Raw genomic sequence first — 57,671 nt, 5'->3', positions numbered from 1 at the left:
CGCTTTAATATTTCGTGGCTATTACGCACTTATAAAAAACCCTAGAATTAATTCCAAAGGAATGGATACTTCAGCCATATTAGGCTTTACTAATTCTTTACTAGATGTTATTAACAGAGAGAAGCCCGATCATTTAGCTGTAGCTTTTGATAAGGGAGGCTCACACAGTAGAAATGAAGCTTTCCCTGAATACAAGTCTAACCGACAAGAAACACCTGAAGCCATAAAAATTGCTGTTCCTTTTATACACAAAATACTAGAAGCAATGCACATTCCCATTATTGAAAAGGAAGGTTTTGAAGCCGATGATTTAATTGGGACACTCGCAAAACAGGCAGAAAAAGCAGGTTATCAAACTTTTATGGTTACTCCTGATAAGGATTTTGCGCAATTGGTTTCTGAAAATATTTTTATGTATAAACCATCTAGAATGGGAAATGGCATTGAAATATGGGGAATTCCAGAAGTTCAAAAAAAGTTTGAAGTAGAAAGGCCAGAGCAAGTTATTGACTTTTTAGGTATGATGGGCGATGCTGTAGATAATATTCCAGGATTTCCTGGGGTTGGGGAAAAAACAGCCAAAAAATTTATTAAAGAATATGGAAGTATTGAAAACCTTTTAGCAAATACCCACGAGCTAAAAGGAAAAATGAGAGAAAAAGTAGAAGAAAACAAAGAATTAGGCTTACTCTCTAAACAACTAGCAACCATTATGTTAGATTGCCCTGTAATATTTCACGAACAAGATTTTGAATTAAATCATCCCGATTTTGAAAAAGTTGGGGAAATTTTTAAAGAATTAGAATTTAGAAGGTTGGCTGAAAATTTTAACAAAATATTTAATAACGCAGCTCCCGAAATTGAAGCACCAAAAAAAGAAGAAGTTGCTACACAAGAAACAAAACCATCATCATCATCAACGCAACAATTTGATTTATTTTCATTACCTCCAGAACATTCTGTTGAAACATCATTAAACGCAAGTTATGATTCCAATGAAGATTACAATCACTTATATCAGTTTGTAAATTCTCCACTTTCAAGAAAATTACTAATTGCTAATTTATTAAAACAACCATCTGTTAGTTACCATCTTGAAACTACAGATGCCACTAATTCTTTTAAAGCAAATTTAATAGGAATTTCATTTAGTTATGAAAAAGCTAAAGGATACTACATTGCAGTAAACAATGAAAATTCTACAGAGATTCTTAATCAATTAAAACCTTTTTTTGAAAACGAATCTATAGAGAAAATTGGTCAGGATATAAAATACGACATCAAAATTTTAAGTAAATACAACATTCAAATAAAAGGAAAATTATTTGATGTTATGTTAGCGCATTATTTAATAAACCCAGATATGCGTCACGATATGAGCGTTTTAACCGAAACCTATTTAAATTACAAACCAAAAACCATAGCATCGGTTATTGGCAAAAAAGGAAAAGACCAATTAACTGTTCAACAAATTGATTTAGAAAAACAAACAGAATATATTACAGAATTTGCTGACTTTACTTTTCAATTAAAAGAAATTTTTGAGCAAGATTTAGAAAAATATCAATTGACCAAACTTTATAATGACATTGAAATTCCATTACTCAAAGTGTTGGCTCAAATGGAATTAGAGGGCATTAAGTTAGACGCATCATTTTTAAAATCGTTATCTGAAAATTTAAATAACGACATTATAAAACTTGAAAAAACTATTTATGCAGAAGCCAATATTGAATTTAATTTAGCTTCCCCAAAACAATTAGGCGACGTTTTATTTGATCATTTAAAACTTTTAGCAAAACCTAAAAAAACAAAAACAGGGCAATACGCAACAGGTGAAGAAATACTTTCTAAACTAGCGCCAAAACATAAAATTGTGGAAGAAATTTTAGAATGGAGAGGTTTGGTAAAATTAAAAAACACTTATGTTGATGCTTTACCCAATGAAATAAACGAACAAACCGGAAGAATTCACACCACTTATAGTCAAGCAGTTGCTGCAACTGGTAGATTAAGTTCTAACAATCCAAATCTTCAAAATATTCCAATTAGAACCGAGAGAGGTCGCCAAGTTAGAAAAGCATTTGTTGCAAAAAACAGTGATTTCACGTTAGTTGCTGCCGATTATTCTCAAATTGAATTGCGTATAATTGCCGCACTAAGTGGTGATGAAAGTATGATTGAATCTTTTAGAAATGGTGAAGATATTCATGCCGCAACGGCTGCAAAAGTATTTGGAATTCCTTTAAATGAAGTCACTCGAGCACAAAGATCCGATGCAAAAGCAGTAAATTTTGGAATAATTTATGGTCAAGGAGCTTTTACATTAGCGCAACAATTAAATAAATCAAGAGCTGAAGCCAAAGAATTAATCGACAATTATTACAAAACATTTCCAAAATTAAATCAATTTATTGCCCATCAAATAGAATTTGCAAGAGAAAATGGCTATGTTGAAACTATTTCAGGAAGAAGACGGTATTTAAAAAATATTAATTCACAAAATGCAATTGTACGTTCCGCTGATGAGCGAAATGCAGTAAATGCACCAATTCAAGGAAGTGCTGCCGATATTATTAAAATAGCAATGATTAATATTTATAAATTACTTAAGGAAGGAAATTATAAAACCAAAATGCTGTTGCAAGTACATGATGAATTGGTTTTTGATATGCATAAAACCGAATTAGAACTATTAAAACCCAAAATTATATTTGAAATGGAAAACGCCTTTAAATTGTCAGTTCCTTTAACTGTAGAAATAGGTGAAGGTACCGATTGGTTGCAGGCCCATTAAAATAAATTTTAAAATTATACTTTTATTAAAAACAACTAGTTCACATGATGTTTTGACTATTAATAATTTAGCCTTTTTATTAGTCAATTTAAAGTAACCAAAATTAACATTAAATTACTATTTGTTATCTAAATAATAGTTTGTACATTTGCACTCCCTTTTTAGGGAGAAAAATAAATGTTTAACTATAACAAAGAATTTAATTGTGAATACATTAAGTTACAAAACAGTGTCAGCTAACAAAGTTACCGCTACTAAAGAGTGGGTTCTAGTTGATGCAGACGGCCAAACGTTGGGTCGTCTAGCTTCTAAAATAGCAATGCTAATTAGAGGTAAATACAAAACTAACTACACTCCTCACGTAGACTGTGGAGACAATGTAGTAGTAATCAACGCGGACAAAATCAATTTAACTGGAAAAAAATGGAGTGACAAATCTTACATTCGTCACACAGGTTATCCAGGTGGTCAAAGATCATTAACAGCTACTGAATTATTTCAAAAAGACCCAACACGTCTTGTTGAAAAAGCAGTAAAAGGGATGTTACCAAAAAACAAATTAGGTAGCGCTTTGTACAGAAACTTATATGTTTATGCAGGAGCAGAACATAGCCAAGCAGCACAAACTCCTAAAGTTATTAACCTTAACGACCTTAAATAATGGATACAATACACAAAATTGGTAGAAGAAAAACGGCTGTTGCTCGTGTATATCTTTCAGACGGTACTGGAAACATTACTGTAAACAAAAAAGATTATAAAGACTACTTTACAACATCACACTTACAGTATAAAGTATTACAAGCATTAAACTTAACTGATAATGCAAGTAATTTTGATATTAAAGTAAATGTTTATGGAGGTGGAATTACAGGTCAAGCTGAAGCAATTCGTTTAGGAATATCTAGAGCGTTAGTTTTCTTAGATGCTGAAAACAGAACAATCTTGAAACCAGAAGGATTACTTACAAGAGACCCAAGAATGGTTGAACGTAAAAAATTCGGTCAAAAGAAAGCAAGAAAAAAATTCCAATTCTCGAAACGTTAATCGTTTTACTTATTGGTTTCACCAATTTATTTGGTGGTTCATTGAAATTAAAAACAAAAACAAAGTTGTCGTTGTTCAGTCAATGACTGATATAAAGTTTAGCATCCAAATAGGGAAGATCGATTATCGCTACTTCCCTATTGCTAACTCTCAACGGAACGTAAACTAAATACAAATGACAAACATAGAAGTTCAAGAATTATTAGACGCAGGTGTACACTTTGGTCACCTAACAAGAAAATGGGATCCAAACATGGCTCCTTATATATATGGAGAGCGTAACGGCGTTCATATTATAGATTTATACAAAACTGCAGCAAAAATTGATGAAGCCGCTGAAGCCTTAAAGAAAATTGCAGCATCTGGAAGAAAAATCCTTTTTGTAGCTACAAAAAAACAAGCAAAAGAAATTATTGCTGAAAAATCTGCAAGCGTAAACATGCCTTACATCACTGAAAGATGGCCAGGTGGTATGTTAACTAACTTTGTAACTATTAGAAAAGCTGTTAAAAAAATGTCATCTATTGACAGAATGAAATTAGATGGATCATTTGATGCACTTTCTAAAAGAGAAAAATTACAAATTAACCGTCAACGTGAAAAACTAGAAAAAAACTTAGGTTCAATTTCAGATATGACACGTTTACCTGGAGCAATTTTTATTGTTGATGTTAAAAAAGAACACATTGCGGTTGCTGAAGCTAAAAATTTAAGCATTCCAATTTTTGCAATGGTTGATACAAACTCTGACCCTAGAGGAATTGATTATGTAGTACCTGCAAATGATGATGCTTCAAAATCTATTACAAAAGTATTAGGTTATATTACAGATGCAATTGCTGAAGGTTTAGCTGATAGAAAAGTTAACAAAGACAGTAAAGAATCTGACGATAACGATAATTAATGTATAATAGTTGAATTTAAATTCAACAAAAAATATAAACAAAATGGCAAACATTACAGCCGCAGAAGTAAACAAATTAAGACAATCTACCGGAGCCGGTATGATGGACTGCAAAAATGCACTTGTTGAAGCTGAAGGAGATTTCGACAAAGCAATTGATATTTTACGTAAAAAAGGACAAAAAGTTGCTGCTAACAGAGCTGATAGAGATTCTTCAGAAGGAGCAGTAATTGCATATGTTAATGATGACAACACCAAAGGTGCTGTAATTTCATTAAACTGTGAAACTGATTTCGTTGCTAAAAATGATGCTTTCGTTGCTTTAGCAACTGAATTTGCTAAAATAGCCGTGAACTACACTTCAAAAGAAGATTTTTTAAATGCTCCTTTTGGTAACTTAACTGTTGCTGAAAAATTAATTGAGCAAACGGGTGTTATTGGTGAAAAATTAGAAATTGGTGCTTTTGAATGTGTATCTGGTGCTTTTGTTGGATCATATATACACGCTGGAAACAAAATTGCTTCAGTAACTGCTTTATCTGCAAACGTAAAAGGTGCTGATGTAGTTGCTAAAGACGTTTCTATGCAAGCTGCAGCTATGGGTGCTTCAATTTTATCTTATAAAGATTTTGACCCTGCTTTTGTTGCTTCTGAAACTGAAGCTAGAATTGCAGTAATTGAAAAAGAAAACGAAGAGTTTAAAAGATTAGGAAAAACACTTAAAAATATTCCTACTTTTATTTCAAGAGCTCAATTAACTCCTGAAATTATTGCTCATGCTGAAGAATTAGTAAAAGCAGAATTAAAAGCTGAAGGGAAACCAGAAGCTATCTGGGATAGAATTTTACCAGGTAAATTAGAACGTTTTATTTCTGATAATACTTCTTTAGATCAAGAACAATGTTTATTAGATCAAAACTTTATTAAAGACGAAAAAATTAATGTTGCTCAATACGTGAGCTCATTAGGTGACGTTACAGTAACAGACTTTAAAAGAGTTTCGTTAGCTTAATAAAAACCACTTTATATATAAAAACTCGCCAAATTGGCGAGTTTTTTGTTTTAAGAACTATTCAATTTTAAAAAAAACAAAAATCATTAAAAACTAACCTCTTTTACTTTTAAAGTATTTATTATATTTGCATAACTTATAAAATTATGGCATACAAAAGAATTCTTTTAAAATTAAGTGGTGAAGCACTTATGGGAGATCGTCAATATGGAATTGACCCCACTCGTTTAGCTGATTATGCTAAAGATATAAAAACAATTCTTGACAAAGGAATAGAAGTCGCTATTGTTATTGGCGGAGGAAACATTTTTAGAGGTGTTTCTGGTGCAAGTAACGGAATGGATCGTGTTCAGGGAGATTATATGGGAATGCTCGCTACCGTTATTAATGGTTTAGCTTTGCAAAGTGCCTTAGAGGATCAAGGTATTTTTACGAGACTGCTAACAGCTATTAAAATGGAACAAGTCGCAGAACCATTTATTAAAAGAAGAGCTGTTCGTCACTTAGAAAAAGGAAGAGTTGTAATATTTGGAGGTGGAACAGGAAATCCATATTTTACTACAGATACTGCAGCCGTATTAAGAGCCATTGAAATTGGCGCTGATGTAATTTTAAAAGGCACAAGAGTGGATGGTATTTACAATTCTGATCCTGAAAAAAACAGCGATGCCATTAAATTTGACTCAATTACATATAAAGAAGTAATGAATAAAGGATTGAAAGTTATGGATATGACAGCTTTTGCTTTAAGTCAGGAAAATAACTTACCTATTGTTGTTTTTGATATGAACAAAAAAGGAAACTTAGAAAAAGTAGTTTCTGGTGAAAATATTGGAACAATAGTTGATAAATAGTAGAATAATTAAAGTTTTTCAAATATGAATGAAGAATTAGCTTTTATAATAGATAGTGCGCGCGAGTTAATGCAGAATGCCATTACTCATTTAGAAAAAGAATTTAGAAACATTAGAGCTGGAAAAGCTAGTCCAGCTATGTTAGGTGGTGTAACCGTAGAATATTACGGATCTCAAACTCCATTATCTCAAGTTGCCAATGTGAATACAATGGATGCACATACAATTACAGTGCAACCTTGGGAAAAAAAGATGTTACATGAAATTGAAAAAGCAATTATGATTGCTAATTTAGGTTTCAACCCAATGAATAATGGAGAAGTAATTATAATTAATGTTCCTGTTTTAACAGAAGAAAGAAGAAGAGATTTATCTAAACAAGCTAAAATGGTAGCTGAAGATGCTAAAATTGGAATTAGAAATGACCGAAGAGAAGCTATGCAGGAAATTAAAAAAGCAGATGCTTCTGAAGACATGCAAGCAAATGCTGAAATAGATATTCAAAAATTAACTGATAAATTTATTTCAGAAGTTGATGAACTGTACAAAGTGAAAGATATTGAAATTATGAAGGTTTAACTTTTAAAAAGTTAAACTTATCCAAAAACTAAAAAGCACTCTCTTGAGTGCTTTTTTATTACCTTATATTTGTTATTAATTGTTGCAAACTAACCCATGAAAAAAAGTTTATTTTTAATTTTATTCTTTCCAATACTCGTTTTTTCACAAAATCAAATTCAAGGTTTAGTAACAGATAGTTCTACAAAAAAACCACTCCCTTTTGCTTCAATAATCACAAATTCAAACACTGGAACTTTAACAGATGTAGATGGTAAGTTTCAAATAAAAAGCAAAACAGCCTTCAATGAACTAAAAGTGTCATACGTTGGATACAAAACTATTATAATTCAGGTAAATAGTACCGATACATATATTAAAATTCAGCTTGAGCCTTCCACAGAAAGTTTAAACGAAATTTTAATTACTGCAACTGAAAATCCTGCTCTTGAAATTATTAGAAACACCATAAAAAATAAAGATAAAAACAATATTGAAGGCTCCTTAAATTCTTTTAAGTTTGATGCTTATACTAAACTTTTAGTAACTGCACATCCCGATTCTATAAACGGAAAAATTGATTCTGTGTATGTTTTAAAAAATGGCAATAAAAAATTTTTAAAAGTTGATTCTACTAATTATAAATTTAAAAAAGATATAGATAAACAGCATTTGTATATTTCTGAAAAAATTTCTCAATTTCAATTTCAAAAAGGAAAAAAAACAAAGGAAATTATAATGGCATCTAGAATGGCTGGATTACAACAACCAATTTATGAATTATTAGCTGTAACGTTTCAAGACTTTTCTTTTTACAATGAATTTTATACAATTGCCGGAACAAAATATATAAACCCTATAGCCAACAATGCATTAAAACATTACGATTATAAAATATTAGACACCATTAAAACAGCTTACAATCAATCAATTTTAATTTACTTTAAACCTAAAATTAAAAAAGATTTCACAGGAATTGAAGGTGTCTTATATATTGATTCTCAAAGTTTTGCCATTACAAAGGGAATGGCTGAATTAAAAGCAATTGTAAATGTAAAAGCTACTCAGAATTATACTTTTATAAAAGAATGTAATTGCTGGTTTCCGTCAGACATGAATATTATTATTAAAAAAGGTGATAATGATGAAAATGTGAATTTATTTGGGGGAATGGTGAAGGTTTCAAATTCCGTGGAAAATGATTCCATTATAAAAACAAACACAAACGGACCTTCAGATGTTTCCTATTTTATATCTAAAACTGAAAATAGTAATATTGAAATAAATCCACAATTAATTGTTAAAAACTCATCTTCTACCATAAAATTTAATGATGATGCAGGAAAAAAATCGGAAGAATTTTGGAGTTTGTACAGAACTGACTCATTATCTGACAGAGGAAAAGCAACATATCTGAATTTAGATAGCATTGCCAAAAGTGAAAATATAGAAGGTAAAATTGCTTTGGGCCGAAATCTATTAAAAGGATATTTCCATACTAAATACATTAATTTAAATCTTGGGAAAATTATAAATCTTAACAATTATGAAGGTTTAAGAGTAGGATTTGGTGGTGTTACAAATCAAAATTTTTCGAATACATTTAAGATAGAATCATACATAGCTTACGGAACAAAAGATAAGGACTATAAATATAGTATTGGTGCTGCAACAAGATTAAATAAAGAATCTAACACTTGGTTTGGCGCAAATTTTACAAACGACTTAAAAGAAGCTGCTGCTTTAGATTTTATTGCCGAAAACACGTCGTTTTCACCAATAAATCCAAGAAATTTAAATATTGATAAATTTTACAACTATAAAACTGTAAGTACATATTTTGAACATGATATTCAACCAAATTTAGAAGCTAAACTTCAAATTAGCTCAGGAGATTATGCGCCAGTTTTTAATTATCAGTTTTTAAATTCCTCTAAAGATATTTCTAGATACCGGTTAACAACTGCTTCATTTAACTTACAATACAGTCCTAAAAGTGAATTTATGAATTCACCAATTGGGAAATTAACCATAAAAAATGCATTTCCTCAATTAACACTTCAAGTTGCTAAAAGTATTGAAAATTTATTTAGAAGTGATTTTGATTTTACTCAAATTAATCTAAGAATTTTACATAGAATTAAACCACTTAGAAAAGGTGTCACAAATATTTTAGTTGAAGGAGGAATAGTTTTTGGAGACGCTCCTATTTCGCATTTATACAATGCAACGCCTAACTATACTTATAAAAGTCCGTGGTTTAAACGTATTACTTTTGCAGGAAAAAACAGCTTTGAAACCATGGGATATAATGAGTTTGTTTCTGATCGGTTTTTAGCAATTCATTTAAAACAAAGTTTTGAACCGCTAAAACTAAGCAAAAAATTTAAGCCTCAAATTAGTATTGCCACAAGAGCTGCAATGGGAGCTATTGAGCATCCAGAATACCATAACGGCTTAATTTTTAAAAGCATGAATAGAGGATATATTGAAAGCGGTATGGAAATTAATTCATTATTAAAAGGTTTTGGATTTAGCGCATTTTATAGATATGGTGCATATACAAACCCTATTTGGACAGATAATTTAGCTGTAAAATTAACTTATAAATTGAGGTTAGGATTTTAATACTTAACGTATTGAAACCTAAACTAATTTGTTACCTTTGCAGAAATTTTTTTAAATGGATTTTTGGACGCAGGTTTCTAGACTTATTTTAAAAAGCAGGTACATTATTTTAGTAATAATAGCTGCATTCACTTATTTTTTATCAACGCAAATGCAGTATATGAGGTTTTCATATACCGAAGCAAATCTATTGCCCGAAAACCATCAGGTAAATGTAGATTATAATAAGTTTTTAAAAATATTTGGTGAAGAAGGAAATATCATCATTTTGGCAGTGGAAGATTCCACAATTTTCACACCAACTAACTTTAATGCTTGGAATAAATTATCAAAAAACTTAGATAGTATAAAAGAAATTGACTTTACTGTTGCTGTTGGTGATATTAAAAAATTGGTGAAAAATACCGAAGAAGAAAAATTTGTGACAGTCCCTTTGTATGATAAAGCTCCTGAAACAGTTGAAGATGTTTTAAAAATAAAGCATGAACTTTTTGATAATCTCCCTTTTTTCGACAACTTTTTATACAATAAAAAAACAGGAACTATCCGTTCGGTTATATATTTAGATAAAGATATTGTAAACACGGCTGCAAGAAAAGATTTCATTTTTAATGTTTTAAATCCAGCAATTGAAAAATTTGAAAAAGACTATAATATAGACGTTCGCGTTTCTGGAATGCCCTATATAAGAACTATGAATGCCCAAAACATTATTGATGAAATTGGGATGTTTGTTGGTTTAGCATTAGGGGTTACTGCATTAATTTTCTTTTTCTTTTTCAGATCTTTTAGAGCAACTGCAATTACGCTTTTAGTTGTTAGTATTGGAGTTGTTTGGGCGTTTGGTTTTATTGGTTTATTTAGGTATGAAATTACTGTTTTAATGGCTTTAATTCCGCCATTAATTATTGTAATTGGTGTTCCAAATGCCATATTTTTAATAAATAAATACCAGCAAGAAGTAAAAAAACACGGTAATCAAGCAAAATCATTACAACGCGTAATTACAAAAATTGGAAACGCAACGTTAATGACAAACGTAACTACTGCTTCTGGTTTTGCAACTTTTATATTTACAAAAAGTCAACTTTTAAGAGAATTTGGTACCATAGCTTCCATAAATATTTTGGCAATTTTTGTATTGGCATTATTATTAATTCCAATTATTTATAGTTTTATGCCATTGCCTAAAGAAAAGCATCTAAAACATTTAGAGCGAAAATGGATAGATTCTATTGTAACCTGGATGGAATCCGTTGTTAGAAATAGCCGATTAGCCGTTTATTCAATTACACTAATATTAATAATTGTAAGTATAATAGGTATTTACAAAATTAAAGTATCTGGTAGTTTAATTGAAGATATGCCTAAAGGCAAAGAATTTTTTAAAGACATTGAGTTTTTTGAAGAAGAATTTGGCGGAATTATGCCTTTAGAAATTGTTATTGACACTAAAAAGGAAAATGGTGTTATGAGCTTATCTACGCTTAAACGTATGGAAAAGTTAGAGGAAACCATTGATGAAATTCCACAACTTTCAAAACCAATTTCTGTTTTAAATATTGTAAAATACTCTAAACAAGCATTTTATAATGGGCTGCCAAATTATTATGAATTACCAAATAGTCAGGAAAAAAACTGGATTTTAAAATATTCAAAAAATTCATCAACCAGTACACATTTACTTGATAATTTTGTTGATTCTACGGGAAGGTATGCTAGAATGACAACCTTTATGAAAGATATTGGTACAGATAAAATGACTGGTATTGAAGAACGTCTTCAGCAAAAAATAGAAAAAGAATTTCCAAAAGAAAAGTATGATGTTTTAATGACAGGCGGTGCTTTGGTGTTTTTAAAGGGAACTAATTATTTAATTAACAATCTTATAATTTCACTTTCATTAGCTATATTATTAATTGCTGCTTTTATGGCATTTATGTTTAGGTCTTTTAGAATGATTTTAATTTCATTAATACCAAATATATTTCCTTTATTAATTACTGCCGGGTTAATGGGATATTTAGGCATTCCAATTAAACCTTCAACAATTTTAGTATTCAGTATTGCATTTGGTATTTCTGTGGATGACACCATTCATTTTTTAGCAAAATACAGACAAGAATTAATTGCTAATAATTGGCGTATAAAACAATCTGTTTATGCAGCATTAAGAGAAACGGGCGTAAGTATGTTTTATACTTCAATTGTGCTATTCTTTGGGTTTTTAGTGTTTACAGCTTCAAGTTTTGGAGGAACAATTGCATTGGGTGGTTTAGTTTCAATCACATTATTATTTGCAATGGTATCTAACCTAATATTATTACCTTCTCTTTTACTTTCTTTAGAAAAGAAAATAGCCAATAAAGAGATTTTAAAAGAGCCTGTACTTGATATTTTAGATCCTGATAGTGAAGATGACCTTAAAAATTAATTAAATAGTTTGTATTTATAGCCTATTTTTAAACATTCAAATTTTACTTCTTTCATTAGTTCATGTATCTTTGTAATTCTAAATTTTAGAATATGAATAAAAGTACTGTTGCTGAACTTTTAAGTTCAAATAACTTTTTACAAGAAGTAACTATAAAAGGATGGGTTAGAACCTTTAGAGCAAATAGATTTATTGCTTTAAACGATGGGTCTACAATAAATAATATACAATGTGTTGTTGATTTTGAAAATACCAGTGAAGCTACGTTAAAGCGTATAACTACTGGAGCTGCAATTTCAATAAAAGGAACACTCATTGAAAGTCAAGGAAAAGGACAAAATGTTGAGATTCAAGTAAATGAAATTGAAATTCTGGGCGATTCTAACCCAGAAGAATACCCTATTCAACCTAAAAAGCATAGTTTTGAATTTTTAAGAGAGAATGCACATTTACGTATTAGAACAAATACATTTAGTGCTGTTATGAGAGTACGTTCTGCACTTTCTTTTGCAATTCATAAATACTTTGTAGAAAACGGATTTTACCATTTTCACGCTCCAATTATTACCGGAACAGATGCCGAAGGAGCTGGTGAAATGTTTCAAGTATCAACTTTAGATGCAAATAAATTACCTAAAACTGATGCTGGAACGGTAGATTATTCAAAAGATTTCTTTGGAAAACATACCAACTTAACTGTTTCTGGACAACTAGAAGCTGAAACCTATGCAATGGCTTTAGGTAAAGTATATACTTTTGGACCAACTTTTAGAGCTGAAAACTCAAATACAACGCGTCATTTATCTGAATTTTGGATGATTGAACCTGAAGTAGCTTTCAATAATTTAGATGATAATATGGACTTAGCTGAGGATTTTATAAAATCGGTTATTTCTGATATTCTGAAAAATTGTAAAGACGATTTAGATTTTTTAAATGATAGGTTATTGCAAGAGGAAAAAAGCAAGCCACAAAATGAAAGAAGTGAATTATCACTTCTTGAAAAACTTAATTTTGTAGTTGAAAACAATTTTAAACGTGTAAGTTATACCGAAGCAATTGATATTTTAAGGAATTGCAAACCTAATAAAAATAAAAAATTCCAATATATAATTAACGAATGGGGCGCTGATTTACAAAGCGAACACGAACGTTTTTTAGTTGAGAAACATTTTAAATGTCCGGTAATATTATTTGATTATCCTGCAAATATTAAGGCGTTTTATATGCGTTTAAATGAGGATGGAAAAACAGTAAGAGCAATGGACGTTTTATTCCCAGGAATTGGGGAAATTGTTGGAGGAAGCCAACGTGAAGAACGTTTAGATGTATTGCAACAAAAAATGAAAGCACTTAATATTGATGAAAACGAATTATGGTGGTATTTAGATACCAGAAAATTTGGAACCGCAGTTCATAGCGGATTTGGGCTAGGTTTTGAGCGTTTAGTTCAATATGCAACAGGAATGGGAAATATTAGGGATGTTATTCCATACCCAAGAACACCTCAAAATGCTGAGTTTTAAATTTAAACTTTAAAAAACATAGTACACAACATACTATGTTTTTTTGTATTTTTATAAAAATGGAATTAAATCTTATATGCTAAAACAAGGATTACATCAAAAATTATTACAAAAATTATCTCCACAACAAATTCAGTTAATGAAGATGATTCAATTGCCAACGCAGGCATTTGAACAACGACTAAAACAAGAATTAGAAGAAAATCCTGCGTTAGAAGATGGAAAAGAAAGTTTAGATGATTTTGATGATAACTCTATAAATGATGAGTATGATGATTCTGGAAATGAAAGCATTAACGCTGATGATATTAATATTGATGAATATTTAAGCGATGATGAAATTCCAAATTACAAAACACAAAGTAATAATTATTCTCCTGACGACGAAGAAAGAGATATTCCTTTTGCATCAGGAACTTCATTTACACAACATTTAAAAAATCAGATAAATACATACCGCTTAACTGAAGATCAAGAAATTATTACCGATTTTTTAATTGGAAGTATTGATGAAAGTGGGTATTTAAGACGTGATTTAATTGATGTAATGGATGATTTGGCATTCACCCAAAATATTTATACCACTATTGAAGAATTAGAACAATTATTAAAATTAGTTCAAGATTTAGATCCTGCTGGTGTTGGCGCTAGGGATTTAAAAGAATGTTTAGTTCTTCAACTAAAAAGAAAAGGTGAAAAACCTGCCAGAACGTTAGCAATTAATATTTTAGAACAATCATTTGATCAATTTGTTAAGAAACATTACACTAAACTAATTCAAAAATATCACATTACCGAAGATGAGTTAAAAGATGCTATTCGTCAAATTGAAAAATTAAATCCCAAACCAGGAGGTTCTCATGTTGGCAATAATAAGGTTGCTGAACAAATTGTTCCAGATTTTGCTATTAGAATTGTTGAAGGTGAATTGGAATTAACACTAAACTCAAGAAATGCTCCTGAATTACATGTGTCAAGAGAATATAATGATCTATTAAACGGTTACAAGGACTCTAAAGATAAAACGCAATCTCAAAAAGATGCGGTAACTTTTATAAAACAAAAGTTAGACTCTGCAAAGTGGTTTATTGACGCTATAAAACAAAGGCAACAAACCTTATTTTTAAATATGAATGCTATTATGCAATATCAAAAGGAGTATTTTTTAACTGGTGATGAACGAAAGTTAAAACCAATGATTTTAAAAGATATCGCTGATATTATTAATATGGATGTTTCTACAGTTTCTAGAGTTGCAAATAGTAAATTTGTATCTACACCCTATGGCACAAAGTTAATTAAGGATTTCTTTTCTGAATCAATGAAAAATGACCAAGGCGATGATGTTTCAACTAAAGAAATTAAAGATATTTTAGCAACTGTTATTGGTAGAGAAAATAAGAAAAAACCTTTGACGGATGATAAATTAGCAGCTTTATTAAAAGAAAAAGGTTATCCAATTGCCAGAAGAACAGTTGCAAAATATAGAGAACAACTTGACATTCCAGTAGCTAGATTAAGAAAAGAAATTTAAACTAACGATTTATAATGACTCGAAAATTTTCACAATTTATTTCCTATTTTTTTCACCCAATAAACTTTTCAATATTAGGTGCTATTATGTACTTTTTATTTATTCCAAAGTATATTTTTAAGGCACAGGAACACACCATCTTAATTGTAATATTTTTAGGCACATATATATTTCCTTTAATTTTATTATTTCTACTAAAAAAATTTGGAATGATAAAAAGCTATTATATGGATACCATTGAGGAACGAAAATTTCCAACTATCCTATTTATATCGTTAACTTATATAATTGGCAATTGGTTATTTAAATCATCTATAGTAGATATTTTGGCTATGTTCTATTTTGGATATGGCTTAGGTTTAATAATATCTTATATCCTATTACACTTCAAAGCTAAAATAAGTTTACACGCCTTGGCAATTGGTGGTTTAATAGGCTTTTCAATTTGTTTTAGTTACTATTATAAAATAAATTTATTATTATTACTAACAGCCTTATTTGTTTTAAGTGGTTTAATTTCAACTTCAAGATTAATTCTTAAAGCACATAAATTAAATGAAATTGTAATGGGTTATATGGTGGGAGTGCTTTCACAAATAATTATATTCTTTTTATATTACATAATATAAAATTTAAGTCCAATATTCAATTCTTTCATTTCTAGCTTTTCTCCGTTCAATTTTAAATCTTTAAAAATTGGACTTAAACCATAATAAACATATAAATTCCAAGTACTATAACCTGTTGAAATAAAAATACCACTTTGAATTTTGTTGAACTCTGATATATTTTTCACAGTCAAAACAATGTCATTATCTTTATAAGTAGCGTTAAATGCAAAAGCATACATTAATTTTACACCACCATAAACCCTCCAAAACTTATATTTTGTTGAAGTTGAATTACGCCATCTAATTTCCAAAGGAAGCTCTATTGCGTGCGTTCTAAACCTATTTACATTGAAGTCATTAGCAATGCTCGTATTAACAGATTGATTTTCCTTACTAATTTTTAAATTTTGTATATATACAGCGTAAGAATATCCCAATCCAATTCCCAATCCAATATTTCTATCTTTATTAATTGGAACATCTTTAATAAATCCAAAAGCTAAACCACCAGAAAACCCATTTTGCGTAAGATCTGAAGGTTTATCATTTAAAATATTATACACCATTGACAAATACAATTGATCTTCTAAATAATTAGTATCAATAGAATCACTTTCAATTTGGGCATTAACAGACCAAAAAGAAATTATCAAAAACAATATTAATCCATTTTTTACCATTATAACAAATGTACCTTTTAAAACTAAAAAAGGCAATAGAAATTTCTATTGCCTTTTTATATTATAATAAAATAAATATTTTATTTGTAATTACCTTTTAAATCATTCCCTCTAGATGTAGAGAAACTAACTTTTAAGGCATTAATATCACGTAATTGCTCTTTAATATCTAATATAGTACCTACGTTAGCTTCTTTATCAGCTTTAATAGAAGTAGTCATAAATTTTACTTCTTCTTCTTTTCTCAAAGCTCTCTCAGAATATATAAAACTCGGAACATCCTTTACGTCAATAATTTTATCATTCACTTGGATTTTATCACCAGAGATTCTACTATCTTTAGATTTACCTACATAAATTGTACTTACTAAACTTTTTTGCTCTAATTTTTTAACTTCACTTGCAGTTGGAAGAAATGGCTTTTTAATTAATAAATCCGTTTCTCTCATTGTAGTTGAAACCATAAAAAAGAATAACAACATAAATACAATATCAGGTAAAGACGCCGTAGAAATTGCAGGCAATCCTTTTTTCTTCTTTTTAAACTTACTCATAATCTGATATTATTTTATTGGTTCAGGTTCTGTAATAATTTGAGGATATTTATCTTTCAAATTATCAATCTTCACTTTTAAACTTTCCGTAGGGTCATTATCATAATCACTAAGTAATTGATCGTAAGATCTACCATACAATTTATTTGATAAATTGTTTCTTAATTGATTATACGCTGCCTCTATTTCATTTTGAATAGTAACATACATCCCATAAGTTGTACCTCTATCACTTTGCAATGAAATAATTGCTTTTGAAGGGTGATCTGAAGATGCGGGATCTTTAGCACCACTACAATAGTCACAAGGCTCTCCTGGCTTTCCATCTATAGAGTTTCCAACTCCTCCACCATTATCAATAAATTTCATTGCTAAACCTTTTATTTCAGTAACTTTAACATAATCAGTACCTTCAACCAAAATTTGGTTATTACGGTTAACTACAATGTCAAATACATTTTTTTGTTTAACAATTACATCATTTTTTTGATCAGGTGGTGATTTTTCTGGCAGCTTACGTGCAATACCAGAATCAACATCCATAGTAGTTGTTACTAAGAAAAATATTAAAAGCAAGAACGCAATGTCTGCCATTGAACCAGCATTTATTTCTGAATTTTCTCTTCTTGCCATAATTAATTTATTTTACAAGTCCTTTAACAAAGTCTAATAAAAAGAATACTAAACCAATAGCACCTAATATAAAACTATAGTTAATTAATGTACTTACCCATTTAGAAACACTACCTGCTTCACCGTCAGGTAAAACTTTACCTAATTGATCTGTTACTGCATCACCTGAGGCGAATGAATAAGAAACAATTAGTAACACTAACAAAATACCAACTCCAATTAGCGATCTCTTTAATACATCTGGGTGTTTAAACAAATTAATTAATGAATAACCAACAGCAATTAAAGCTGTAGCTGATAATGTAATTATAGAAAATGTAATAAATGGAGAAAGAATACTGTTTTGTAAGTTAACATCATTCTCAATATTTGTATCACCTTCTACAACAATTCTAATGAAGAAAAAGAATCCAATCAATCCTATTAGACCTGTTGCATAAGTTAATATCTTAGAAATTTTTGTATTCATAATTTATTCTTATTTTTTATGTCTAACCAAAAGGTCAACAAGTGAAATGGAAGCATCTTCCATATTATTTACAATACTATCAACTTTAGAAATAATATAGTTATAGAAAATTTGTAAAATAATAGCTACAACTAAACCAAATACAGTTGTTAATAATGCTACTTTAATACCACCAGCTACTACTGTTGGAGAAATATCACCTGCTGCTTGAATAGAGTCAAATGCATCAATCATACCAATAACTGTTCCCATGAAACCTAACATCGGTGCTAATGCAATAAATAAAGATAACCAAGAAATGTTTTTCTCTAATAATCCCATTTGAACTCCACCGTATCCAACAACTGCTTTTTCAGCCGCTTCTACACCTTCGTCCATTCTATCAAGTCCTTGATAAAAAATTGAAGCTACAGGTCCTTTTGTATTTCTACAAACTTCTTTTGCTGCTTCAACACCTCCAGATGCTAATGCATCATCAACACTGCTTACTAATTTTTTAGTATTAGTAGTTGCCATGTTAAGGTAAATAATTCTTTCAATTGCAATAGCTAATCCTAAAATTAAGGCTACTAATACAATTCCCATAAAGAAAGGTCCACCTTCAATAAAACGTTGTTTTAATTCTTGGTGAAATGTTTTTGATTCGGTTGCATCAGCAACTTGTTCAGTTTTAGCTGCATCTTGTGCAATAGCTTTAGGTGCTGCTCCAAATAACAATAATCCTGTAATCGCAAGGATAGTAAATACTCTTTTCATCGTGTAATAGTTAATTTATTAATTTTTATCCGGTTTTAAAATTTACAAAAAACATAATTAAAGCTTAGAATTATAATATCATATCAATTCTAACACATCAAACCTAACGTGTCTTTTGCGAATGGCAAGTAACAAAAAAATGTTGAATTCTGAAAATTTTAAAGCGACTTTAAATATTTTTTTTTTCAATCATTATTTTTTTAAATAATTGTAAAAAAGCATTGAATTTCTTGTTTTTTTTGAAATAAATTCAATAAAACTTAAATCTATTACATAATTTTTATTCTTGTTTTGAAATTTCTCCTCTAAGTGAAGTTTCAAAAATTACACGAAATTGATTTTTAGGAATTTTTTCACCCAAAAGATACATAAGCTTAGCAATTGCTGACTCTGTTGTTATGTCGTATCCGCTTATTACCCCAATTTTTTGAAGTTGAGTACTCGTTTCATAATGCCCCATAATTACACTTCCGCCTGCACACTGTGTTACATTAATTATTTGAATACCTTTAACAATCGCTTCCTTTAATAAGGATATAAACCATTTTTCATTTGGGGCATTCCCAGAACCGTAAGTTTCTAAAATTACTCCTTTTAATTTTTCAATTGAAAGTATACTTTTAACAACATACTCTGTAATACCAGGAAAAATTTTCAGAATTACAATATCACTCACCATGTTTTTCCTAATAGTTAAATTTTCTTCTGCACTCGGCTTAAAAATTAAATTTTTATTAAATTTTAAATGCACTCCGCTTTCACAAAGTGGTGGATAATTTGGCGATGTAAAAGCTTCAAAATGTTCTGAATTTATTTTAGTAGTTCTATTTGCTCTATATAATTTATATTCAAAATACAAACAAACTTCAGAAATTACAGGTAATTCATTCTCTATTGCTGAGGCAATTTGAATAGATGTAATTAAATTTTCTTTTGCATCGGTACGTAAATCACCAATTGGCAATTGTGACCCCGTAAAAATTATAGGCTTTGATAGGTTTTCAAACATAAAGCTAATAGCAGACGCTGTATATGACATGGTATCTGAGCCATGCAAAACAACAAACCCGTCAAATTTTTGATAGTTCTTTTCAATAATTTCAGAAATTAAAACCCAATTTGATGGATTCATATTTGAAGAATCTATAGGTTTTTTCAATGAAATACTTTCAATTTCACAGTTTAACTGATTAATTTCAGGAATATGATTTAAAAGTTTATTAAAATTGAAAGTTTTTAATGCTCCCGTTTTATAATCTTTCACCATACCTATTGTTCCACCAGTATATATTAACAATATCTTAGATTTTTTTGCCATTTTGTCTGACCCTTTTTTTTGGAATAATTTATGATGTAAATTTATCAAAATAAAAATTCATTAACTAAAAAAGAAATATATGATAGGATTTTATATAATTATTGGAATAATATCTTTAGTAAGTTGGCTTGTTAGTCAAAAACTAAAAAGTAAATTTAAATATTACTCAACTGTTCAACTTAGAAACGGATTAAGCGGCAGAGAAATTGCTGAAAAAATGCTACAAGACAATGGTATTTATGATGTTAAAATTATTTCTACGGCTGGGCAATTAACCGACCACTATAATCCAGTAAACAAAACAGTTAACCTAAGTGAATCCGTTTATTCACAACGCAATGCTGCCTCTGCTGCTGTTGCTGCACACGAAGTGGGTCATGCTATTCAACATGCACAAGCATATAAGTGGCTTACAATGAGGTCGCAACTAGTACCTGCAGTAAACGTTTCTTCAAAATTTTCACAATGGTTGGTAATTGGAGGTTTATTATTAAGTGCTTTTTCTGGTAGTTCTGGAATTGGATTTACAATTGCAGTTATAGGACTTGCAATGATGGCAGTTGCTACCATTTTTAGTTTTATTACTTTACCTGTAGAATATGATGCTAGTAACAGAGCTTTAGCTTGGTTAAAAACTAATAATATGCTAACTGATGCAGAACAAGATGGCGCAAAAGATTCATTAAAATGGGCTGCCAGAACTTATTTAGTTGCAGCTTTAGGTTCCTTAGCCATGTTATTATATTGGGGATTGCAAATATTAGGCTCAAGAGATTAAAAAAATATACTATAATTTAAAAAACCAGCTTAAAGCTGGTTTTTTTATATTGAAATTTGACGATTAATCTGTTGATCTAAAGATATAAACGTTTCTGTTCTTGCCACTCCTTTTATGGTTTGAATTTGTTGATTTAAAATAGTCATTAAATGCTCATTATTTTTACAAGCAATTTTTAATAATACCGACCAATTTCCAGTTGTATAATGACTTTCTAAAATTTCTGGAATATCTTTAAATTGATTTAAAACCGTTATATATCTACTTGCCGAATCTAAATAAATACCTACAAAAGCCAGTGTATCATAACCTAGCACTTTAGGATTTACATGAAATTTGGAACCTTCTATTAATCCTGAAGATTCTAACTTTCGTAATCTTTGATGAATAGCTGCACCAGAAACACCAATTTCTCTTGCAATACTTAAAATTGGCGTTCTAGCATCTTTCATTAAATGCTTTAAAATAACTTTATCTATGCCATCAATTTTTAGTTCGCTATCTTTCATAATATGTAAAATCAAGTAAATTTAAAATAAAAAAGGATATGATTTCTCATATCCTTTTTTAAGTTTTATAACTTTATTCTTTTTCTTCAGGAACTAATACAAAATCTTCCATAAACTTTGTAGTGTAATTCCCAGCAATATAATCTGGATGATCCATTAATTGTCTGTGAAAAGGAATTGTAGTTTTTATTCCTTCAATTACAAATTCATCTAATGCTCTGCGCATTTTTGCAATTGCTTCTTCTCTAGTTTGAGCAGTAGTAATTAATTTCGCAATCATTGAATCGTAATTTGGCGGAATTGTATAACCTGCATACACGTGCGTATCTACTCTTACCCCATGACCTCCTGGAACATGCAATGTTTGAATTTTTCCTGGTGATGGTCTAAACCCTACAAAAGGATCTTCAGCATTAATTCTACACTCTATTGAATGTAATTTTGGTGTATAATTTTTTCCTGAAATTGGAATCCCTGCAGCTACTTTAATTTGCTCGTAAATTAAATCGTAATCAATAACTTGCTCTGTAATTGGATGCTCAACTTGAATACGAGTATTCATCTCCATAAAATAGAAATTTCTATGCTTATCTACCAAAAACTCAATAGTTCCAGCACCCTCATACGAAATATATTCAGCAGCTTTTACAGCAGCATCTCCCATTTTTTTTCTTAATTGGGTAGTCATAAAAGGCGACGGTGCTTCTTCAGTAAGTTTTTGATGACGACGTTGAATAGAACAATCTCTTTCTGATAAATGACATGCCTTCCCAAAAGAATCACCCACAATTTGAATTTCAATATGGCGAGGTTCTTCAATTAATTTTTCCATGTACATTCCGTCATTTCCAAAGCAAGCAAACGCTTCTTGTTTGGCGGAGTCCCATAATTCATGCAATTTCTCCTTTTTCCAAACGGCACGCATACCTTTTCCTCCACCACCTGCAGTTGCTTTAAGCATTACAGGATATCCCATTTCATCAGCTAATTTTTCAGCATCTTCAAAAGTTTCAAGAATACCATCAGATCCCGGAATTGTTGGAACTCCAGCAGCCTTCATTGTTGCTCTTGCAGAAGCTTTATCTCCCATTTTATTAATCATATCAGCTGTTGCACCAATAAATTTAATACCGTGCTCTTCACATAATTTAGAAAATTTTGCGTTTTCTGATAAAAATCCATAACCTGGATGAATTGCATCTGCGTTGGTAATTTCTGCTGCTGCTAAAATTGATTGCATTTTTAAATAAGATTCACTACTTGGTGGCGGCCCAATGCAAACCGCTTCGTCAGCAAATCTTACGTGCAAACTTTCAGCATCTGCAGTAGAATAAACTGCAACTGTTTTTATTCCAATTTCTCTACAAGTTCTAATAACTCGCAGCGCTATTTCGCCTCTATTGGCAATTAATATTTTTTTAAACATAAATTCTTCAATTTTTCAAAATTCAACAAACAAATTCCAAAAGAAATGGAGATTGGGAATTGAAAATTGTGATTTTACATTATGATGGATCTACTAAAAACAATGGTTGACCAAATTCAACTGGTGTACCATCTTCAACTAGTATTTTAACAATTTTACCTGAAATTTCAGATTCAATTTCATTAAATAATTTCATTGCTTCAACCATACATACTACTGTATTTGAACTTATTGTATCTCCAACTTCAACAAATACTGGTTTATCTGGAGATGGTTTTCTATAAAAAGTACCAATTATTGGTGAGGTAATTTCTTTATATTTAGACGTTTCATTTGCAACAACTTCACTAGCTATTGGAGCTTGATTTTCAACTCCAGGTGCCATTACTGGCATTTGAGGAATATTCAGCGGTGCTTGTTGAACAATTGTAGTCTCTGTTTTTTCAGTTCCAGTTTTAATGGTGATTTTAATATCTTCCATTTCTAACTTTACTTCACTTGCGCCAGATTTGGCAACAAATTTTATTAGATTTTGAATATCTCTTAAATCCATATCATTCGTTTTAGGTTGTTAATTTGTTAAGAATTATATGCCCATTTAAAGTAGATCGATCCCCATGTGAAACCTCCACCAAATGCCGCAAATATTATTTTATCTCCTTTTTTAAGTTGCTGTTCATAATCTGCCAACAATAAAGGTAATGTTGCAGAAGTTGTATTACCATATTTTTGAATATTCATCATTACTTTTGAACTATCCAATTCTATTCTATTAGCCGTAGCTTCAATAATTCTTTTATTTGCTTGGTGTGCCGCTAACCAATTAATATCATCTTTAGTTAAATTGTTTCGTTCTAACATTTTCACTGAAACATCTGCCATATTAAAAACAGCATTTTTAAACACTGTTTTACCATCTTGAAAAACAAAATTTTCTCTTTTATCTATCGCTTCTTTTGTTACGGGATACATAGAACCACTTGCTTTTACCTGCAAAAATTCTCTGCCAGCACCATCACTTCTCAAGTACTCATCTTGCAGACCTAAACCTTCTTCATTTGGTTCAAATAAAACTGCTCCTGCTCCATCACCAAAAATGATGCAAGTTAGCCTATCTGTATAGTCAATCATTGAAGAACATTTATCAGCCCCAATTAATAATACCTTTTTATATTTCCCAGATTCTATATACCGAGCCGCAACTGACATTCCATATAAAAAACTTGAACAAGCAGCTTCCAAATCAAATCCAAAAGCATTTACTGCGCCTATTTCTGAAGCTACATACGCTGCTGTTGCAGCAGCTTGCATATCTGGAGTTGCTGTTGCAACTAACACTAATTCAATTTCCTTTGGGTCTAAATTTTTCTTATTTATTAATTCTTGAGCGGCTTTAATAGCCATAAAGGAAGTCCCCTTGCCCTCTCCTTTTAATATTCGTCTTTCTTTAATTCCTGTTCTAGAAGTAATCCACTCATCATTAGTATCAACCATTTTCTCCAACATTTCATTTGTTAAAATGTCTTCAGGAACATATTTTCCAACGGCGGTAATTGCTGCAGTAATTTTAGTCATATTATAATTTCTTTAAACAAAAAAAGACGGTCAAAAGTAATGAATTTTATTTCTATTCATTCACCAATTTTGTCATTTTTTAGTTTTATTAGGCATAAAAAACAAAAAAAACCCTCAAAATGAGAGTTTTTTGCTTAATTATATATATTAATTATGCTTGTGTTTCAACTGAATCAATAACGATTTGACCTCTATAAAAAAGCTTTCCTTCATGCCAATGAGCTCTGTGATATAAATGAGCTTCACCAGTTGTTGGATCAACAGCTACTTGTGGTGCTACTGCTTTATAATGAGTTCTTCTCTTGTCTCTTCTAGTTTTCGATATTTTTCTCTTTGGATGTGCCATTACTCTTATTTTTTTCTATTAGTATATTCTTTTAATTTATTCCATCTAGGATCAATTTCCTTAATGTTATCTTCTTCTATTTCTTCGTCTAGATCTTTAACTTCTAATTCTTTTAATTTTTCTAATACATCAGATTTTAATGTTCCATCTTCAACTCCTGGATGAATGCGCTTTAAGGGAACACCTAATACAATTGCTTCATATATATATTGAGCAACATTAATTTTAAATTCTGAATGAGGAATAATAAGTAACTCTTCGTTTTCATCATTATATTCATTCCCAAAATTCACAATTAAATCAATTTCAGTTTCAATTGGTTGATGAAATAATTCATTTGTTAAATCACAAGCTACTTCTACCCAACCAGAAAATTGAAAGTTTAATTCAAACATGGTGGCTTTCTTTAGAAATGACAAATCAACTTTTACATTTGAATCATTAAATTCATCGTATTTAAAAAAATCAAAGAACTTATTATTAATTATATATTCAAACTGATGATAACCTTCCTTTAATCCGATAAAAGAAATATCAAACTCTTTTAAATCTTTCATTTAGAACTTCAATTTGAGCGTGCAAAGATATAAAATTATAAATACTATTATAAAATTATTTTTGAAAATTTATTGTTTTTATTTTTAATTAGAAATTTTTAACACGTTTTCTGTCAAACTTTTATATTCACTTCTGGTTCTAAAAATTTGAATAGCACTAAAAACAGCCTCTTTAAATGAGTTTATATTCGCTTTATCTTTTCCTGCTAATTCATAAGCAGTTCCGTGATCTGGCGACGTTCTAATTTTATTTAAACCTGCAGTAAAATTAACACCTCCACCAAATGCCAGCGTTTTAAACGGTGCTAAACCTTGGTCATGGTACATGGCCAAAATAGCATCAAAATTTTTGTAATTACCAGACCCAAAAAAGCTATCTGCAGCATACGGACCATAAACAATTTTACCAGTTTCTTGAATTTTTGCAATGGTTGGACGTATTACTGTATCATCTTCGGTACCAATAACTCCATTATCTCCACAATGTGGATTTAACCCTAATATTGCAATTTTTGGTTTAGATATTTCAAAATCTTCAATTAACGTTTGATGCAAAATAGCAACCTTCTTTTGAATTAGGTCTGAAGTAATTGTTTCTGATATTTTTGAAACAGGTATATGACCTGTAATTAAACCAATTCTTAAATTGTCAGACATTAAAATCATTAAACTTTCTCCTTCTAATTGAGATTCTAAATACTCCGTATGCCCAGGAAATTTAAAATTTTCTGACTGAATATTATCCTTATTGATTGGTGCAGTTACTAAAACATCAATTTCACTATTGCTCAATGCTTTTGTTGCCGCCTCCAGCGATTTAAATGCATATTCTCCAGAAGAACTTGTAGGATTTCCAAAATCAACTTCAATATCTTCTTTCCATAAATTTAAAACATTTAGTTTCCCTTCAATTGCTTTGTCTGCCTCTCTTATACCATTAATAGGTATATTGATATTGATTTTTTTTTGCCATAAAGAAATTAATTTTGTTGAACCGAATATAATAGGTGTACAAAAATCTAACATTCTTTTATCTAAAAATGTTTTTAATATAATTTCTATGCCAATTCCATTAAAATCTCCTATAGAAATTCCTAATTTTATTTTTTCAAATTTGTCCATTAAACAAGTTAATTATTCTTAATTTTGAGACTTCAAAAGTAATCAATTTAATTTACAAAAACATGTTTACAGGTATTATTGAAAGTTTAGGTACTGTTAAAAATATAATTAAAGAAGGTGAAAATATTCACGTAACAATTGATAGTAATTTCACAAATGAGTTAAAAATAGACCAAAGTATTGCTCACAACGGTGTTTGCTTAACAATTGTAAAAATAAATGGGAATGAATACACTGTAACAGCCATTAAAGAAACCCTTGAAAAATCTAACTTTAAAGATCTTAAAGTAGGTGATTTAATAAATTTGGAAAGAGCTATGGTTCTAGGAGCTAGACTAGATGGCCATATTGTCCAGGGACATGTAGATCAAACTGCTACTTGCACTTCAGTTACTGAACAAAATGGTAGTTGGTTTTTTGATTTTGACTATGATAACTCTTATAACAATATAACTATTGAAAAAGGTTCTGTAACAATTAACGGAACAAGTTTAACCGTTGTAAATTCTAAAAAGAATAGATTTTCAGTGGCAATTATTCCGTACACTTATGAAAATACAAATTTTCACACTTTTAAAATTGGAACTAGTGTTAATTTAGAATTTGATGTAATTGGTAAGTACGTAGCTAGACTATTAGAAAAATAATTATTTTTTCTTTTTCAATTCATAAACACCATAAAGCACACCTGAAATTAATAGGTAAAACAATCCTCCATCTATTGGCAAGCCTGGTTCAGCTGGAGGACCTATAGGGGTAGGCGGAGTTTTAGAATATCCTACTAGACTTACAAACACAAAGAAAAAACATAATATATATATGTTACTCTTTTTTTTCATTTATTGGGGTTTATTTACAAATAAATTATAATTAATATTATAAATATTAAACTTTAATAATTTATATTTCAATTGATTACAAAAATAACTATTCAAATCTTCTTGAAATAAAAAACGCTAAAAACAATATTTTATTACATTACAAATATAAATCTAATTAATTAATTTAAAAGAAGATTTATATAAATTAGACCAAATACAGGAATTTAACAATAACTGGTGCGCAATGAAAAGCAAACTGTTCTTTTAATATTCCTTTCAGCTAATAGCAATATTTAAATGAAAAAAGACCCTACAACTAAGTAAAGTCTTTTTAAAAGTGGTCCCACTTGGGCTCGAACCAAGGACCCTCTGATTATGAGTCAGATGCTCTAACCAGCTGAGCTATGGGACCTAAAACTGGGCGCAAAAATAATACATATTTACTTTATGCGCAATATTTATCCTATAAAATTATTTCAATTATTTTTTTATATTCGCTTAAAGCTTGTAACATGCACAAAACTACTTATTTATTGTTTATAATTATTATAACTAGTTTGAATGCCTTTTCTCAAAAGAGCACAACTTCAAATAATTTTTTAGAAAATGTTAGATTTGGTGGTGGATTTAATATTGGCCTAGGAAGTTCATATTCTACATTTTCTATTTCACCAAGTGCTATTTACGGTTTTTCTGATGAATTCTCTGCAGGGCTAGGACTTACATATGTATATATAAAAAATAAATCCGCTTATAGAAGTACCACAAATTTATTTGGAGGTAGCATTTTGGTTTTATATAAACCTATAAATTATCTGCAATTATCTACTGAATTAGAAGAGTTGAAAATCAATCAAAAATATAATGCTGAAGGTTTTTCTCAATGGCAAACTGCGCTTTATTTAGGGCTTGAATATGTTTCTGGGAATGTCTCCGTTGGTTTAAGATATGATCTATTGTATGATAAAACTAAAAATATTACACAACCTTCTGCCTTAACACCTGTTTTTAGGTTCTATTTTTAAACCAAACTTTTTGAAATTCTCTTTTTAAAACTAAAAAAGTTATATTTTCAATGGTTCCAACTAAATTATTGTTATTAATTGTTGCCATTTCTTTTTCAGAAACATCTATTCTGTATAAAAGATTTAAATAATCATCATATTTTTTTGTGATTAAATACAATAACAAACTATCTAAATTATTCTTTAATTCAAGAACTGAAATATTCAATTTAAATTCTTCATTAATATTTGCCAACTGAAAATCTTTATTTAATTGTTCTATTAACTTAACAACTAAATTTTCAGTTTCAACTGATTTTAATAGTTCTAAAGAATTTTTCCCTGCTAACATAATTATAAACTGCGTTTCATTAAACTACTTCCAAAATTTCTAAGAATTTCTTTTTTCTCTTCTGATATTAACAACGTTTCTAATGTTTCAAATGCTTTATTTGTGTAGTTTTCAATTTCATTTATGGTACGTTCAGAAATTTTATTTTCAACAAAAATATTAGTCACTTTCTCTACTTTTGAGTCATCAACATCTTTTGATTTATATAAGTTTAAAAGCAAATTTTTATCTTCAATATTACAAACTTCAATGGCTTTTAGATATAAAAATGTTTTTTTATTCTCTAGAATATCTCCACCTATTTGTTTCCCAAAAGTTGCTGCATCTCCAAAAGTATCTAAATAATCATCTTGTAATTGAAATGCGATACCTAAATTCAATCCAAAATCATAAATTTTATCAGCTTCTTCATCACTAACTTCTGCAATTATTGCACCCATTTTCATTGCCGCAGCCACTAAAACGGATGTCTTATAAGTTATCATTTTAACGTATTCAGCAATGGTTACATCCTTTCTAACTTCAAAATCTACATCTAATTGTTGTCCTTCACAAACTTCTAAAGCTGTTTGGTTAAATAGTTTTAATAGTTTTTTATAAATAAACGGCTCATAATTTTCAAAACATTGATATGCTAAAATCATCATTGCATCACCCGACAATATTCCCGTATTTACATTCCATTTAATGTGAACCGTTTCTTTGCCTCTTCTAATAGGTGCGCTATCCATAATATCATCATGAATTAAAGTGAAATTATGAAATACTTCCACCGCAAATGCAGCGTCAAAAGCATTTTTTACATTTCCGTTTAAAATATCACACGTCATTAAAGTTAAAATTGGTCGTAAACGCTTACCTCCTATTTGTAAAATATAATGAATTGGTTCATATAAATTTTTAGGCTCTTTAATTTTAATTGTTTCATTTAAATAGACTAAAAAATCTTCCTTATAGGTATCTTCAATGTTCATGTAATTATATTTTTTTGTAAAAATACAGATTTCATTTTTACAATTAATAATTCAACTATTTTTTTGAATGTTATTAAATTGTTAAAACAATGGAAACTATTTTTGTTTCTTAAGTTTCCTTGCGTATATTTGCACCCGCAATTTTATATTAAATTGAAAGTATGAAAGAAAATATATTACAAAAATCTGGAGAAATATTTTTAAAATTTGGTTTTAAAAGTGTTACTATGGATGATATTGCCAATGAACTAGGTATTTCAAAAAAGACTATTTATAAATACTTCAGCAATAAAGAAGAGCTGGTTGATGAATCAATATCTCATTTACATGAACTTATTCATAACTCAGTTTCATGTATTTGTGAAAAAGGGTTTAACGCCATTGAAGAAAATTTTGAAATTAAAAATGCTTTTAAAGATTTATTAAAAAATAGTGATGATTCACCAATGTATCAGCTTCAAAAATATTATCCAAAAACGTATCATAAATTAATGGCAGATGAATTTTGCATGTTTAAAGATTGTATTCAGAAAAATATTATAAAAGGAATAAATGAAGGTTTATACAGAAAAGATATTGAAATTGAAATAATTACAAAATTCTATTTTTCATTGGTAATGAGCGTGCATGACACTAACTTACATCATTACAACAAAAACACCATTAACAACCTAGAGTTAAAGGCCTTAGAATATCACACAAGAGCAATTTCAACTGAAAAAGGAATTAAAATACTAGAACAACAACTTGAACAAAACGCAAATTAAATAATGAAAAAAACAATATTACTACTAATTGGAATACTTTGTAGTGTTCATATTAATTCACAGGAAAGCATTTCGCTATCGCTTGAACAAGCTATTGATTATGCTCTAAAAAATAGTTATGCAAGCATAAATGCCACTAGAGATATTGATGCTGCCAAATTAAAAAGGTGGGAAACTACCACTATGGGACTTCCACAAATTAGCGCAACAATAGATTATCAAAATTGGATAAAACAACAAGTATCCTTAATTCCTGCTGAATTTTTTGGTGGAAATGCAGGAGAATTTTCAGAAGTTTCTTTTGGAACAAAACATAATATGAATGCTACCGCTACTTTAAATCAGTTAATTTTTGATGGCTCTTATTTAGTTGGATTACAATCTGCCAAAACCTATTTAAAAATTTCCGAAAATGCCAAAGAAAAAACGGAATTAGGTATTAGAGAAGCAGTAATTAATGCTTACGGAAACGTACTTTTAAGTGAAGAAAGTGTGCAGATTTTGGAAAAAAATATAGCGACACTTCAAAAAAACTTAGATGAAACTATTGAGATTTATAAAAATGGTTTGGCCGAAGAAGAAAGTATAGAGCAATTACAAATTACTTTGGCATCTATAAAAAGTCAGTTATCTAAAACAAAAAACTTGAAAAACATCGCCTACAAAATGTTAAACATTACGTTAGGAACCGATATAAATACAGCATTAACATTAACAGATAATTTAAACAAACTTGCCCAAGAAAATTTAGATTTAGAATTGCTTTCTAATGATTTATCTATTGAAAATCATATAGATTTTAAAATTGCAAAAAACAACGAAAGAGCTAATGAACTTTTAGTAAGACTAGAACAAAGCAAAGCATTACCAACATTAAGTAGTTTTTTAAACTTTGGTTACGCAGGATATGGACAAGAATTTGATTTTACAAAAAAAGATCAAAAATGGTTCGATTCTTCTTTGTTGGGTGTTAGCTTAAACATTCCTATTTTCAGTAGTTTAGCCAGAAGTTCTAGAACTCAACAGGCTAAAATTGAATTAGATAAAGCTAAAACAAACCTTACAGAAACTGAACAAAAATTACAATTGCAATTAGCTTCTGCAAAAACAGAGTACAAATTTAGCGTTGAAGAATTTGAAACTTCTAAGCAAAATTTAGCATTAGCGGAACGTATAGAGAAAAAACAACAAATTAAGTTTTTTGAAGGACTTTCTACCAGTTTTGAACTTTCTGAGGCACAAAGACAATTATACACAATGCAACAAAATTATTTACAAAACATGCTGCAATTAATTGCAAACAAAGCAGCTTTAGATAATGCATTAAACATACCAATTAACAACTAGAAATCAAACAACATGAAAAATATAATATTACTTTTTATAGCAGCAACAGTTCTTATTTCTTGCGGAGAAGAAATTAAAAAAACATCTATTTCAGATTTAAATTCTGAAAAAAATACATTAATAAATCAGATTGATAGTTTAAACCAACAACTAAAAATTGTTGAAGACAAACTTTCTAAATTAGACACTACAAGAAAATTACATGTTGTTACTGTTTTACCAGTTAAAACAGAAGTTTTTAAACATTATATTGAAATACAAGGTGTAGTTCAGGCTGATAAAAACATTGAAATAAGACCAGAAATGGGCGGAACCGTAACAGCTATTTACGTTAAAGAAGGTCAAAAAGTTTCTGCTGGACAAACATTAATTCAATTAGATGATAGCGCCATTAAAAATAGCATTGCCGAATTAACAACACAGTTAAATTTAGCAAAAACTACTTTTGATCGTCAAAAACGTTTATGGGATCAAAAAATTGGTTCAGAAATGCAATATTTACAAGCAAAAGCGCAAAAAGAAAGTTTAGAAAACAATTTAGCTTCGTTAAAAACACAGGCTAGAAAAATGAAAATTATTGCTCCTTTTGGCGGAATTGTAGATGAAGTTTTCCCTAGAATTGGCGAATTAACAAGTCCACAAACACCTACTGTACGTTTATTAAACTTAGACAATGTTTATATTGAAGCAGATGTAACTGAAACGTATTTACCTGTTGTAAAAATTGGTACTGAAACTATTTTAAACTTCCCATCAATTGAAAAAGAAGTGGAATCTAAAATTTCTCAAATTGGAAATTATATCAATCCAGATAACAGAAGTTTTAAAGCGCGTATTAATATCCCGAATAAAGACAACACTATTAAACCTAACCTTTTAGCTGATTTAAAAATTGTTGACTTTAAACAAGAAGGTTTGGTAATTCCTTCAACTTTAGTGCAAAAAGATCAGAAAGGAAACGATTATGTGTTTACATTAAAAACTGAAAACAATGAAAATGTGGTTATTAAAAAGTTAATCACAATATTAAAAGAATACAACCACGAAGTATTTATTACAGCAGGTTTAGAAGCTACTGACACGTTGGTAGACAAAGGCGCTAGAATTGTAAAAGCTGGTGATTTTGTTAAAATTAACAATTAATTAAATCTGTAAACTAAATAATACAGCATTATAATGAATAAAGAATTTAAAATATCCACGTGGTCCATTTATAATAAAATGACCGTTTTTGTGATCATTGCTATGATATTTATAGCAGGTATCTTCTCATACACAAGTATGCCTCGTGAATCGTTTCCAGAAATTGTTGTGCCAGAAATTTACGTTTCTACACCTTATCCTGGAAACTCTGCATTAGATATAGAAAAACTGGTAACCAGACCTTTAGAAAAAGAGATTAATGGAATTTCTGGTGTTGATGAAATTGTTTCAACTTCTATTGAAGGTTTCTCATCCATACAAGTAAAATTTGATTTTAGCGTAACACCAACCGAAGCTTTACGTAAAGTAAAAGATAAGGTGGATGCCGCAACTTCTGATAAAGATTTCCCGAAAGATTTACCTGCAGATCCAAATGTTCAAGAGTTGAACTTTGCCGAATTAATGCCAATTATGAACATTAATTTATCTGGAGATTTCTCTATGGATCAATTAAAAGAATATGGTGAATATTTAGAAGAAGAAATTGAAAAAGTTCCAGAAATATCTAAAGTAGATATTAGAGGAATTCAAGATAAAGAAATTGAAATTAGTGTTGATTTGTACAAGATGGAAACATCTCAAATTAGCTTTAATGATATTGCCATGGCCATTCAAAATGAAAACATGACCGTATCTGGTGGTGATTTACTTGAAAATGGTATTAGAAGAAATGTTCGTGTTATTGGCGAATTTAAATCGGCTAAAGAAATTGAAAACATTATTGTAAAACAAGAAAACAATAATATTGTTTATTTGAGAGACATTGCAGTTGTTAGCTTTAAAGAGCAAGAAAAAGAAAGTTTTGCTCGTGAATTTTCGCAACCCGTTTTAATGTTAGATGTTACAAAACGTGGTGGAGAAAATTTAATAAACGCTTCAGAACAAATTGACGTTATTTTAGCAAAAGCAAAAGAAGAATATTTTCCAGAAAACTTAAATGTTTCTAAAACCAACGACCAAACTAATGATACTAAAACAATGGTTGCTGACCTTGAAAACAGTATTATTTTAGGAATTATTTTAGTGGTTTTAGTATTACTTTTCTTCCTTGGAATTAGAAATGCATTATTTGTAGGAATTGCTATACCGTTGTCTATGTTTATGTCTTTCATTATACTTAGTGCGTTGGGCGTAACATTAAATACAATGGTATTATTTTCCCTTGTAATTGCCTTAGGAATGCTAGTTGATAACGGTATTGTAGTTGTTGAAAATGTATACAGATTATTAGATGAAGGTTATTCTAAAATTGATGCTGCAAAATACGGTGTTGGTGAAGTTGCAATGCCAATTATTGCATCAACTGCAACAACATTAGCTGCTTTCCTTCCATTGGCTTTTTGGCCAGGAATGATGGGTGAATTTATGCGTTATTTACCAATTACCTTAATAATTGTATTAAGTTCATCGCTGTTTGTAGCTTTATTAATAAACCCTATGTTAACTTCTGTTTATATGAAAATAAAAGAAGATGAAGTTAACTTTAAAAGAATATTAATTTTTAGTAGCGCCTTGTTTACTGTAGGTGTTTTATTTATAATTGGTGGCTTATCAACTGACTCAAAAGCTTTAAATGTAATTGGTTTATTGTTGGTTTTGGCAGGATTATTACGTGTTATAAATACCAAATTTTTAAGTCCTGCAACCGAGTGGTTTCAAACAATATTTTTACCAAGACTTGAAGCTTTTTATGAAAGAACATTAGTATATACTTTAAAAGGAAAAAGACCTAGATGGTTCTTTTTAGGAACATTTGGATTGCTATTCTTTTCATTTGTATTATTTGCTATTTTCCCTCCAAAAGTATTATTCTTTCCAGAAACGCCGCCAAAACAAGTGTATGTTTATTTAGAATATCCAATTGGAACTGACATTGAAGTCACCAATAACCTTTCTATTGAAATTGAAAATAAAATTCAAGATTATTTAAAGAAATATGAAGTAAATGGTAAAAACCAAATAATAACTTCAGTAATTGGTCAGGTTGGTGAAGGAACCAGTGATCCAAACCAAGGTCAGCAAGGTGGTACAACACCAAATAAAGCGCGTATTACTGTAGATTTTGTAAAATTTATGGATCGTGGTGATGTTGATACTGATGATGTTTTAGTTGAAATAAGACAATTGTTAAAAAACTTTCCTGGTGTAAATATTACTGTAGATAGACCTTCGGATGGACCTCCAACCGGAGCGCCAGTTAATATTGAGGTTTCTGGGGATGATTATGAAGAATTATTAGCAACGTCAGAAAAGATTAAACAACACATTAATGATGCTAATATTTTAGGTATTGAAGAATTAAGTTTAGATGTTGAACAAGGAAAACCAGAATTACCTTTTATAATTGACAGACAAAAAGCCAGAAGTTTAAATATTTCAACTGGACAAATTGGAGATGCTATTAGAACATCATTATTTGGTAAAGAAGTTTCAACATTTAAAGATGGCGAAGATGATTATCCAATTAATATTCGTTTAATGGATAAATACCGTTATAATAAAGAATCTTTATTAAATCAGAAAATTACATTTAGAAATGCAAGTAATGGACAAATTGTTCAGGTTCCAGTTTCTGCAGTGGCACATTCTGAAACCTCATCAACATTTAGTGCAGTAAAACGTAAAGAACTAAATAGAGTTATTACCATTTTCTCAAATGTTCTTGAAGGTTATAACGCAACAGAAATAAACGACCAAATTAAAAAGGTGATGGAAAACTATAATTTACCTAAAAATGTTTCCGTTTCTTTTACTGGTGAGCAAGAAAAACAAGCCGAAGAAATGGCCTTTTTAAGTAAAGCATTATTAATTGCGGTTTTCTTAATATTTTTAATTTTAGTTGGGCAATTTAACTCAACTTCAACACCTATAATTATATCATTATCAGTTCTTTTAAGTTTAATTGGAGTATTGCTCGGATTAATAATATTTAGAATGGAGTTTGTAATTATGATGACAATGATTGGTATTATTTCCCTCGCTGGAATTGTAGTAAACAACGCCATTGTATTGATTGACTATACCAATTTAATATTGATTAGAAAACGTGAAGAGCAAGGTTTAGAAGAAGGTACTTTATCAAAAGATTTAATTTATGAAAGTATTGTTGAAGGTGGAAAAACTCGTTTGCGTCCTGTATTGTTAACGGCAATTACAACCATTTTAGGATTGTTACCATTAGCCATTGGAATTAACATTAATTTTATGACGTTGTTTACGGAATTTGACCCACAATTTTATATTGGTGGTGAAAACGTAGCTTTCTGGGGACCAATGTCTTGGACAATTATTTTCGGTTTAACATTCGCTACTTTCTTAACTTTAATTATTGTACCTGTAATGTATTCTTTAATTAATAATTTAAAAGTAAAATTAAACAGAAAACAATAACTTAATTTATAAAAAGAGTGCTAATATTTAAGGTTGCTTAAAAGTAATTTAATACTTTTAAGCAACCTTTTTAATTAACAAAAAGATGAAAGAAACAGCTGAAGATCTAGAAAAAAATAAAGTAATTGAAACTATATCTCAATATTTAGATTTAACCGTCACACCTTTTGGAAATGAAGTTCGCAGCGTTGTTAGAGTAGACAAAAGAGAAGCTATGTACAACGGAAATGGAACTGTGTACTTGCTTCAAATGTTTGGTGTTGACGAATTAGTTAATAACAGAATTGGCGCTTATATGGTTTTTTTGAATAAAGATGACCAAGCAGGTTTTCACACTCACGGAACCAGAAATGAACAAGAATTATACGTTGTTATGCAAGGTGAAGGAGAATATGCAGACCGAGCTGGTGTAACTGGTTCTATTAGAACTCAAAAAATAAAAAAAGGGAGTATAACTGCCGTAAATGGAATTGGTTTTCATTCTGTAAAAAATACAACAAATGAACCCTTAATAATTTTTGTAATAACATCAAACGAGCCAAAAAAGTAAATTATTTAACATGAAAAATGATAAATCATATACGGTTGATGAAGCTACAAAACTCTTAGAAAATTATTGTGCTTATCAAGAACGTTGTCATAAAGAAGTAGAGCAAAAACTGTATGATTTAAATATGATTCCGGAAGCGAAAGAAAAAATTATTATACACTTACTACAACATAATTTTTTAAATGAAGAACGTTTTGCTAAAGCATTTGTTCGAGGAAAATTTTCTATAAAAAATTGGGGAAAGCAACGTATTTTAAATGAGTTAAAATTTAGAAATATATCTACATATAACATTAATACTGCGCTAAAAGAAATTGATGAAACTGAATATTTGAATACGCTTGAAAAATTAGCAGAAAAAAAATTACACCTTATAAAAGAGCCAAATAACTTCAAAAAAACATCAAAACTAGCTAACTACCTTATCTCTAAAGGTTTTGAGTCTAATTTGGTTTTTAAAACTGTAAAGGCAATAGTTTAATTTTCAATCAACTATATCAATGATTTTAATCATTTTTAAAAATTATTTAATTCCGTAAATTTGGCTTAACTATAAAAGTCAACTAATGAAAAAATTTCTATTAATTTTAGCAGTATTACTATTTTCTGTTTCAGTATTTTCACAAACAAAATATTTGCCAAAAACCGAAACTAAAGGCGATTTACAAGAAATTACTTTATATTATGAGAATGGCGCAATAATGCAACATGGGTTTTACACAAAAGAAGGCAAATTACACGCTTCTTGGGAAAGTTATAATGGAGATGGATCTAGAAAATGTTTAGCAACTTACAATAATGGTGCAAAAGTTGGTGTTTGGACCTACTGGAACAAAGATAAAGTGACTAAAATTGAATATGATAATAATAAAGTACTTAAAATTGAAGAATTTGAAGCGAAAGAACTAACTAAAAACACTTATTAATACATTTACTGAATAATCCTTTTTGTAGATTTATTAACGCCATTATACATTCTTCTATACTCATCATTTTCACGCTTATCTTCTATTTTTACAGGAACTTCTGTATCAATTTCAAGAGAATTTTGTACATCTTCAGTTTTATAAATAGTATTAATTTTAGAATTTAAAGCGGCATATAATTCTAAAATTCTTCCTACCTCCTCTTTAACCTCTTCCTTTTTAATTGATGAAATTTCAGTCATATCAGCCAATCTCAATGTTTCATTATGTAACACATTAAACCTCGCTATTACACTTAACTCATTCAATTTTTCAATACGAATTGTATCTTTCATTAACTTCACTAAATCTGCCAATTCTTGCGCATATGATAGCGCCTCCATACTACTAACATTGTAAAATTTAAGCATAAACTCATCAACATTTTCATATTCTTTCCATTTAGATAAATCTTCATTAGCTCTTGGAACTAATGTTTCGCCTAATTGATTTGTAATTCTATCATTAACAACAACAGAATCTTTAGAATCTGCTACTTCTTGCACTGCTGAAGTTCTATTACAAGAAAAATTCAACAATAAAATGAATAATAAAAAGGGATATAAATACTTCATTATAAAATTAATTGACTTCAAAAGTACTAATAAATAAAATGTTTTATAAAAAAACATATCATTTTCGCAAAAAACAATATTTTAAAATTTGAAAATTTAATTTCTGTATCTTTGATAGATAAATTAAGTTGATTTTTTTAATGAGCAAAACCATATTAGTAATTGGTGCCTGTGGACAAATTGGTACAGAATTAACCTTAAAATTACGCGAAATAAACGGAGCCAGTAATGTTATAGCCTCCGATATTAGAGAAGGTGATAAAGAATTAATGCAATCCGGACCTTTTGAGTTTATTAATGCAATAGATTATGATTCTGTTTTAGGAATTATAACTAAATACAACATTAATGAAGTTTACTTAATGGCTGCAATGCTTTCCGCAACGGGTGAAAAATTCCCAGCAAAAGCTTGGGAGTTAAATATGAATTCGCTTTTTAATGTGTTAAATATTGCCAAAGAAGGCAACATTAAAAAAGTATTCTGGCCAAGCTCAATTGCTGTTTTTGGACCAACAACACCAAAAGAAAACACTCCACAAGAAACAGTTATGGAACCCTCAACTGTATATGGAATAAGCAAACAAGCTGGAGAACGATGGTGTGAGTATTATTTCAATAAATTTGGTGTAGATGTTAGAAGCATTCGCTACCCAGGTATTATAAGTTGGAAAACAAATCCTGGAGGTGGAACTACAGATTATGCTGTAGAAATTTACCATGAAGCACTTTTAAAAGGGGCTTATACTTCTTTTTTAAACAAAGAAACTAAATTACCAATGATGTATATGGATGATGCCATAGATGCAACCATTCAAATTATGAATACCAAACCAGAAAACATTAAAATAAGATCTTCCTATAATTTAGCTGCAATTAGTTTTACTCCTGAAGAAATTGCAGAAGAAATAAAGAAAGAAATTCCAGATTTTAAAATTTCATTCAAATCAGATTTCAGACAAAACATAGCAGATAGTTGGCCAAAAAGCATTGATGATTCAAGAGCAAGAGAAGATTGGGGTTGGCAACATCATTTTGACTTAAAAAAGATGAGTAAAAATATGCTTCATAGCTTAAAAATAAAATATAACCTTTCATAAATAAAGAACCTCGATTAATATTGAGGTTTTTTATTTTATTATTAGTTTCAAACCACCAAAATTAAGAATATAAATGTTAAAAAATAGTTCAAAAAGCCAAGATGAAATCACTAAAACGTTTTAGTAGTTTTAGGGCAAATATGACATCTATCATATTTTTAACTTTTACTATGCTCTAATTTTGTTATCTAAACTAGAAAAGGTAAAAAACTTCACTTCTCCTTTAGAAAAAAGTAAAAAATAACACTAAATTTTATATAATTATGAATATTTCACATATAGAGCACATTGGAATAGCTGTAAACAACTTAGAAGAATCAATAAAATATTATGAAGAGGTTTTAGGAATGAAATGCTACTCAATAGAAGAGGTTGTTGATCAGAAAGTGAAAACAGCCTTTTTTTTGGTAGGTACCACAAAAATTGAATTATTAGAAAGCACTTCTCCAGATGGACCAATTGGTAAATTTATTGAGAAAAAAGGACAAGGAATCCACCATATTGCTTTTGCCGTTGATAATGCCACAGAAGCACTAAAACTGGCCGAAGAAAGAGGTGTTGCACTAGTAGATAAAGTTTCTAGAAAAGGAGCTGAAGGTTTAAATATTGGGTTTTTACACCCAAAATCAACACACGGAGTGTTAACTGAACTTTGTTCAAAAAAATAATAAATCAAGAAAATTTATAAAAAAATGGCAAATCAAGATAAAATCAATGAATTAATTCAAAAAAGAGCCGAAGCAAAATTAGGTGGAGGAGAAAAAAGAATTGATTCGCAACACGCAAAAGGGAAACTTACTGCTCGTGAAAGAATTGACATTCTTTTAGATGATAATAGTTTTGAAGAATTTGACATGTTTGTAACACATAGAACTAAGTCATTTGGTTTAGATAAACAAATTTATCTTTCCGATGGTGTTGTTACCGGTCATGGAACTATTGATGGAAGAATTGTGTACGTTTTCTCGCAAGATTTTACTGTATTTGGAGGTTCATTGTCTGAAACATATGCCTTAAAAATATGTAAGGTTATGGATATGGCAATGAAAATTGGAGTTCCTGTTATTGGATTAAATGATAGCGGTGGAGCTCGTATTCAAGAAGGTGTTAGATCTTTAGCTGGTTATGCCGAAATTTTCCAAAGAAACATTATGGCTTCTGGAGTAATTCCTCAAATTTCCTCAATTTTAGGACCTTGTGCCGGGGGAGCCGTTTATTCTCCAGCATTAACTGATTTTACTATAATGACAGACCAAACAAGTTATATGTTTGTTACAGGCCCAAAAGTGGTACAAACTGTTACTGGTGAAGTTGTTACAACAGAACAATTAGGAGGTGCTCAAATTCATTCAACAAAATCTGGAGTTTCACATTTCCTTGCTGAAAATGATGAAGAAAACTTATTATTAATCAGAAAATTAATGAGTTACCTACCTTCAAATAATTTAGAAGAGCCACCATCAATTGTTTGTGATGATCCAATTGATAGATTAGATGATATTTTAAATGAAATGATTCCTGAAAACGCAAATCAACCATATGATATTGTTGATGTGATTTCAGTACTTGTAGATAATGGTGAATTTACAGAAGTTCACAGAAATTATGCACGTAATATTTGTGTTGGTTTTGCTCGTTTTAATGGACGTTCAGTTGGTATTGTTGCCAACCAACCAAAATACTACGCAGGTGTTTTAGATATTGAGGCTTCAAGAAAAGCTGCAAGGTTTGTTCGTTTTTGCGATGCCTTTAATATTCCTATTGTAACTCTTGTGGACGTTCCAGGTTTCTTACCAGGTACTGGTCAAGAATATGGAGGTATTATTCTTCATGGAGCAAAATTACTTTTTGCTTATGGTGAAGCAACTGTCCCTAAAGTTACTATTACTTTGCGCAAATCTTATGGTGGAGCACATGATGTAATGAGTTGTAAACAATTACGTGGAGATTTAAACTACGCTTGGCCAACAGCTGAAATTGCAGTAATGGGAGCTAAAGGAGCTGTAGAAGTATTAGAAGGTTCTAACATTCGTAAAATTGAGGATGCTGAGGAAAAACAAGAATACATCGACAAAAAAGAAGATGAGTACAACGATAAATTTGCCAACCCTTATGTTGCTGCAAAATATGGTTTTATTGATGATGTAATTGAGCCAAGAAATACTCGTTTTAGAATTATTAGAGGGTTAGAGTTATTAGCAAATAAAAAAGAAGTTAACCCACCTAAAAAACACTCAAATATTCCACTATAATGTTATACATGAAATTATACATCGACCAAATAAGTGAAGGTTACGTAATCTTAATTACTGGTTTATTAATTGTATTTGGTGCCTTATTATTGCTAACCGCTTTTTTTAAATTTGGATTACCAGTATTGCTATACATCTATAAAATTATTACCAAAGGGAGAGATAAAAAGATTAAAGATATTTCACCCAATGTTAATGAACAATTTACAGGTGAAATAGCGGCTGCAATATCAACAGCAATACATTTGTATTTAAAAGAACAACACGATGAAGAAAATGCTGTACTTACAATAAAGCAAGCTAGAAAATTATATTCGCCTTGGAGTTCAAAAATATACGGAACGCATAATAACCTTAGATAAATTAATGATTATTAGCATGTAAGGATAAAACCTTTAACTATAAACAAAAATAAAAAATGAAAAATTTCAAATTTAGAATATACGATAACAATTACAATGTTAAAATTGTTTCTCACGAAGATAATATTATTGATCTGGAAGTAAACGGAACTGCATATTCTGTTAAACTAAAAGAAGAAGTTAAGGTTTCCAAAACTCCTACTTTAGTTAGATCTGCATCAAAAAGACCTGCAGAATTACTAAAAGTTAATCCAAGCTCATCAAACACAAAAATTGTGGCTCCAATTCCGGGTACGGTATTATCCATTGATGTTAATATTGGTGATGAAGTTAAAATTGGCGATAGACTTCTAGTTTTAGAGGCCATGAAAATGGAAAACAATATAGCTTCAGAAAAAGCAGGAAAAGTTACAGCTATTCAAGTAAAAATTGGTCAACAAGTTTTACAAAATGAAGTAATGATTGAACTAGCATAGGAACTTTAAGAGTTATAGCGTAATTAATAAGCTATAACACATAAAAAGAAAAAACATGAAAAAACTATTTATAATATTTTCTGTATTATCCTTATTGGTATTTATTAGACCAGCACTTGGGATAAATACTAATTCAAATGCACAAAGCACATTACCTGTTTCTACTGTAGAACAAGTTGAAGAAAGTTCTTCAGAAAGTTTTATACAAGAAGCGTTTGATGGAATTAAACAATTTTATTCATATACAGGATTTGCAAATGCTGCAGGTGGTAATTTAATTATGATTTTAATTGGAATTGTATTTATTTACCTTGGAATTAAATTTGATTATGAACCCCTTTTATTAATTCCAATTGGAACAGGTGTTATTCTTGGTAATATTCCATTTGTAGCTGGCAATCAAACTGGTATTTATGAAACAGGATCAGTTTTAAATTACCTATATTTTGGTGTTGTAAAAGGAATTTACCCTCCATTAATTTTCTTAGGAATTGGAGCAATGACAGATTTCTCATCGTTAATTGCAAATCCAAAATTAATGTTATTAGGTGCTGCAGCACAAATTGGTGTATTTGCAACATTTTTAGGTGCTTTATATTTAGGATTTAATCTTCCTGAAGCTGGTGCAATTGGTATTATTGGTGGTGCAGATGGACCAACAGCAATTTTCCTTTCATCAAAATTGGCAAATGGTATTAATATTTTACCTGATGGCACTACAGTAAAAAACTTAATTGGACCAATTGCCATTGCTGCATATTCATATATGGCATTAGTACCGGTAATTCAGCCTCCAATTATGAAGTTACTAACATCAAAAAAAGAGCGATTAATTAGAATGAAACCACCTAGAGCGGTTTCTCAAAAGGAAAAAATGATTTTCCCTATTGTTGCTTTATTGTTAACTACTTTTATTTCACCAAGTGCATTGCCTTTATTAGGAATGTTATTTTTTGGTAACTTATTAAAAGAATCTGGAAGAACTGAAAGATTAGCTGATACAGCACGTACCAAATTAATAGATATTGTAACCATTCTTTTAGGAGTTACCGTTGGTGCTTCAACACAAGCAGATATCTTTATTACAAAAGATTCTATGTTAATTTTTGGATTAGGTGCAATTTCATTTGTTATTGCAACTATGGGAGGTTTACTATTTGCCAAATTTATGAACTTGTTCTTAAAAAGTGATGAAAAAATAAACCCGTTAATTGGTGCCGCTGGTGTTTCCGCAGTACCAGATAGTGCAAGAGTTGTACATGCTGAAGGATTAAAAGCCGATAAAAACAATTACTTACTAATGCATGCTATGGCACCAAATGTTGCAGGAGTTATTGGCTCTGCAATTGCCGCTGGTATCATTTTAAGTTTCTTAGGATAAATATTAAAAAATAGAATTAAAATTAAAAAAATGAAAATACCGAATATGATGACAGCCCAAGACGCTGTAAAATTGATTAAATCAGGAGATCGTGTTTTGATTCAAGGTGGTTCTGCCACTCCTCAAACTTTAATTAAAGCCATGGTTGCACGTGGTCCTGAATTAAAAGGAGTAGAAATTTGTCATTTACACACTGAAGGTGAATGTGGTTATGTAGCACCTGAATTAAGAGAAAGTTTCCATACTAGTGCATTTTTTATTGGAGGAAATGTTAGAAAAATGGTTGGAGAAACTGTAGATTATATTCCAATTTTCTTAAGTGATATTCCAAGTTTATTCCGTCTAGGGCATATGCCTTTAGATGTGGTATTGGTAAACGTTTCACCTCCAGATGAACACGGATTTTGTTCATTAGGTGTTTCTGTTGATATTGTACTTGCAGGTGTTGAACAAGGTAAAACTGTTATTGCACAAATAAACCCACGTATGCCACGTACTTTTGGTGATGCACAAGTTCATTTTAGAAATTTCACCGCATGTGTTGAAGTTGTTGAAGAAATTCATGAAATGAAATTTGTAACTCCTTCAGAAGAAGAAAAAGCAATTGGTAAAAACATTGCTGCCATTATTGAAGATGGAGCAACATTGCAAATGGGAATTGGAGGTATTCCAAATGCTGTACTAACTTTTTTAACAAACCATAAAAATTTAGGAATACATACTGAAATGTTTTCTGAAGGCTTAGTAGATTTAGTTGAAAAAGGTGTAGTAAACGGCTCACAAAAGAAAACAAATCCTTACAAAATTGTATCGGGATTTGCAATGGGAACAAGAAGATTATACGATTTCATGGATAACAATCCTGAAATAGAGATGAGAGATATTGCGTATGTAAACGACACAGCAGTTATTCGTCAAAACCCTAAAGTAACAGCAATTAATTCAGCTATCGAAATTGACCTTACTGGTCAGGTTTGTGCAGATTCTATCGGACCAAGAATGTTCTCAGGTGTTGGAGGTCAAATGGACTTTATGCGTGGAGCAGCATTATCTGTTGGAGGAAAACCAATTATTGCTATTACCTCTGCAACTCAAAAAGGAGTTTCCAAAATTGTACCTATGTTAAAACAAGGTGCTGGTGTGGTAACAACTCGTGCACATGCAAGATTTGTGGCTACAGAATATGGTGTTGCAGAATTATTTGGTAAAAACTTAAAACAACGTGCACAATCATTAAGAAATATTGCACATCCAAACCATCAAGAAGACCTTGATAAAGCAATTTTCGAAAGATTTGGAAGCAGCTTAATGGTTAAATAATTTTATTTAAATTGCTGATCTTTTTAAAAAAGATTAGCAATTTATTATATCTCAATTAATATAAAATATTATGAACGATAAAAACAAATCACTTTTTTCAGAATTCAGTCCTGTTTCAAAACAAGATTGGATGGAAAGAGTAACCGCAGATTTAAAAGGTGCAGATTACAACAAAACCTTAGTTTGGAAAAACTTGAGTCAAATTAATATTGAACCTTTTTACACCGCAGAAGACACCATTAACTGTCTTAAAAATACTGGTGAAAATTCTCAATCATTAGTAAATTACAGAAGCATTGTTGTTACAACAGCTGAAAATGGAAATAAATTAGCTGCAAAAGCTATTGAAGAAGGTATAAACGGAATCATTTTTGAATTAAAAGAAAATGTATCTGCCGCTACCCTTTTAAACGGATTAGATTTAAATGAAATAACTGTTTCTTTTAAATTAACATCTAATGCAGTTGCTTTTACAACAGATTTAGTTGCTTTTGCAAAAGGTAAAAACTTAAGAGGTTTTATAAATACAGGTATCATTTCTAACTATGTAACTACAGGTTCATTTGATGCTAGCCAAGTTGAAATTACTGCAGAATTAGTAAAATTAACTGCCAATTTCTCTAATTTTAAAGCCATCACAATTTCCGGAACTGAATATTTAGATTCAGGTGCAAACCAAGTTCAAGAAGTTGCATACACGTTAAATTCTTTGGTTTTTTTAGTTGAAAAATTAACAGAAAAAGGTATTACAGCTCAAGATATTTTCAACAATTTAAACGTTCAACTAGCAATAGGTTTAGAATATTTTGTTGAAATTGGTAAATTTAGAGCTTTCAATAACTTATTAACTGAAGTAGCTGCTAAATATGGTGTTGTAGATTTTTCAAACACAATTACTGCTAAAACTTCAATTTGGAGCAAATCAGTAACTGATGCTGAAACTAATTTATTACGTTGTACAACAGAAGCAATGTCTGCAATATTAGGAAATGTAGATGGTGTTTTAATTGATGCTTACGATAAAGAATTTAAAAACCCATCAGATTTTTCAAGCAGAATTGCAGGAAACATCACAACTATTTTAAGAGAAGAATCTTACTTTGGTAAAGTTTCAAATCCAGTTGATGGATCTTATTATATAGAAGAAGTTTCCGTAAAAATAGCTGAAAAAGCATTAGAACTTTTTAAAGCTATTGAAGCTGAAGGAGGTTTTTATACCGCCTTTCAAAACGAAACAATTCAACAACAAATTGCTGAAATTCGTTTACAAAAATTAAAATTAATAAGTCAACGTAGAACTCCAATGGTTGGTATTAACAAATACCCTAACCTCATGGAAAAGCTAGATTCTAGCATACTTTCAGCAGGAGAAATTGCAAACCCAAAAGTATTAACACCTAGAAGAGCTTCTTTAGAAATTGAAGCTATTAGAAAAACTACTGAAGAGTTTGTTACCGCAACAAAAAAACGTCCAATAGTAGAATTATCTAGTTATGGAAACTTAACTATGCGTAAAGCAAGAGCTGCTTTTGCTTACGATTTTATTGGAGTTAGTGGATACAATGTATTACAAGAAAAAAGCTTTGAAAGCGCTGAAAAAGCTGCTGAATTAAGCGCGAAATCAGATTCTAATGTAGTTGTAATGTGTAGTTCTGATGAAGATTACAATGAAACTGCACTTGCATTTGTAAAAACATTTAGAGCTTTAAATAGCACAAAAGTTTTATTAATTGCAGGAGCTCCAACTAATATGGATGAATTAACTGCAGCTGGATTAGATGGATGCGTAAACTTGAGATCTGATGTTATTACAACAATTTCAAGCATTCAAAGTAAAGTTCAAAAAACAATTAAATCTTAAGAAGTATGAAACCAGATTTTTCAGATATAAAAATAAATTCAGCCGTTAAACAAACTGCTGCAACTTCAGAGAATCAAGACGTTTGGAATACTCCTGAAGGAATATCCGTAAAAAAACATTTTACAAAAGAAGATATTTCAGAAGCAGAACATTTAGGTTATGCAGCTGGTGTTCCGCCTTTTTTAAGAGGCCCTTATAGTGCAATGTACGCTATGCGTCCTTGGACAATTAGACAATATGCAGGTTTTTCAACTGCTGAAGAATCAAATGCATTTTACAGAAGAAACCTTGCTGCTGGTCAAAAAGGATTATCTGTTGCTTTTGATTTAGCTACACACCGTGGATACGATTCTGATCATCCACGAGTAACTGGTGATGTTGGTAAAGCTGGTGTTGCCATAGATTCTATTTTAGATATGGAAATTTTGTTTGATCAAATTCCATTAGATAAAATGTCTGTTTCTATGACAATGAATGGTGCTGTACTACCTATTATGGCTTTTTATATTGCTGCTGCAAGAAAACAAGGTGTTTCTTTAGATAAACTTTCCGGAACTATTCAGAATGATATTTTAAAAGAATTTATGGTGCGTAACACCTATATTTATCCACCATTACCTTCCATGAAAATTATTGGTGATATTTTTGATTACACCACTAAAAATATGCCTAAGTTTAACTCTATTTCAATTAGTGGTTACCATATGCAAGAAGCGGGTGCAACTGCAGATATTGAGTTGGCTTACACTCTAGCCGATGGTATGGAATACATTAGAACTGGATTAGCTTCTGGTTTAAAAATTGATGAATTCGCACCTCGTTTATCTTTCTTCTGGGCGGTAGGAATGAATCACTTTATGGAAATTGCAAAAATGCGTGCTGCACGTATGCTTTGGGCAAAAATTATAAAATCTTTCAATCCAACAAATCCAAAATCTATGGCTTTGCGTACGCATAGTCAAACATCAGGATGGAGTTTAAGTGAACAAGATCCTTTTAACAACGTAGCTCGTACTTGTATTGAAGCAATGGCTGCTACTTTAGGAGGAACACAATCTTTACACACAAATGCTTTAGATGAAGCAATTGCTTTACCAACAGATTTCTCTGCTCGTATTGCTCGTAATACACAAATATTTATTCAAGATGAAACCCAAATGACCAAATCTGTTGATCCTTGGGCTGGTTCTTATTATGTTGAATATTTAACACAAGAAATTGCTAAAAAAGCTTGGAAATTAATTGAAGAAGTTGAAGAATTAGGTGGAATGGCAAAAGCTATTGAAACTGGAGTTCCAAAATTACGTATTGAAGAAGCTTCTGCTCGTAAACAAGCTCGTTTAGATTCTTGTCAAGATATTTTAGTAGGTGTTAACAAGTTTAAAACAACTGAAAAATCTAATATAGAAATTTTAGAAGTTGATAATACTGTTGTTAGAGATTCTCAAATTGAACGTTTGAAAAAATTAAGAGCAAATAGAGATCAAGCTGTTGTAGATGCAACTATTGCTGCATTATCTAAATGTGCTGAAACTGGTACAGGAAATTTATTAGCTTTAGCTGTTGAAGCTGCTGAAAATTTTGCTACTTTAGGTGAAATATCTGATGCTTTAGAAGTTCATTTTGGAAGACATAAAGCTGATACTAAATTAATAAGTGGTGTGTACGGAAAAGAAGTAAATAACGATGATACTTTTGCAAGAGCTCAAAAATTAGCAGATAAATTTGCTGAAATTGAAGGTAGAAGACCAAGAGTAATGATTGCAAAAATGGGTCAAGATGGGCACGATAGAGGTGCTAAAGTAGTAGCTTCTAGTTTTGCTGATTTAGGTTTTGATGTAGATATGGGATCATTATTCCAAACTCCTGAAGAAGTTGCAAAACAAGCAATTGAAAATGATGTGCATTTTGTTGGAGCATCTAGTTTAGCTGCTGGTCATAAAACATTAATTCCTCAATTAATTGGTGAATTAGAAAAATTAGGAAGACCAGATATTATGGTATTTGCAGGTGGAGTTATTCCAGCGCAAGATTATGATTATTTATTAGAAAGAAAAGTAGCTGCCATTTTTGGTCCTGGTACTGTTATTTCTGAATCGGCCATTAAAATAATGGAACTATATTTAGAACAAGATTAAGTTTTAAATAAACAATTAAGGCTGCTTAAAAAGTAAAAAATCGTCAACCTGAACTTAGTTTAGGTTCACATAATAATTCAAAATCAAAATGATGAGATTTTGAAATTATTTCAGAATGACGAATAAAATACTTTTTAAGCAGTTTTTTATTTTTACATAAATTAAAATTTAGAATACAATTTCTTAGCACCTGAACTTAACCTATGGATTTTTCAAAAGTAAAATTAGTAGTTACCGATATGGATGGCACGTTACTGAACTCAAAAAGTGAAGTAAGTGATCGTTTTTTCTCTATTTACAAAGAATTGAAAAAGCTAAACATACAATTTATAGCTGCAAGCGGGCGACAATATTATAGCATTGTAGATAGATTTGAAGAAATTAGAGATGAAATAACAATTGTTGCTGAAAATGGGGCATTTGCAAAGCACGGAGATGAAGAATTGTTTTCTTGTGAAATTCCTTTTAAATCCATTTCAAAAACAATTAATATATTACGAAAACTAGACAATGTTTACATTGTTTTATGTGGCAAAAGTGCCGCTTATATAGAAACTAAAGATGAGGATTTTATTAAAATATTTAAAAATTATTATTCTGAATATAGCATAGTAAATGACTTAACTAAAATAACAGAAGATACATATTTTAAAATTGCCGCTTATCATTTTAATTGTTCAGAAACTCATATATATCCTGCAGTAAAACACTTAGAAAATGAATTACAAGTAATAGTTTCCGGCGAACATTGGTTAGATATTTCACATAGTGATGCAAATAAAGGTTTCGCAATTAGTTCTCTGCAACAAAAATTAGGTATTACTAAAGAAGAAACTATGGTTTTTGGTGATTATAACAACGATTTAAAAATGCTAGCTTTGGCCGATTATAGTTATGCTATGGAAAATGCACATCCAAATGTTAAAAGAATTTCAACATATGAAACCAAAAGCAATAACAATTTTGGTGTTGAAATTGTACTTGAACAATTGATAAAATCAAGAAATATAAAATAATTTGTTTTTCCTATAATGGAATGAACCTAATGAGATTCTGTAGTGAACGATTTTTTAAATTCTTGAATCATAATTTCAGCAGCTTTTACAGGAGAAATTTCAGAAGCAATTATTTCTTTTTCCAAAGCTTTTAAATGACTTTTAATATTTTTTGACCCATAAAACAACCGTTTTAATTCTTCATTAATATTGTTGTACATCCAATCTATTTGTTGGTGATTTCTATTTTTTAAGAAATAGCCATTTTCATCAACCAATTTTTGAAATTTTTCAATTTCATCCCAAACATTAGAAATTCCAATATTTTTTATAGCTGATGCTGTACTCACAACAGGACTCCAACCGGACTCAGATTGTGGAAAAATATGTAAGGCATTTTGGTATTGTAAACGCGCCATTTCACTCATTCTAACATTATTACCATCGGCTTTATTTATAACTACCATATCGGCCATTTCCATAATGCCTTTTTTAATCCCTTGCAATTCATCACCAGCGCCAGAAAGCATTAACAATAAAAAGAAATCTGTCATTCCGTGAACGGCAGTTTCGCTTTGCCCTACTCCAACGGTTTCAATTAAAACAACATCGTAACCATTTGCTTCACATAAAAGCATGGTTTCCCCTGTTTTGTTGGCAACACCACCTAAAGTATCTCCAGAAGCTGAAGGTCGAATGTAAGCTTCTTGCATATTAGCCAAATCTTCCATTCGGGTTTTATCACCTAAAATACTTCCTTTTGAACGTTGGCTGCTTGGATCAATAGATAAAATAGCAACTTTTTTTCCTTGGGTAATTAAATATTTTCCAAAAGCTTCAATAAAAGTACTTTTACCAACGCCTGGAACACCCGTAATACCAATTCTAATAGATTTTCCTGAATATGGAAGAATAGATTGTACGATTTCCTTCGCCAGCACTTTATCGCTGTCTAAATTGCTTTCTATAATAGTAATTGCTCTAGACAACAATACTCTGTCACCTTTTAAAATACCATCAATATATTGCTTTGCGGCGAGCCTTCCTTTTGGTTTGTAGTTCTTCATAAATTTTAGGGTCTATCAGCTAAAATAAAATAGCTTTTGATATGAATTTTGACGAATAACAAAGATACGCATATTCATAAAAACAAGTAATTATTTCATGAATTTATTCAGGTAAAATTCTTAGCTGATTTATTTTCTATCTCCCAAAATTCTCAATAAAAAAAGGAATAAATTTATGAAATCTAAGTATAAAGTTAAAGCACCTAGAATGGCACTTTTTTCCATGCTTTCTTCATTTTCAAAACCATTAATAGCTATTCTTTTTAATTTTTGAGTATCATAAGCAGTTAGTCCAATAAATATAGCCACTCCTAAATAAGAAATAATCCATGACATCATTTCACTATTCATAAACATGTTAACAACAGAAGCGATTATAATACCTATTAATGCCATAAATGCCAAACTCCCTATTTTTGTTAAATCACTTTTAGTGTAATAGCCATACAAACTCATAGCTCCAAATGTTCCTGCAGTAATAATAAATGTTGTAGAAATAGACGCTGAAGTATAGGCCATAAAAATAACCGCCATTGTTAAACCATTTAAAATGGTATAATTTAAAAATAGCAATGTGGCTTTATATGAACTAAGTTTGTTAATTCTAGCTGAAATATATCCTACTAAGGCTAATTCTCCAATAATTAATCCAAAAAACAATATTCTATTTCCAAAAATTGCCTGAATCATCGTTTCTGATTGAGCAGTAAAATATGCAACAGCACCCGTTAGCAACAACGCAACAGCCATCCAGTTATACACTTTTGTTAAATAAACTGAAATAGTTTGACTTATGTCTAATTGCTTTTGGCTAAAATTTGGGTCTGGTAAATTATTTTCCATAGTACGTTCATTTAATTTTCAACAAAAATAGTACTCTAATTTAGAGTGAAGAAATAATTTTAAAAATCTTTATTCTTTAATTTTAAATTCATTCGAACTACAGGAATTAACACCCATAAAATTAAAATTGACATAGAAAGCATCATTCCTAAATTGGTTCCAAAAAATTTTCTAAACACAGCTCCAGTATATCCTAAAAGTGCAGAAATATCTAATTTTAATAAAATAAGAATTCTAGACAAATCAATTGGATTAAACATTGTTGCAATTAATGAAAACTTATCTAACGGATATTCATCAAACATTACTAGAGAAATTAGAAAAACACCATCGTAAATTACCGCTAAAAACAACCACATTAAAATTGCATACCCAAAGCCTTTAATTTTATTTTCTGTTGAAAGTGCTATGTTATATGAAAGAGCTACAAAAATAAAGTTTAAAAAAGAGCCAACAACTAACAACAATCCGAAGTTAAAAATTGCTGTTGATTTAAACAAACCATATAACATAAATGGAATTCCTAAACCCAACACTAAACTTAGCGTTAATGAAATAGAAATACCCAAAAATTGGCCCATAAAAATCTTTTTTCTATTGATGGGTTGCGCCAATAACAATTCCGTAAATTCTCTTGAATTGTAATAGTACATAACACCAAAAATAGTTCCAATAAGTGGAGTTAACACAATTATAATATTCATTAATGTAATTACGGCTTTGTTTACATCATTATTTAAAAATAGTAATACAAAACCCAATAATAAATAGAATAAAAAATACACATAACTCCAACGGCTACGCATTAAATCGTAAAAACTATATTTTAATATTTTAAGCATATTGTTTGGCTATTAAATTAGCTATAGCGTGTTCTAAATTGTCATTATTTGTTTGTTTTTTCAACGCATCTACACTTCCTTTAAAGTAAATTTTACCATCTAAAATAAACACAATTTCATCGGCCATTTCATCAACAAAACTCATAATATGTGTAGTAATTAAAATAGTTTTTCCTTTTGCTTTTTCTCTCAGAATTAATTCTTTTAAATGAATTAAAGCAATTGGATCTAGCCCATTTGTTGGTTCATCTAAAATTATTAAGTTACTATCAAACATAAAGGTGAGTACAATATTTACCTTTTGTTTTGTACCTCCAGAAAGATTTCCTAATTTTTTTTGAAGTGAATCTGTTAATCCAAAAAGCTTGATTAAGTCTTGTTCATAAGATTGTTTAGGTCTTAAATTTTTAACCATTTCAATTAGTTCAACAACTGTAAGGTTTGGTGGGAAATTAGCAATTTGCGGTAAATAATTTAAGTCGTTTCTATAATCCCATTTACGCAAAACACTTTTACCTTTATAAGCAATAGATCCTTCATTTGGAATAACCATTCCCAATAAACATTTAATTAAAGTAGTTTTCCCTGAACCATTTGGCCCTAAAATAGCGAAAATTCCACCTTCTTTTATATTTAAATCAAGACCATTGAGAACAACTAGTTTCCCAAATTTTTTATGTAAATTTTTAAAATCTATCATTTATTTTATTCATTATAGGTTTTTTATCCATCAAATCATCAGGTGTAAAAACAGGCGAAACTTTCTCTGAAAAATTGATGATATCAACAAATAAACTTCTTAATAAAACCAAAGCTTCTGGAGTTCTATTTACTATATAAGAAAACAATTTAACAGGCCTATAAGGTATATCTCCCACACCGTCCTTATCCAAATCGTACCCGGTATATTCGCTCCAGTGATTATTTTCAAATTTATTGTCGTTCACTTTTGTATTGTATGCCAAATCCAAAGAGTTATGCATAAAATCATTTTTTTCAAAAACATTAGTATAACAAGCACCTGCAATTTTAATTGCCCAACCGTTTCGCAAAAAAGTATTGTTTTTATAATTTATGCGTGTGCAACCTTCACCCTTTATTCCAATTGTATTTTCCTGAAAAAGATTATCGTAAATCTGAGTATCATAAATTTCTTTTAACAACAATCCATAAGATGCAGATCCCCAATTGTTTAAGAATTTATTTTGATACATAGTAATGAATTTTGAAAACATTACAGCAACACCTGCTCCATTATTTTTAAATTCATTGTTATAATAAGTGTCATTGTTTGAAAACATAAAATGAAGACCGTATCTTACATTGTGATGGCTCCTATTGTTATGAATCTTACTTTCTGTAACAAATTCAAAATAAATGCCATCACGCATTCCAAAAACCTCATTACTATCCACTATCATATTGGAACTGTGCCAAATATGAATTCCGTTTCCAGAATTTGCTTCATCTTTAGCCGTACTTGAAAGTTTGTTGCCAATAATTTTTCCGTAATGTGATTTTTCTATTAATATTCCGAAAAATATTTGATTTAGCTCAATATTTTCTATGATGAAATTTTTGCATTTTACAACTTTTACAGCTGCAAAATCTTTGGTATAACTTACACCTACATTAATAATTTTAATATTTTTCAACACAAAATTATCTGATGTAATATGCAAAACACCACTGATAAAACCACCATCAATTATTGTTCCTTTTTCACCAGAAATTGTAACTGCTTTATTTACTTCAATATCATTTTCTTTATATATGCCTTTTTTTATAAAAATTTCATCACCATCCTCAGCCAATTCCATAGCCTTTTTAATTGTTAAAATTTCACAATTTTTACAAACCTCAATTCTTTTTGCATAAAGAAAGGTAACACTGAAAAGTAAAAGAAATAAGGTGACTTTTTTCATTTTATTTATCTGAAAGTCTTTGTTTAAGTTGCTGCCAAGTATAAATCTCTCCAGAATATTTTTGCTGTAATTCTTCCGCTTTTTCTATGGAAGAAACTCCAGAAAGGTTTGCGCCCATCGGACTTTTTATGGCTGTACTTATTAAATAGGACGCCGTTTTAGCATCTATCATTTCTCCAGGATTGGCATAATTTGAAACCAGTAAAATTGCTAAATCTTCTTCATTTTTTTCAACTAAATCATTTACCATACATTCTATGGCATCAAATTTAAACTGTTTTCCTTTTTTAGTTACGTATTGTGTAGCGTGTGTTTTATCAACAATATTCATTACACAAAAACTACATTGATCTTTTCCATAATCAATAGCTTCTGGTTCAACTTTACACGAAATTGTAAGCAATAAAATACCTAAACCAATAATTGGTTTGTAGAAATTAGTTCTCATTATTTTCGATTTTTTTAGATTATAAATATACATTAAAACGAATATAGATTGTTTTTTATATTCGTTTTAACATATAAATTAATAAACGTTATTTAGAATTCACCTCTTTCTTCCCAACAAAAAAGGCTGTAAAAGTTAAAAACATTCCCACAAACATGAAATAAGCACCCAACCTTGGGTAGGAATGTGCTTTAAAGTTTAAAATATCTTTAGATCCGAACAAAGGTGGTTGGAATCCCATAACTGAACCATCTGGGTTTTTAAAATTCATAATTGCTTTAGGACTTAAATTATGACCATAATCATATTCCCATAAATAGAAATCATACATTCCTGCAATTCCTAATATACACATTACAATAAACCAAACTAAAAATAATTTATGATTTCCAAAAAATCCAATTATAACACCAAGTACTGTCATAATTCCAATTGCCCAAGGGAATATTTTAAATTCAGGAATAGTTTCTGGTATGTATTGCATACCTACATAGTGGTTCATTAAATTGATGTTTTTTATATCAAATTCATGAGTATCAACAAATTTAGTAATATGAATATCCATACCTAAAGGAATTGGATATTGAGGTGCCTCTAAAGTAATATTCCAAAGTGGAAACACAAACAGTCCTAATAATAACAGAGAACCTATTATCATTAATATTTTAGATTTTTTCATTGTTTTTTTGTTTTAAGTTTTAATAAAAAATCTGCTGAAAGTTTTTTTAAAACTTTTTTTAGAACAAGTAACTCTTAAAATTATTTTGTTATTGGAAACGGGCAAGTTTAAATTTCTTGCCCGTTTTTTTTCCTTTAAAAATCAATCAAAAAAGAATATTATTCTGCACCTATTGCGTCACCATCAAGTGTGTAAGTTACAGGAACATTTGATCCTTTTGGAGAAACTCTCACATAACCTTGCATTTCTTGGTGTAATGCTGAACAGAAATCTGTACAATAGAATGGCCAAACTCCAACTTGTTTTGGTTCCCAAACAAATGTTTCAGTTTGTCCTGGCATAATTAACAATTCTGAAGTTTGCGCTCCAATCATTGCAATTCCATGAGGAACATCATAGTCTTGCTCTAAATTAGTTACGTGGAAATATACTTTATCCCCAACTTGAACACCTTCAATATTATCAGGAGAAAAGTGAGAGCGAATCATTGTCATATAAATATGTACTTCATTTCCTGTTCTAACAACTTTACTTTCAGCTTCAGTTTTGACTACATATTTATGTTTATTTTCTTCTAATTTATATATTTTTTTAGAACGTTCTTTTATTAATTCCGCTGGAATACCTGCTGCATAATGTGGTTCTCCAATTGTTGGGAAATCTAATAATAATTCCATTTTTTCACCTGTAATATCATATAACTGAGCCGATTGCGTTACTTCTGGACCAGTAGGAATATATCGGTCTTTAGTAATTTTGTTCATTGCTAACACGTACTTCCCAAAAGGTTTTCTTGAATTTCCTCCAGGAATCATTAAGTGACCAACAGAATAATATGTTGGCTTTCTATCAATAACTTCCCAAGTTCCTAATTTCCATTTTACAACTTCTGAAGAAATAAAGAATGTTGTATATGCATATCCTTTTCCATCAAACTCAGTATGTAATGGGCCTAAACCTGGTTGTTTCACAACTCCTCCTAAAATATCTTCATATTTTAAAATTGGAATACCATAAGCTTCACCATCAAACTTTTTACCTTCAATAGCTGCTAACATTTTTGTAAATGAATGTGCTGTTAATTCTGCCGCTAATTTTCCATTTCCAATAATATATTCACCAGTTGGATCAACATCACAACCGTGAGGAGATTTTGGTGTTGGCAAGAAATAAATTGCTCCAGGTACATCTGAAGGATTTACAATTAAAATTTCTTTTTTCATTGTTGAAGTTGCACTATGTGTTTCATCACTATACACATTGTGAGCATAGTTTGTTGGGGCTTTTGTACCACCACCATTATTCACATATTCTTCAATTTTTTTCCAGTTAATTGCTGCAATAAAATCTTTATCGTTTTGAGATGCATTTACTTCTAACAACGAGTTAGCTTCTTCAGTATTATAGGT

57 protein-coding genes and 1 tRNA gene (2 of these 58 running past the window's edge) are annotated in these 57,671 nt (G+C 30.0%); 32 read left to right on the top strand and 26 right to left on the bottom strand.

All coding sequences use genetic code 11. The features are described 5' to 3' along the window. The 12 genes from polA to JEY78_RS01800 form a co-directional block, all read left to right on the top strand. On the top strand, positions 1–2,797 hold the 3' portion of the coding sequence (polA, locus tag JEY78_RS01855; protein ID WP_291846311.1) for a DNA polymerase I. Its footprint begins 35 nt before the window's first position; 2,797 of the gene's 2,832 nt are visible here — the last part of the coding sequence; its start codon lies off the left edge, out of view; the stop codon is at positions 2,795–2,797. A 205-nt stretch (positions 2,798–3,002) separates the two neighbouring features. Continuing rightward, positions 3,003–3,458, top strand: a complete 456-nt coding sequence (gene rplM / locus JEY78_RS01850) for a 50S ribosomal protein L13 (protein WP_291846309.1) — start codon at positions 3,003–3,005, stop codon at positions 3,456–3,458. Next, on the top strand, positions 3,458–3,844 hold the full coding sequence (gene rpsI / locus JEY78_RS01845) for a 30S ribosomal protein S9 (protein ID WP_291846307.1): 387 nt from the start codon (positions 3,458–3,460) through the stop codon (positions 3,842–3,844). The genes rplM and rpsI overlap by 1 nt, the downstream gene beginning before the upstream one ends. 175 nt (positions 3,845–4,019) lie before the next feature. Next, positions 4,020–4,748, top strand: coding sequence for a 30S ribosomal protein S2 (gene rpsB, locus JEY78_RS01840; protein ID WP_291846305.1), 729 nt, complete (start codon positions 4,020–4,022; stop codon positions 4,746–4,748). A 43-nt stretch (positions 4,749–4,791) separates the two neighbouring features. After that, the gene (tsf, locus tag JEY78_RS01835; protein WP_291846303.1) at positions 4,792–5,760 is read left to right on the top strand and encodes a translation elongation factor Ts; all 969 of its coding nucleotides are present in this window, start codon (positions 4,792–4,794) and stop codon (positions 5,758–5,760) included. A 146-nt stretch (positions 5,761–5,906) separates the two neighbouring features. Next, positions 5,907–6,614: a UMP kinase gene (pyrH, locus tag JEY78_RS01830; RefSeq protein WP_291846301.1), complete on the top strand. Its 708-nt coding sequence runs from the start codon at positions 5,907–5,909 to the stop codon at positions 6,612–6,614. A gap of 24 nt (positions 6,615–6,638) precedes the next feature. Further along, complete coding sequence (gene frr, locus JEY78_RS01825; protein WP_291846299.1) at positions 6,639–7,193, top strand: ribosome recycling factor; 555 nt, start codon at positions 6,639–6,641, stop codon at positions 7,191–7,193. A 96-nt stretch (positions 7,194–7,289) separates the two neighbouring features. Beyond that, positions 7,290–9,800, top strand: coding sequence for a DUF5686 and carboxypeptidase-like regulatory domain-containing protein (locus tag JEY78_RS01820; RefSeq protein WP_291846297.1), 2,511 nt, complete (start codon positions 7,290–7,292; stop codon positions 9,798–9,800). Between the two features lie 55 nt (positions 9,801–9,855). Continuing rightward, a complete protein-coding gene (locus JEY78_RS01815; RefSeq protein ID WP_291846295.1) occupies positions 9,856–12,234 on the top strand; it encodes an efflux RND transporter permease subunit in 2,379 nt (792 codons plus the stop codon). A 92-nt stretch (positions 12,235–12,326) separates the two neighbouring features. Then, complete coding sequence (gene asnS, locus JEY78_RS01810; RefSeq protein WP_291846293.1) at positions 12,327–13,760, top strand: asparagine--tRNA ligase; 1,434 nt, start codon at positions 12,327–12,329, stop codon at positions 13,758–13,760. 76 nt (positions 13,761–13,836) lie between these two features. Next, positions 13,837–15,294 (top strand): RNA polymerase factor sigma-54, encoded by a 1,458-nt coding sequence (gene rpoN, locus JEY78_RS01805; RefSeq protein ID WP_291846291.1) that lies wholly within the window; start codon positions 13,837–13,839, stop codon positions 15,292–15,294. A gap of 209 nt (positions 15,295–15,503) precedes the next feature. After that, positions 15,504–15,923: a hypothetical protein gene (locus JEY78_RS01800; protein ID WP_291846289.1), complete on the top strand. Its 420-nt coding sequence runs from the start codon at positions 15,504–15,506 to the stop codon at positions 15,921–15,923. Here the strand turns inward: JEY78_RS01800 and JEY78_RS01795 are convergent. The 6 genes from JEY78_RS01795 to JEY78_RS01770 form a co-directional block, all read right to left on the bottom strand. Further along, positions 15,911–16,585 carry a porin family protein gene (locus tag JEY78_RS01795; RefSeq protein ID WP_291846286.1) on the bottom strand — a complete coding sequence of 225 codons (675 nt, stop codon included), beginning with the start codon at positions 16,583–16,585 and terminating at the stop codon, positions 15,911–15,913. The two genes, JEY78_RS01800 and JEY78_RS01795, sit on opposite strands and share 13 nt — an antisense overlap. A gap of 80 nt (positions 16,586–16,665) precedes the next feature. Next, on the bottom strand, positions 16,666–17,139 hold the full coding sequence (locus JEY78_RS01790; RefSeq protein ID WP_291846284.1) for a biopolymer transporter ExbD: 474 nt from the start codon (positions 17,137–17,139) through the stop codon (positions 16,666–16,668). A 9-nt stretch (positions 17,140–17,148) separates the two neighbouring features. Further along, on the bottom strand, positions 17,149–17,772 hold the full coding sequence (locus JEY78_RS01785; protein WP_291846282.1) for a biopolymer transporter ExbD: 624 nt from the start codon (positions 17,770–17,772) through the stop codon (positions 17,149–17,151). A gap of 7 nt (positions 17,773–17,779) precedes the next feature. After that, positions 17,780–18,241, bottom strand: a complete 462-nt coding sequence (locus JEY78_RS01780; protein WP_291846280.1) for a hypothetical protein — start codon at positions 18,239–18,241, stop codon at positions 17,780–17,782. Positions 18,242–18,250: 9 nt separating this feature from the next. Next, positions 18,251–18,997 (bottom strand): MotA/TolQ/ExbB proton channel family protein, encoded by a 747-nt coding sequence (locus JEY78_RS01775; protein WP_291846278.1) that lies wholly within the window; start codon positions 18,995–18,997, stop codon positions 18,251–18,253. Between the two features lie 280 nt (positions 18,998–19,277). Further along, on the bottom strand, positions 19,278–20,315 hold the full coding sequence (locus JEY78_RS01770) for an asparaginase (protein WP_291846276.1): 1,038 nt from the start codon (positions 20,313–20,315) through the stop codon (positions 19,278–19,280). 79 nt (positions 20,316–20,394) lie between these two features. Between JEY78_RS01770 and JEY78_RS01765 the strand changes: the two genes are divergently transcribed. Continuing rightward, positions 20,395–21,093: a zinc metallopeptidase gene (locus tag JEY78_RS01765; RefSeq protein ID WP_291846274.1), complete on the top strand. Its 699-nt coding sequence runs from the start codon at positions 20,395–20,397 to the stop codon at positions 21,091–21,093. A gap of 44 nt (positions 21,094–21,137) precedes the next feature. Here the strand turns inward: JEY78_RS01765 and JEY78_RS01760 are convergent, their stop codons facing one another. The 7 genes from JEY78_RS01760 to pdxA form a co-directional block, all read right to left on the bottom strand. Next, the gene (locus JEY78_RS01760; protein ID WP_291846272.1) at positions 21,138–21,602 is read right to left on the bottom strand and encodes an Lrp/AsnC ligand binding domain-containing protein; all 465 of its coding nucleotides are present in this window, start codon (positions 21,600–21,602) and stop codon (positions 21,138–21,140) included. A gap of 73 nt (positions 21,603–21,675) precedes the next feature. After that, on the bottom strand, positions 21,676–23,028 hold the full coding sequence (gene accC, locus JEY78_RS01755) for an acetyl-CoA carboxylase biotin carboxylase subunit (protein WP_291846271.1): 1,353 nt from the start codon (positions 23,026–23,028) through the stop codon (positions 21,676–21,678). A gap of 79 nt (positions 23,029–23,107) precedes the next feature. Then, a complete protein-coding gene (gene accB / locus JEY78_RS01750) occupies positions 23,108–23,581 on the bottom strand; it encodes an acetyl-CoA carboxylase biotin carboxyl carrier protein (protein WP_291846270.1) in 474 nt (157 codons plus the stop codon). 26 nt (positions 23,582–23,607) lie between these two features. Next, entirely contained in the window at positions 23,608–24,603 is a 996-nt protein-coding gene (locus JEY78_RS01745) for a beta-ketoacyl-ACP synthase III (protein ID WP_291846268.1), read from the bottom strand. 151 nt (positions 24,604–24,754) lie between these two features. Then, a complete protein-coding gene (gene rpmF / locus JEY78_RS01740; RefSeq protein WP_291846266.1) occupies positions 24,755–24,949 on the bottom strand; it encodes a 50S ribosomal protein L32 in 195 nt (64 codons plus the stop codon). A 5-nt stretch (positions 24,950–24,954) separates the two neighbouring features. Continuing rightward, positions 24,955–25,506, bottom strand: a complete 552-nt coding sequence (locus JEY78_RS01735; RefSeq protein WP_291846264.1) for a DUF177 domain-containing protein — start codon at positions 25,504–25,506, stop codon at positions 24,955–24,957. 84 nt (positions 25,507–25,590) lie between these two features. Beyond that, positions 25,591–26,628, bottom strand: a complete 1,038-nt coding sequence (pdxA, locus tag JEY78_RS01730; RefSeq protein ID WP_291846262.1) for a 4-hydroxythreonine-4-phosphate dehydrogenase PdxA — start codon at positions 26,626–26,628, stop codon at positions 25,591–25,593. A 62-nt stretch (positions 26,629–26,690) separates the two neighbouring features. On the opposite strand from pdxA, the gene JEY78_RS01725 reads away from it, so the two are divergent. After that, the gene (locus JEY78_RS01725) at positions 26,691–27,275 is read left to right on the top strand and encodes a riboflavin synthase (RefSeq protein WP_291846260.1); all 585 of its coding nucleotides are present in this window, start codon (positions 26,691–26,693) and stop codon (positions 27,273–27,275) included. Here the strand turns inward: JEY78_RS01725 and JEY78_RS01720 are convergent, their stop codons facing one another. Both JEY78_RS01720 and JEY78_RS01715 read right to left on the bottom strand, forming a co-directional pair. Then, complete coding sequence (locus JEY78_RS01720; RefSeq protein ID WP_291846258.1) at positions 27,276–27,425, bottom strand: PID-CTERM protein-sorting domain-containing protein; 150 nt, start codon at positions 27,423–27,425, stop codon at positions 27,276–27,278. A 362-nt stretch (positions 27,426–27,787) separates the two neighbouring features. Continuing rightward, positions 27,788–27,861: transfer RNA gene (locus JEY78_RS01715), tRNA-Ile, on the bottom strand. Between the two features lie 100 nt (positions 27,862–27,961). Between JEY78_RS01715 and JEY78_RS01710 the strand changes: the two genes are divergently transcribed. Then, entirely contained in the window at positions 27,962–28,474 is a 513-nt protein-coding gene (locus JEY78_RS01710; protein WP_291846256.1) for a hypothetical protein, read from the top strand. Here the strand turns inward: JEY78_RS01710 and JEY78_RS01705 are convergent. Then, positions 28,458–28,805: a hypothetical protein gene (locus tag JEY78_RS01705; protein ID WP_291846254.1), complete on the bottom strand. Its 348-nt coding sequence runs from the start codon at positions 28,803–28,805 to the stop codon at positions 28,458–28,460. The two genes, JEY78_RS01710 and JEY78_RS01705, sit on opposite strands and share 17 nt — an antisense overlap. Before the next feature lie 2 nt (positions 28,806–28,807). Further along, complete coding sequence (locus JEY78_RS01700) at positions 28,808–29,779, bottom strand: polyprenyl synthetase family protein (RefSeq protein WP_291846252.1); 972 nt, start codon at positions 29,777–29,779, stop codon at positions 28,808–28,810. A 161-nt stretch (positions 29,780–29,940) separates the two neighbouring features. Between JEY78_RS01700 and JEY78_RS01695 the strand changes: the two genes are divergently transcribed. From JEY78_RS01695 to JEY78_RS01665, 7 genes are all read left to right on the top strand, one after another. Then, complete coding sequence (locus JEY78_RS01695; protein ID WP_291846250.1) at positions 29,941–30,546, top strand: TetR/AcrR family transcriptional regulator; 606 nt, start codon at positions 29,941–29,943, stop codon at positions 30,544–30,546. Positions 30,547–30,549: 3 nt separating this feature from the next. Continuing rightward, entirely contained in the window at positions 30,550–31,893 is a 1,344-nt protein-coding gene (locus tag JEY78_RS01690; protein WP_291846249.1) for a TolC family protein, read from the top strand. A gap of 12 nt (positions 31,894–31,905) precedes the next feature. Next, entirely contained in the window at positions 31,906–33,036 is a 1,131-nt protein-coding gene (locus tag JEY78_RS01685) for an efflux RND transporter periplasmic adaptor subunit (RefSeq protein WP_291846248.1), read from the top strand. A 33-nt stretch (positions 33,037–33,069) separates the two neighbouring features. Beyond that, positions 33,070–36,486, top strand: coding sequence for an efflux RND transporter permease subunit (locus tag JEY78_RS01680; RefSeq protein WP_291846247.1), 3,417 nt, complete (start codon positions 33,070–33,072; stop codon positions 36,484–36,486). A gap of 85 nt (positions 36,487–36,571) precedes the next feature. After that, positions 36,572–37,036 carry a cupin domain-containing protein gene (locus tag JEY78_RS01675; RefSeq protein ID WP_291846246.1) on the top strand — a complete coding sequence of 155 codons (465 nt, stop codon included), beginning with the start codon at positions 36,572–36,574 and terminating at the stop codon, positions 37,034–37,036. A 10-nt stretch (positions 37,037–37,046) separates the two neighbouring features. Then, positions 37,047–37,517, top strand: coding sequence for a regulatory protein RecX (locus JEY78_RS01670; protein ID WP_291846245.1), 471 nt, complete (start codon positions 37,047–37,049; stop codon positions 37,515–37,517). 85 nt (positions 37,518–37,602) lie between these two features. Then, a complete protein-coding gene (locus tag JEY78_RS01665; RefSeq protein ID WP_291846243.1) occupies positions 37,603–37,962 on the top strand; it encodes a hypothetical protein in 360 nt (119 codons plus the stop codon). A 5-nt stretch (positions 37,963–37,967) separates the two neighbouring features. Here JEY78_RS01665 and JEY78_RS01660 read toward each other — a convergent pair whose 3' ends face one another. After that, on the bottom strand, positions 37,968–38,576 hold the full coding sequence (locus tag JEY78_RS01660; protein WP_291846242.1) for a hypothetical protein: 609 nt from the start codon (positions 38,574–38,576) through the stop codon (positions 37,968–37,970). Positions 38,577–38,716: 140 nt separating this feature from the next. Here JEY78_RS01660 and JEY78_RS01655 point away from each other — a divergent pair, with 140 nt between their 5' ends. The 10 genes from JEY78_RS01655 to JEY78_RS01610 all read left to right on the top strand — a co-directional run bounded on the left by JEY78_RS01655 (position 38,717) and on the right by JEY78_RS01610 (position 50,479). After that, positions 38,717–39,673 carry an NAD-dependent epimerase/dehydratase family protein gene (locus JEY78_RS01655; RefSeq protein WP_291846240.1) on the top strand — a complete coding sequence of 319 codons (957 nt, stop codon included), beginning with the start codon at positions 38,717–38,719 and terminating at the stop codon, positions 39,671–39,673. Between the two features lie 263 nt (positions 39,674–39,936). Next, positions 39,937–40,341: a methylmalonyl-CoA epimerase gene (gene mce, locus JEY78_RS01650; protein ID WP_291846239.1), complete on the top strand. Its 405-nt coding sequence runs from the start codon at positions 39,937–39,939 to the stop codon at positions 40,339–40,341. 24 nt (positions 40,342–40,365) lie between these two features. Beyond that, positions 40,366–41,925 carry an acyl-CoA carboxylase subunit beta gene (locus tag JEY78_RS01645; RefSeq protein WP_291846238.1) on the top strand — a complete coding sequence of 520 codons (1,560 nt, stop codon included), beginning with the start codon at positions 40,366–40,368 and terminating at the stop codon, positions 41,923–41,925. 8 nt (positions 41,926–41,933) lie between these two features. Beyond that, a complete protein-coding gene (locus JEY78_RS01640; RefSeq protein WP_291846236.1) occupies positions 41,934–42,287 on the top strand; it encodes an OadG family protein in 354 nt (117 codons plus the stop codon). Positions 42,288–42,343: 56 nt separating this feature from the next. After that, positions 42,344–42,763: a biotin/lipoyl-containing protein gene (locus JEY78_RS01635; RefSeq protein WP_291846234.1), complete on the top strand. Its 420-nt coding sequence runs from the start codon at positions 42,344–42,346 to the stop codon at positions 42,761–42,763. Between the two features lie 55 nt (positions 42,764–42,818). Continuing rightward, positions 42,819–44,144: a sodium ion-translocating decarboxylase subunit beta gene (locus JEY78_RS01630; protein ID WP_291846231.1), complete on the top strand. Its 1,326-nt coding sequence runs from the start codon at positions 42,819–42,821 to the stop codon at positions 44,142–44,144. A gap of 30 nt (positions 44,145–44,174) precedes the next feature. Next, a complete protein-coding gene (locus JEY78_RS01625; protein WP_291846230.1) occupies positions 44,175–45,464 on the top strand; it encodes an acetyl-CoA hydrolase/transferase C-terminal domain-containing protein in 1,290 nt (429 codons plus the stop codon). Between the two features lie 70 nt (positions 45,465–45,534). After that, positions 45,535–47,325, top strand: coding sequence for a methylmalonyl-CoA mutase family protein (locus tag JEY78_RS01620; RefSeq protein WP_291846229.1), 1,791 nt, complete (start codon positions 45,535–45,537; stop codon positions 47,323–47,325). Positions 47,326–47,330: 5 nt separating this feature from the next. Beyond that, positions 47,331–49,463, top strand: coding sequence for a methylmalonyl-CoA mutase (scpA, locus tag JEY78_RS01615; RefSeq protein ID WP_291846228.1), 2,133 nt, complete (start codon positions 47,331–47,333; stop codon positions 49,461–49,463). Positions 49,464–49,666: 203 nt separating this feature from the next. Continuing rightward, positions 49,667–50,479 carry an HAD family hydrolase gene (locus tag JEY78_RS01610; protein ID WP_291846226.1) on the top strand — a complete coding sequence of 271 codons (813 nt, stop codon included), beginning with the start codon at positions 49,667–49,669 and terminating at the stop codon, positions 50,477–50,479. A 26-nt stretch (positions 50,480–50,505) separates the two neighbouring features. Here the strand turns inward: JEY78_RS01610 and meaB are convergent, their stop codons facing one another. From meaB to nosZ, 8 genes are all read right to left on the bottom strand, one after another. Then, positions 50,506–51,525 carry a methylmalonyl Co-A mutase-associated GTPase MeaB gene (gene meaB, locus JEY78_RS01605; RefSeq protein ID WP_291846225.1) on the bottom strand — a complete coding sequence of 340 codons (1,020 nt, stop codon included), beginning with the start codon at positions 51,523–51,525 and terminating at the stop codon, positions 50,506–50,508. 129 nt (positions 51,526–51,654) lie between these two features. Further along, positions 51,655–52,368: a Bax inhibitor-1/YccA family protein gene (locus JEY78_RS01600; RefSeq protein WP_291846224.1), complete on the bottom strand. Its 714-nt coding sequence runs from the start codon at positions 52,366–52,368 to the stop codon at positions 51,655–51,657. 59 nt (positions 52,369–52,427) lie between these two features. Further along, complete coding sequence (locus JEY78_RS01595) at positions 52,428–53,210, bottom strand: ABC transporter permease (protein WP_291846223.1); 783 nt, start codon at positions 53,208–53,210, stop codon at positions 52,428–52,430. Beyond that, positions 53,203–53,910 (bottom strand): ABC transporter ATP-binding protein, encoded by a 708-nt coding sequence (locus tag JEY78_RS01590; RefSeq protein ID WP_291846222.1) that lies wholly within the window; start codon positions 53,908–53,910, stop codon positions 53,203–53,205. The genes JEY78_RS01595 and JEY78_RS01590 overlap by 8 nt, the downstream gene beginning before the upstream one ends. After that, complete coding sequence (nosD, locus tag JEY78_RS01585; RefSeq protein ID WP_291846221.1) at positions 53,897–55,135, bottom strand: nitrous oxide reductase family maturation protein NosD; 1,239 nt, start codon at positions 55,133–55,135, stop codon at positions 53,897–53,899. The genes JEY78_RS01590 and nosD overlap by 14 nt, the downstream gene beginning before the upstream one ends. A gap of 1 nt (position 55,136) precedes the next feature. Further along, positions 55,137–55,583, bottom strand: a complete 447-nt coding sequence (locus JEY78_RS01580; RefSeq protein ID WP_291846220.1) for a nitrous oxide reductase accessory protein NosL — start codon at positions 55,581–55,583, stop codon at positions 55,137–55,139. 88 nt (positions 55,584–55,671) lie between these two features. After that, entirely contained in the window at positions 55,672–56,262 is a 591-nt protein-coding gene (locus tag JEY78_RS01575) for a hypothetical protein (protein WP_291846218.1), read from the bottom strand. Between the two features lie 158 nt (positions 56,263–56,420). Continuing rightward, positions 56,421–57,671, bottom strand: the 3' portion of a protein-coding gene (gene nosZ / locus JEY78_RS01570; RefSeq protein ID WP_291846217.1) for a Sec-dependent nitrous-oxide reductase. 726 nt of this gene lie beyond the right edge of the window; 1,251 of the gene's 1,977 nt are visible here — the last part of the coding sequence; its start codon lies beyond the right edge, outside the window — the gene reads right to left on this strand; its stop codon occupies positions 56,421–56,423.

Source organism: Lutibacter sp. (assembly GCF_016342705.1).
GTDB lineage: Bacteria > Bacteroidota > Bacteroidia > Flavobacteriales > Flavobacteriaceae > Lutibacter.
This window is presented reverse-complemented; position numbering and strand designations above follow the sequence as displayed.

Coding starts and splice junctions, on each gene's coding strand:
- rpsI (WP_291846307.1), top strand. CDS start 3,458: ATGGATACAATACACAAAATTGGTAGAAGAAAAACGGCTGTTGCTCGT.
- mce (WP_291846239.1), top strand. CDS start 39,937: ATGAATATTTCACATATAGAGCACATTGGAATAGCTGTAAACAACTTA.
- JEY78_RS01655 (WP_291846240.1), top strand. CDS start 38,717: ATGAGCAAAACCATATTAGTAATTGGTGCCTGTGGACAAATTGGTACA.
- tsf (WP_291846303.1), top strand. CDS start 4,792: ATGGCAAACATTACAGCCGCAGAAGTAAACAAATTAAGACAATCTACC.
- JEY78_RS01580 (WP_291846220.1), bottom strand. CDS start 55,583: ATGAGAACTAATTTCTACAAACCAATTATTGGTTTAGGTATTTTATTG.
- JEY78_RS01745 (WP_291846268.1), bottom strand. CDS start 24,603: ATGACTAAAATTACTGCAGCAATTACCGCCGTTGGAAAATATGTTCCT.
- rpsB (WP_291846305.1), top strand. CDS start 4,020: ATGACAAACATAGAAGTTCAAGAATTATTAGACGCAGGTGTACACTTT.
- JEY78_RS01710 (WP_291846256.1), top strand. CDS start 27,962: ATGCACAAAACTACTTATTTATTGTTTATAATTATTATAACTAGTTTG.
- JEY78_RS01680 (WP_291846247.1), top strand. CDS start 33,070: ATGAATAAAGAATTTAAAATATCCACGTGGTCCATTTATAATAAAATG.
- JEY78_RS01595 (WP_291846223.1), bottom strand. CDS start 53,210: ATGCTTAAAATATTAAAATATAGTTTTTACGATTTAATGCGTAGCCGT.
- JEY78_RS01660 (WP_291846242.1), bottom strand. CDS start 38,576: ATGAAGTATTTATATCCCTTTTTATTATTCATTTTATTGTTGAATTTT.
- JEY78_RS01815 (WP_291846295.1), top strand. CDS start 9,856: ATGGATTTTTGGACGCAGGTTTCTAGACTTATTTTAAAAAGCAGGTAC.
- rpmF (WP_291846266.1), bottom strand. CDS start 24,949: ATGGCACATCCAAAGAGAAAAATATCGAAAACTAGAAGAGACAAGAGA.
- JEY78_RS01695 (WP_291846250.1), top strand. CDS start 29,941: ATGAAAGAAAATATATTACAAAAATCTGGAGAAATATTTTTAAAATTT.
- accB (WP_291846270.1), bottom strand. CDS start 23,581: ATGGATTTAAGAGATATTCAAAATCTAATAAAATTTGTTGCCAAATCT.
- JEY78_RS01610 (WP_291846226.1), top strand. CDS start 49,667: ATGGATTTTTCAAAAGTAAAATTAGTAGTTACCGATATGGATGGCACG.
- asnS (WP_291846293.1), top strand. CDS start 12,327: ATGAATAAAAGTACTGTTGCTGAACTTTTAAGTTCAAATAACTTTTTA.
- JEY78_RS01575 (WP_291846218.1), bottom strand. CDS start 56,262: ATGAAAAAATCTAAAATATTAATGATAATAGGTTCTCTGTTATTATTA.
- JEY78_RS01800 (WP_291846289.1), top strand. CDS start 15,504: ATGATAAAAAGCTATTATATGGATACCATTGAGGAACGAAAATTTCCA.
- JEY78_RS01725 (WP_291846260.1), top strand. CDS start 26,691: ATGTTTACAGGTATTATTGAAAGTTTAGGTACTGTTAAAAATATAATT.
- JEY78_RS01775 (WP_291846278.1), bottom strand. CDS start 18,997: ATGAAAAGAGTATTTACTATCCTTGCGATTACAGGATTATTGTTATTT.
- meaB (WP_291846225.1), bottom strand. CDS start 51,525: ATGAAGAACTACAAACCAAAAGGAAGGCTCGCCGCAAAGCAATATATT.
- pyrH (WP_291846301.1), top strand. CDS start 5,907: ATGGCATACAAAAGAATTCTTTTAAAATTAAGTGGTGAAGCACTTATG.
- JEY78_RS01625 (WP_291846230.1), top strand. CDS start 44,175: ATGAAAATACCGAATATGATGACAGCCCAAGACGCTGTAAAATTGATT.
- JEY78_RS01635 (WP_291846234.1), top strand. CDS start 42,344: ATGAAAAATTTCAAATTTAGAATATACGATAACAATTACAATGTTAAA.
- JEY78_RS01735 (WP_291846264.1), bottom strand. CDS start 25,506: ATGAAAGATTTAAAAGAGTTTGATATTTCTTTTATCGGATTAAAGGAA.
- nosD (WP_291846221.1), bottom strand. CDS start 55,135: ATGAAAAAAGTCACCTTATTTCTTTTACTTTTCAGTGTTACCTTTCTT.
- JEY78_RS01685 (WP_291846248.1), top strand. CDS start 31,906: ATGAAAAATATAATATTACTTTTTATAGCAGCAACAGTTCTTATTTCT.
- JEY78_RS01630 (WP_291846231.1), top strand. CDS start 42,819: ATGAAAAAACTATTTATAATATTTTCTGTATTATCCTTATTGGTATTT.
- JEY78_RS01785 (WP_291846282.1), bottom strand. CDS start 17,772: ATGGCAAGAAGAGAAAATTCAGAAATAAATGCTGGTTCAATGGCAGAC.
- scpA (WP_291846228.1), top strand. CDS start 47,331: ATGAAACCAGATTTTTCAGATATAAAAATAAATTCAGCCGTTAAACAA.
- JEY78_RS01700 (WP_291846252.1), bottom strand. CDS start 29,779: ATGAACATTGAAGATACCTATAAGGAAGATTTTTTAGTCTATTTAAAT.
- JEY78_RS01670 (WP_291846245.1), top strand. CDS start 37,047: ATGAAAAATGATAAATCATATACGGTTGATGAAGCTACAAAACTCTTA.
- JEY78_RS01690 (WP_291846249.1), top strand. CDS start 30,550: ATGAAAAAAACAATATTACTACTAATTGGAATACTTTGTAGTGTTCAT.
- JEY78_RS01675 (WP_291846246.1), top strand. CDS start 36,572: ATGAAAGAAACAGCTGAAGATCTAGAAAAAAATAAAGTAATTGAAACT.
- JEY78_RS01820 (WP_291846297.1), top strand. CDS start 7,290: ATGAAAAAAAGTTTATTTTTAATTTTATTCTTTCCAATACTCGTTTTT.
- JEY78_RS01760 (WP_291846272.1), bottom strand. CDS start 21,602: ATGAAAGATAGCGAACTAAAAATTGATGGCATAGATAAAGTTATTTTA.
- JEY78_RS01620 (WP_291846229.1), top strand. CDS start 45,535: ATGAACGATAAAAACAAATCACTTTTTTCAGAATTCAGTCCTGTTTCA.
- JEY78_RS01705 (WP_291846254.1), bottom strand. CDS start 28,805: ATGTTAGCAGGGAAAAATTCTTTAGAACTATTAAAATCAGTTGAAACT.
- JEY78_RS01790 (WP_291846284.1), bottom strand. CDS start 17,139: ATGAGTAAGTTTAAAAAGAAGAAAAAAGGATTGCCTGCAATTTCTACG.
- JEY78_RS01665 (WP_291846243.1), top strand. CDS start 37,603: ATGAAAAAATTTCTATTAATTTTAGCAGTATTACTATTTTCTGTTTCA.
- pdxA (WP_291846262.1), bottom strand. CDS start 26,628: ATGGACAAATTTGAAAAAATAAAATTAGGAATTTCTATAGGAGATTTT.
- JEY78_RS01765 (WP_291846274.1), top strand. CDS start 20,395: ATGATAGGATTTTATATAATTATTGGAATAATATCTTTAGTAAGTTGG.
- JEY78_RS01780 (WP_291846280.1), bottom strand. CDS start 18,241: ATGAATACAAAAATTTCTAAGATATTAACTTATGCAACAGGTCTAATA.
- rpoN (WP_291846291.1), top strand. CDS start 13,837: ATGCTAAAACAAGGATTACATCAAAAATTATTACAAAAATTATCTCCA.
- frr (WP_291846299.1), top strand. CDS start 6,639: ATGAATGAAGAATTAGCTTTTATAATAGATAGTGCGCGCGAGTTAATG.
- JEY78_RS01795 (WP_291846286.1), bottom strand. CDS start 16,585: ATGGTAAAAAATGGATTAATATTGTTTTTGATAATTTCTTTTTGGTCT.
- JEY78_RS01770 (WP_291846276.1), bottom strand. CDS start 20,315: ATGGCAAAAAAATCTAAGATATTGTTAATATATACTGGTGGAACAATA.
- JEY78_RS01600 (WP_291846224.1), bottom strand. CDS start 52,368: ATGGAAAATAATTTACCAGACCCAAATTTTAGCCAAAAGCAATTAGAC.
- JEY78_RS01640 (WP_291846236.1), top strand. CDS start 41,934: ATGAAATTATACATCGACCAAATAAGTGAAGGTTACGTAATCTTAATT.
- JEY78_RS01590 (WP_291846222.1), bottom strand. CDS start 53,910: ATGATAGATTTTAAAAATTTACATAAAAAATTTGGGAAACTAGTTGTT.
- JEY78_RS01645 (WP_291846238.1), top strand. CDS start 40,366: ATGGCAAATCAAGATAAAATCAATGAATTAATTCAAAAAAGAGCCGAA.
- accC (WP_291846271.1), bottom strand. CDS start 23,028: ATGTTTAAAAAAATATTAATTGCCAATAGAGGCGAAATAGCGCTGCGA.